Origin of the sequence: Nocardioides astragali (genome assembly GCF_024436375.1) — a bacterium.
In the GTDB taxonomy this organism is placed as follows: Bacteria; Actinomycetota; Actinomycetes; order Propionibacteriales; family Nocardioidaceae; genus Nocardioides; species Nocardioides astragali.
In genome coordinates this window covers 1-48,765 of the sequence record NZ_JAFMZM010000009.1, presented here as the reverse complement: position 1 = coordinate 48,765, position 48,765 = coordinate 1, and the positions used below count along the sequence as shown (strand labels likewise).

49 protein-coding genes and 1 pseudogene are annotated in these 48,765 nt (G+C 71.2%); 30 read left to right on the top strand and 20 right to left on the bottom strand.

All coding sequences use genetic code 11. The annotated features are described in order from the left end of the window. Positions 1 to 246: 246 nt before the first annotated feature. From J3P44_RS24570 to J3P44_RS24560, 3 genes are read left to right on the top strand one after another with little or no spacing between them, the layout of a single operon-like run. A complete protein-coding gene (locus tag J3P44_RS24570) occupies positions 247 to 1,596 on the top strand; it encodes an aspartate aminotransferase family protein (RefSeq protein ID WP_255893155.1) in 1,350 nt (449 codons plus the stop codon). A 21-nt stretch (positions 1,597 to 1,617) separates the two neighbouring features. Further along, positions 1,618 to 2,727 carry a phosphotransferase gene (locus J3P44_RS24565; RefSeq protein ID WP_255893154.1) on the top strand — a complete coding sequence of 370 codons (1,110 nt, stop codon included), beginning with the start codon at positions 1,618 to 1,620 and terminating at the stop codon, positions 2,725 to 2,727. Position 2,728: 1 nt separating this feature from the next. Beyond that, the gene (locus J3P44_RS24560; protein ID WP_255893153.1) at positions 2,729 to 3,895 is read left to right on the top strand and encodes an ROK family protein; all 1,167 of its coding nucleotides are present in this window, start codon (positions 2,729 to 2,731) and stop codon (positions 3,893 to 3,895) included. A 44-nt stretch (positions 3,896 to 3,939) separates the two neighbouring features. On the opposite strand, the gene J3P44_RS24555 is transcribed toward J3P44_RS24560, so the two are convergent. Then, on the bottom strand, positions 3,940 to 4,173 hold the full coding sequence (locus J3P44_RS24555; RefSeq protein ID WP_255893152.1) for a DUF7218 family protein: 234 nt from the start codon (positions 4,171 to 4,173) through the stop codon (positions 3,940 to 3,942). Positions 4,174 to 4,458: 285 nt separating this feature from the next. Between J3P44_RS24555 and J3P44_RS24550 the strand changes: the two genes are divergently transcribed. Then, entirely contained in the window at positions 4,459 to 4,863 is a 405-nt protein-coding gene (locus J3P44_RS24550) for a hypothetical protein (protein WP_255893151.1), read from the top strand. 161 nt (positions 4,864 to 5,024) lie between these two features. Here the strand turns inward: J3P44_RS24550 and J3P44_RS24545 are convergent, their stop codons facing one another. From J3P44_RS24545 to J3P44_RS24535, 3 genes are all read right to left on the bottom strand, one after another. Next, complete coding sequence (locus J3P44_RS24545) at positions 5,025 to 5,258, bottom strand: DUF7218 family protein (RefSeq protein WP_255893150.1); 234 nt, start codon at positions 5,256 to 5,258, stop codon at positions 5,025 to 5,027. Between the two features lie 313 nt (positions 5,259 to 5,571). Next, positions 5,572 to 6,801, bottom strand: a complete 1,230-nt coding sequence (locus tag J3P44_RS24540; protein ID WP_255893149.1) for an MFS transporter — start codon at positions 6,799 to 6,801, stop codon at positions 5,572 to 5,574. 132 nt (positions 6,802 to 6,933) lie between these two features. Beyond that, complete coding sequence (locus J3P44_RS24535) at positions 6,934 to 7,872, bottom strand: LysR family transcriptional regulator (protein ID WP_255893148.1); 939 nt, start codon at positions 7,870 to 7,872, stop codon at positions 6,934 to 6,936. Between the two features lie 143 nt (positions 7,873 to 8,015). Here J3P44_RS24535 and J3P44_RS24530 point away from each other — a divergent pair, with 143 nt between their 5' ends. The 6 genes from J3P44_RS24530 to J3P44_RS24505 are packed head-to-tail and all read left to right on the top strand — an operon-like array spanning position 8,016 to position 14,071. After that, positions 8,016 to 9,146 carry an FAD-dependent monooxygenase gene (locus tag J3P44_RS24530; protein ID WP_255893147.1) on the top strand — a complete coding sequence of 377 codons (1,131 nt, stop codon included), beginning with the start codon at positions 8,016 to 8,018 and terminating at the stop codon, positions 9,144 to 9,146. A 29-nt stretch (positions 9,147 to 9,175) separates the two neighbouring features. Further along, complete coding sequence (locus J3P44_RS24525) at positions 9,176 to 10,153, top strand: VOC family protein (RefSeq protein WP_255893146.1); 978 nt, start codon at positions 9,176 to 9,178, stop codon at positions 10,151 to 10,153. Positions 10,154 to 10,160: 7 nt separating this feature from the next. Then, positions 10,161 to 11,144 carry a fumarylacetoacetate hydrolase family protein gene (locus J3P44_RS24520; RefSeq protein ID WP_255893145.1) on the top strand — a complete coding sequence of 328 codons (984 nt, stop codon included), beginning with the start codon at positions 10,161 to 10,163 and terminating at the stop codon, positions 11,142 to 11,144. 26 nt (positions 11,145 to 11,170) lie between these two features. Then, positions 11,171 to 11,890, top strand: coding sequence for an SDR family NAD(P)-dependent oxidoreductase (locus J3P44_RS24515; protein WP_255893144.1), 720 nt, complete (start codon positions 11,171 to 11,173; stop codon positions 11,888 to 11,890). Between the two features lie 25 nt (positions 11,891 to 11,915). Next, complete coding sequence (locus J3P44_RS24510; protein WP_255893143.1) at positions 11,916 to 13,097, top strand: alpha/beta hydrolase family protein; 1,182 nt, start codon at positions 11,916 to 11,918, stop codon at positions 13,095 to 13,097. Next, on the top strand, positions 13,094 to 14,071 hold the full coding sequence (locus J3P44_RS24505) for a cyclase family protein (RefSeq protein ID WP_255893142.1): 978 nt from the start codon (positions 13,094 to 13,096) through the stop codon (positions 14,069 to 14,071). The genes J3P44_RS24510 and J3P44_RS24505 overlap by 4 nt, the downstream gene beginning before the upstream one ends. Here J3P44_RS24505 and J3P44_RS24500 read toward each other — a convergent pair. The 3 genes from J3P44_RS24500 to J3P44_RS24490 are packed head-to-tail and all read right to left on the bottom strand — an operon-like array spanning position 14,049 to position 16,282. Beyond that, complete coding sequence (locus tag J3P44_RS24500; RefSeq protein WP_255893141.1) at positions 14,049 to 14,783, bottom strand: hypothetical protein; 735 nt, start codon at positions 14,781 to 14,783, stop codon at positions 14,049 to 14,051. The two genes, J3P44_RS24505 and J3P44_RS24500, sit on opposite strands and share 23 nt — an antisense overlap. Next, positions 14,780 to 15,502 (bottom strand): hypothetical protein, encoded by a 723-nt coding sequence (locus J3P44_RS24495; RefSeq protein ID WP_255893140.1) that lies wholly within the window; start codon positions 15,500 to 15,502, stop codon positions 14,780 to 14,782. The genes J3P44_RS24500 and J3P44_RS24495 overlap by 4 nt, the downstream gene beginning before the upstream one ends. Before the next feature lie 45 nt (positions 15,503 to 15,547). After that, entirely contained in the window at positions 15,548 to 16,282 is a 735-nt protein-coding gene (locus J3P44_RS24490; RefSeq protein WP_255893139.1) for a hemerythrin domain-containing protein, read from the bottom strand. A gap of 108 nt (positions 16,283 to 16,390) precedes the next feature. Here J3P44_RS24490 and J3P44_RS24485 point away from each other — a divergent pair, with 108 nt between their 5' ends. The 4 genes from J3P44_RS24485 to J3P44_RS24470 all read left to right on the top strand — a co-directional run bounded on the left by J3P44_RS24485 (position 16,391) and on the right by J3P44_RS24470 (position 23,680). Continuing rightward, positions 16,391 to 19,846, top strand: a complete 3,456-nt coding sequence (locus tag J3P44_RS24485; RefSeq protein ID WP_255893138.1) for an ATP-binding protein — start codon at positions 16,391 to 16,393, stop codon at positions 19,844 to 19,846. 112 nt (positions 19,847 to 19,958) lie between these two features. Next, on the top strand, positions 19,959 to 22,070 hold the full coding sequence (locus tag J3P44_RS24480) for an MMPL family transporter (RefSeq protein ID WP_255893137.1): 2,112 nt from the start codon (positions 19,959 to 19,961) through the stop codon (positions 22,068 to 22,070). Between the two features lie 105 nt (positions 22,071 to 22,175). Next, complete coding sequence (locus J3P44_RS24475; protein WP_255893136.1) at positions 22,176 to 22,733, top strand: hypothetical protein; 558 nt, start codon at positions 22,176 to 22,178, stop codon at positions 22,731 to 22,733. A gap of 80 nt (positions 22,734 to 22,813) precedes the next feature. Then, a complete protein-coding gene (locus J3P44_RS24470; protein WP_255893135.1) occupies positions 22,814 to 23,680 on the top strand; it encodes an alpha/beta fold hydrolase in 867 nt (288 codons plus the stop codon). An 18-nt stretch (positions 23,681 to 23,698) separates the two neighbouring features. Here the strand turns inward: J3P44_RS24470 and J3P44_RS24465 are convergent, their stop codons facing one another. The 10 genes from J3P44_RS24465 to J3P44_RS24420 form a co-directional block, all read right to left on the bottom strand. After that, positions 23,699 to 24,610, bottom strand: coding sequence for an alpha/beta hydrolase fold domain-containing protein (locus J3P44_RS24465; protein WP_255893134.1), 912 nt, complete (start codon positions 24,608 to 24,610; stop codon positions 23,699 to 23,701). A 12-nt stretch (positions 24,611 to 24,622) separates the two neighbouring features. Next, the gene (locus J3P44_RS24460; protein ID WP_255893133.1) at positions 24,623 to 25,624 is read right to left on the bottom strand and encodes a PDR/VanB family oxidoreductase; all 1,002 of its coding nucleotides are present in this window, start codon (positions 25,622 to 25,624) and stop codon (positions 24,623 to 24,625) included. Beyond that, on the bottom strand, positions 25,621 to 26,739 hold the full coding sequence (locus J3P44_RS24455) for an aromatic ring-hydroxylating dioxygenase subunit alpha (protein WP_255893132.1): 1,119 nt from the start codon (positions 26,737 to 26,739) through the stop codon (positions 25,621 to 25,623). The genes J3P44_RS24460 and J3P44_RS24455 overlap by 4 nt, the downstream gene beginning before the upstream one ends. 4 nt (positions 26,740 to 26,743) lie before the next feature. Continuing rightward, on the bottom strand, positions 26,744 to 27,727 hold the full coding sequence (locus tag J3P44_RS24450; RefSeq protein WP_255893131.1) for an alpha/beta hydrolase: 984 nt from the start codon (positions 27,725 to 27,727) through the stop codon (positions 26,744 to 26,746). Between the two features lie 4 nt (positions 27,728 to 27,731). Continuing rightward, a complete protein-coding gene (locus J3P44_RS24445) occupies positions 27,732 to 28,190 on the bottom strand; it encodes a MaoC family dehydratase (RefSeq protein WP_255893130.1) in 459 nt (152 codons plus the stop codon). Between the two features lie 62 nt (positions 28,191 to 28,252). After that, a complete protein-coding gene (locus J3P44_RS24440) occupies positions 28,253 to 29,791 on the bottom strand; it encodes an acyl-CoA synthetase (RefSeq protein ID WP_255893129.1) in 1,539 nt (512 codons plus the stop codon). Next, on the bottom strand, positions 29,788 to 30,702 hold the full coding sequence (locus J3P44_RS24435; RefSeq protein ID WP_308212294.1) for an amidohydrolase family protein: 915 nt from the start codon (positions 30,700 to 30,702) through the stop codon (positions 29,788 to 29,790). The genes J3P44_RS24440 and J3P44_RS24435 overlap by 4 nt, the downstream gene beginning before the upstream one ends. A gap of 8 nt (positions 30,703 to 30,710) precedes the next feature. Continuing rightward, the gene (locus J3P44_RS24430) at positions 30,711 to 31,628 is read right to left on the bottom strand and encodes an SDR family NAD(P)-dependent oxidoreductase (RefSeq protein ID WP_305122949.1); all 918 of its coding nucleotides are present in this window, start codon (positions 31,626 to 31,628) and stop codon (positions 30,711 to 30,713) included. A gap of 56 nt (positions 31,629 to 31,684) precedes the next feature. Then, positions 31,685 to 32,794: an NAD(P)-dependent alcohol dehydrogenase gene (locus J3P44_RS24425; protein ID WP_255893128.1), complete on the bottom strand. Its 1,110-nt coding sequence runs from the start codon at positions 32,792 to 32,794 to the stop codon at positions 31,685 to 31,687. Further along, positions 32,791 to 34,290, bottom strand: coding sequence for an aldehyde dehydrogenase family protein (locus J3P44_RS24420; RefSeq protein ID WP_255893127.1), 1,500 nt, complete (start codon positions 34,288 to 34,290; stop codon positions 32,791 to 32,793). The genes J3P44_RS24425 and J3P44_RS24420 overlap by 4 nt, the downstream gene beginning before the upstream one ends. A gap of 256 nt (positions 34,291 to 34,546) precedes the next feature. Here J3P44_RS24420 and J3P44_RS24415 point away from each other — a divergent pair, with 256 nt between their 5' ends. The 7 genes from J3P44_RS24415 to J3P44_RS24385 all read left to right on the top strand — a co-directional run bounded on the left by J3P44_RS24415 (position 34,547) and on the right by J3P44_RS24385 (position 40,161). Then, complete coding sequence (locus tag J3P44_RS24415) at positions 34,547 to 35,749, top strand: ABC transporter substrate-binding protein (RefSeq protein WP_255893126.1); 1,203 nt, start codon at positions 34,547 to 34,549, stop codon at positions 35,747 to 35,749. A gap of 107 nt (positions 35,750 to 35,856) precedes the next feature. After that, the gene (locus J3P44_RS24410) at positions 35,857 to 36,630 is read left to right on the top strand and encodes an ABC transporter ATP-binding protein (protein WP_255893125.1); all 774 of its coding nucleotides are present in this window, start codon (positions 35,857 to 35,859) and stop codon (positions 36,628 to 36,630) included. Next, positions 36,614 to 37,297, top strand: a complete 684-nt coding sequence (locus J3P44_RS24405) for an ABC transporter ATP-binding protein (protein WP_255893124.1) — start codon at positions 36,614 to 36,616, stop codon at positions 37,295 to 37,297. The genes J3P44_RS24410 and J3P44_RS24405 overlap by 17 nt, the downstream gene beginning before the upstream one ends. Next, a complete protein-coding gene (locus tag J3P44_RS24400; RefSeq protein WP_255893123.1) occupies positions 37,294 to 38,148 on the top strand; it encodes a branched-chain amino acid ABC transporter permease in 855 nt (284 codons plus the stop codon). Before J3P44_RS24405 ends, J3P44_RS24400 begins: the two co-directional genes overlap by 4 nt. After that, entirely contained in the window at positions 38,148 to 39,173 is a 1,026-nt protein-coding gene (locus J3P44_RS24395) for a branched-chain amino acid ABC transporter permease (protein ID WP_255893122.1), read from the top strand. Before J3P44_RS24400 ends, J3P44_RS24395 begins: the two co-directional genes overlap by 1 nt. Beyond that, a complete protein-coding gene (locus tag J3P44_RS24390; protein WP_255893120.1) occupies positions 39,170 to 39,643 on the top strand; it encodes a MarR family winged helix-turn-helix transcriptional regulator in 474 nt (157 codons plus the stop codon). Before J3P44_RS24395 ends, J3P44_RS24390 begins: the two co-directional genes overlap by 4 nt. Before the next feature lie 50 nt (positions 39,644 to 39,693). Then, entirely contained in the window at positions 39,694 to 40,161 is a 468-nt protein-coding gene (locus J3P44_RS24385) for a MarR family winged helix-turn-helix transcriptional regulator (RefSeq protein WP_255893119.1), read from the top strand. On the opposite strand, the gene J3P44_RS24380 is transcribed toward J3P44_RS24385, so the two are convergent. Next, positions 40,158 to 40,952 (bottom strand): IclR family transcriptional regulator, encoded by a 795-nt coding sequence (locus J3P44_RS24380; RefSeq protein WP_255893118.1) that lies wholly within the window; start codon positions 40,950 to 40,952, stop codon positions 40,158 to 40,160. The genes J3P44_RS24385 and J3P44_RS24380 overlap by 4 nt on opposite strands. Before the next feature lie 69 nt (positions 40,953 to 41,021). Here J3P44_RS24380 and pcaH point away from each other — a divergent pair, with 69 nt between their 5' ends. Genes pcaH through J3P44_RS24335 form a run of 9 tightly spaced genes read left to right on the top strand, consistent with a single transcriptional unit; the run spans position 41,022 to position 48,446 of the window. After that, positions 41,022 to 41,789: a protocatechuate 3,4-dioxygenase subunit beta gene (pcaH, locus tag J3P44_RS24375; protein WP_255893117.1), complete on the top strand. Its 768-nt coding sequence runs from the start codon at positions 41,022 to 41,024 to the stop codon at positions 41,787 to 41,789. After that, positions 41,782 to 42,351, top strand: coding sequence for a protocatechuate 3,4-dioxygenase subunit alpha (gene pcaG, locus J3P44_RS24370; RefSeq protein WP_255893116.1), 570 nt, complete (start codon positions 41,782 to 41,784; stop codon positions 42,349 to 42,351). The genes pcaH and pcaG overlap by 8 nt, the downstream gene beginning before the upstream one ends. Further along, entirely contained in the window at positions 42,348 to 43,544 is a 1,197-nt protein-coding gene (locus J3P44_RS24365) for a lyase family protein (protein WP_255893115.1), read from the top strand. The genes pcaG and J3P44_RS24365 overlap by 4 nt, the downstream gene beginning before the upstream one ends. Then, positions 43,537 to 44,310: an alpha/beta fold hydrolase gene (locus J3P44_RS24360; protein WP_255893114.1), complete on the top strand. Its 774-nt coding sequence runs from the start codon at positions 43,537 to 43,539 to the stop codon at positions 44,308 to 44,310. The genes J3P44_RS24365 and J3P44_RS24360 overlap by 8 nt, the downstream gene beginning before the upstream one ends. Continuing rightward, the gene (pcaC, locus tag J3P44_RS24355) at positions 44,303 to 44,686 is read left to right on the top strand and encodes a 4-carboxymuconolactone decarboxylase (RefSeq protein ID WP_255893113.1); all 384 of its coding nucleotides are present in this window, start codon (positions 44,303 to 44,305) and stop codon (positions 44,684 to 44,686) included. Before J3P44_RS24360 ends, pcaC begins: the two co-directional genes overlap by 8 nt. Beyond that, entirely contained in the window at positions 44,679 to 45,872 is a 1,194-nt protein-coding gene (locus J3P44_RS24350) for a thiolase family protein (RefSeq protein WP_255893112.1), read from the top strand. The genes pcaC and J3P44_RS24350 overlap by 8 nt, the downstream gene beginning before the upstream one ends. Further along, positions 45,869 to 46,567, top strand: coding sequence for a 3-oxoacid CoA-transferase subunit A (locus J3P44_RS24345; protein WP_255893111.1), 699 nt, complete (start codon positions 45,869 to 45,871; stop codon positions 46,565 to 46,567). Before J3P44_RS24350 ends, J3P44_RS24345 begins: the two co-directional genes overlap by 4 nt. Next, the gene (locus J3P44_RS24340; protein WP_255893110.1) at positions 46,564 to 47,217 is read left to right on the top strand and encodes a 3-oxoacid CoA-transferase subunit B; all 654 of its coding nucleotides are present in this window, start codon (positions 46,564 to 46,566) and stop codon (positions 47,215 to 47,217) included. The genes J3P44_RS24345 and J3P44_RS24340 overlap by 4 nt, the downstream gene beginning before the upstream one ends. 8 nt (positions 47,218 to 47,225) lie before the next feature. Further along, a complete protein-coding gene (locus J3P44_RS24335) occupies positions 47,226 to 48,446 on the top strand; it encodes a 4-hydroxybenzoate 3-monooxygenase (RefSeq protein WP_255893109.1) in 1,221 nt (406 codons plus the stop codon). Here the strand turns inward: J3P44_RS24335 and J3P44_RS24330 are convergent. Together J3P44_RS24330 and J3P44_RS24325 are read right to left on the bottom strand one after the other, a co-directional pair. After that, positions 48,421 to 48,561 (bottom strand): hypothetical protein, encoded by a 141-nt coding sequence (locus J3P44_RS24330; protein ID WP_255893108.1) that lies wholly within the window; start codon positions 48,559 to 48,561, stop codon positions 48,421 to 48,423. The genes J3P44_RS24335 and J3P44_RS24330 overlap by 26 nt on opposite strands. A 16-nt stretch (positions 48,562 to 48,577) precedes the next feature. Further along, positions 48,578 to 48,765: pseudogene (locus tag J3P44_RS24325) on the bottom strand (2-oxoacid:ferredoxin oxidoreductase subunit beta); the annotation flags it as partial.

Below are 48,765 nucleotides of genomic sequence, written 5' to 3'. Positions count from 1 at the left end.
CAGCCCGAGGACTTCGTCCACGTCTCCTCGCACACCCGCTACGACCCGATGCCGATGCACGACATGGGCTTCCGCAACCTCGTGCTGCTGGACCGCGGCTACGACCCGGTGCCCCCCGGCTACGACCTCACCGTCGTCAAGACCCTCGACGAGCTCAACACCCTGCTCGGCATCTGAGCGGACCCAGCCCCGGCAGCTCGTCACCCGAGATCGGGCCACCGAATGACCACCACAAAGGAACTCGCGATGCCTTCCACCCGCAGTCGGGCGACCGACAGCTTTCCCAACGGGTTCGACCCCGCGGCGCTGGAGAAGCTCCCCGGGCACCTCCGGGAGACCATCCAGCGGCGGACCGAGGTGCTCGGCCCTGGCTACATGCTGATGTACAAGGAGCCGGTCGAGTTCGTCTCCGGTCACGGCGCCCACCTGGTCGACCGCGACGGCAACGACTACCTCGACGCCTACAACAACGTCCCCTGCGTGGGGCACGCCCACCCCCATGTGGTCAAGGCGGTCTCCTGCCAGCTGGCGGCGGTCAACACCAACACTCGATACGCCCAGCAACCGCTCGTCGACTATGCGGAGCGGCTCCTCGCGACGTTCCCCGACGAGCTGTCGAAGCTGAGCCTGGCCTGCAGCGGGTCGGAGGCCAACGACCTCGCGATGCGGGTGGCTAGGTTCCACACGGGCGGCGAGGGGATCATCGTGACCCGCTGGGCCTACCACGGCATCACCCGCGAGGTCTCCAGCTTCTCGCCCTCTCTGGGCAAGGGTTCACCACTGGGGCCCAACGTCCGGCTCATCGATCCTCCTGACCCGCGACTCGTCGCGCCCGGCTCCACCCTGGCCGACCACATGCGCCACCAGGTGCGCGGCGCGATCGACGACCTCGAGCGCCACGGCTACCGGCTCGCCGCACTGGTCACCGACTCGGCCTACAGCAGCGACGGGATCTTCACGGACCCGGTCGGATACATGACCGGGGTCGTGGAGGAGGTGCACGCTGCTGGCGGTGTCTACATCGCGGACGAGGTGCAGGCCGGATTCGCCCGTCTCGGGGACTCGATGTGGGGTTTCCGCCGCCAAGGCGTGCTGCCGGACATCGTCACCCTGGGCAAGCCGATGGGCAACGGAGTGCCGCTCTCAGGCGTGGTCTTCCGCCCCGAGGTGTCCGACGAGTTCGGGCGCAACGTCCGCTACTTCAACACGTTCGCCGGAAGCTCGATCCCGGTGGCGGCCGGTGCCGCGGTGCTGGACGTCCTCGAGGAGGAGGACGTGCAGCAGCGGGTCCTCGAGAACGGCAAGGCCCTGCGCGCTGGGCTCGAGGCGATCACGCAGCAGTCGCCGTACGTCGCCGAAGTGCGCGGCACGGGGCTGTACTACGCGGTGGAGATCGTCCAGGACCGGGAGTCGCTCGAGCCTGACCGCACCCGAGCCGAGGACCTCATCAACGACATGCGCGGCCGTAGAGTCCTCATCAGCGCCTCCGGCAAGGGCGCGAACGTCTTGAAGATCCGCCCTCCGCTGGCCTTCAGCGAATCCGACGTGACCCGGTTCCTGGAGACCTTCGCCGAGGTCGCGGAAGTCCGTCTGTAGCGCTGGCCGAAGGGACCGACAGTGAACGCCTCGCCGCCCTCGGGCTCCGCTCAACGGCTCTTCGCCGAGAGCGGTCTGGAGTCATCGCACGAGTCCATCGACGTCGTGGTGGTGAGAAGGCTCCTCGACAGGCACTACGACCTCGACGGACGTCTCCAGGCGCTGGCGACGGAGAAGGACGACACGTTCAGGCTCAGGACGGGTGCGACCGACCACCTCGTGAAGGTCTCACCACCGGATGAGGCGCAGGAGGTCGTCGGGTTGCAGACCGCCGCGATGCGCTACCTCGAGCGAACCGCTCCCGAGCTGCCGGTCCAGCGCGTGAAGCTCGCGGTGGACGGCCGCGACTGCGTGGTCATCGAGACGGACGACGGCAGGAGCCGAGTCCTCCGGGTGTTCGACTTCGTGGAAGGTGCGCTCTGGGCGCAGGCGAAACCGGATCGCGAGCAGCTCGCCAGGATCGGCGAGATCCTCGGGCGGGTCGACGTGGCGCTGGAGGGGTTTGCGCACCCGGCGGACCAGCGTGGCCTGGTGTGGGACGTTCGCCACTTCCACGACCTGACGGAGCTCGTCGAGCACACCGCGAACGGCGAGCACCGCGCGCTGGCCGAGAGGGTGTTCCGGCTGTTCGAGGCCACCGTCGTCCCGAGCCTCGCTGACCTCGAGACGCAGGTGATCCACGGTGACTTCAGTCCCTACAACGTCGTCATCGATGACCAGGGCGACGACTACGTCGCCGGCGTCATCGACTTCGGTGACACCGTGCGCAGTGCGGTGATCTTCGACCCCGCGGTGGCCATGGCGAACCTCGTCGGTCGGCCGCCGGAACAGCCCTGGCGGGAGGCCTGCGCCTTCGTCGCCGGCTATGAACGGGCTCGGCCGATCAAGGATCGGGAGCTGCCGCTGCTGCCGGTTGCCGCGCTGGCTCGGCTCACCCTGCGCGCGCTCATCACGAACTGGCGCGCGGAGCGCGTACCCGAGCGCCGCGACTACCTGCTGGCCCATGCCCAGGACGACTGGATCAACGTTGAGCGGGGCCTCGCCGTACCGATGGCGGACGTCGTCGCACAGCTTCGGGCCGGCCGTCCGGCGGTCGACCCGCTCCCCGAGTCCGGCTCGGTAGGGTCATGAGGTGACCGGCAACCCCACGCCCCGCGACCACAACAAGGCGTCGGTCCTCGACATCGTCCTCTCCCGGGCGCCCTTGACTCGCAACGAGCTCATCGAGCTCACGGGGCTGAGCAAGGCCACGGTGTCTCGTGCAGTGGAGGAGCTCCGGGCGGACGGCTTCGTCGTCGACGGCGGAGTGGACGAGGTGACGGGCCGCGGGCGTCGTTCCACCAACCTCGACGTACCGGGCACGACAGGACATGTCGTCGGTGTCAGCTTCGGCGCCCAGAGCACCTGCGTCCTGGTGGCCGACCTCAGGGGTCGCGAGGTCCATCACGTCATCGTTCCCACGGTGGCCCACACGGAGGTCGCGAAGGCCGCGGCGTGGCTGGTCGACCTGGTGGCCGAGGCCCGTCGATCCGCGGGCGGGCCGTTGCGCCAGGTCGTCGTCGCGGTGCCCGGCCGAGTGCTGAACGGCACAGAGATCTTCGGCCCGGCAGAGGGGATGAAGATCTATGCGGGCTCGGTTCTCCAGCGAGCCCTTGCCGACCAGGTCGGCGCACCCGTGCTCCTCGACACCGACGCCAACGCGTCCTTGCTCGGGATCCTCGCCGAGGACGCCACTCTCGGCAGTGCCGCGCTCCTCAGCGTGAGCAGCACCCTGAGCCTCGCCAGCTGCAGGGGACACGAGCTCGTGCGGGGACGTACGCCTGCCTTCGGTGACCTCGGTGTGCTCGTCGCCGGGGTCGGTGACGAGATCCTCGACGGGTTGCTGAGCACGAGTGGACTCCTGCGGTTCGCCCAGGGGCGGGGCCTCGACCTCGAGCGCATCGAGGACCTGTGGCTGCAACCGCACGACGACGTGTTGCGCGCGGAGGTACTGGAGGCGTTCACGACGGCGATCGTCACTGCAGTCAGCGCCGTGGTGGTCACGCTCGACCCCGAGTCGGTCTTCTTCGTCGGGCGGTTGCGCCCGCTCGTCGACGAGGTCCTTCCCGACGTACGACGTCGGCTCGACGAGAGCCTGACCGCGGCACCCGAGCTGGAAGTGCCGGAGCAGGTGCTCGGCCTGTCAGTGGCGCGAGGAGCCGTTCACGAGTGCCTCGGGATCGCCCGCGACCGGCTACGGACCGTGGTGCTGGAGGCCCGTCGGCAGGGCCAGGCCGCCCAGGCCGCGCCCTCCTTCTGAGACGCCGGCCGGGCGGCCATCGCGGCCGCGAGACATCGCCCTCGTCAGCTCTTCTTGGCGGCCGCCTTGCCGCCCTTGCTGCCGGCCTTCTTCTTCTGGGCGGTGGTGCCGCCCTGGCTGCTGTCGCTGTTCTTCTTGCCGCTGCCGCTGGACTTGCCGCCCTTCTTGGACGCGTCCGGCGTGTTGGCGATCTTCGCCGCGCGCTGCTTCGACATCCCCTTGTCCTTCAGCGCCTCGTACTGCTTCTCGTTCTTCACGTTGGCGGACTTGCTGGGCATGACTCCTCCATCGTTCGGGACCAGGACCGGTCTCGTACCCAGGGGGCCGAGCCCCATGCCGAGGTGCCACCGAGTGGGAGCAGCCGCCACCTCCCTTGGAAGACCTGTCGTCAGTGATCGACCTGCCGGAGGCAGCAGAGCTGCGCCGCGACGTCCAGTACGAACGCGCCAGGGACAGCGAGGAAGGTGGGGAGGAGTGAGTGCAGGACAAGCCCTGCCGACGACTGCGGAGGCCTCGCACGCCCGAAGGCGTAGGCTGCAATCGACGTGCGAGGAGGACGAGACATGAGCGCGATCGCGGCCGACGCACGTGCGGACGTCTCGCCCGCGCCCCCTGATCTGTCAGCGGCTCTGGGAAACTTCTTCGACGCCCTCCTCACATACGGGGCTGGGAAGCTGTCCCGCCACGTGGACGAGGGGCTCGTGGGCTTGGAGCGAGCGATGGTCTCTCGGGGACCGTTCGAGCGCGCGGTCTACGAAGCCGGCAAGGCACATCTGAGGGGCAAGAACCCCGTGTGGGCGGGCGCCAAGGGCGCGTGGGCCGGAGCCACCGTGCCCCAGAGGTTCGTCGCTGTGGCGATTCTGGTTCTGCTGGTCCTGCTGGCGCCCATCCCACTGCTCCTGGTGATCATCGGACTCCTCATCGCAGCGCTGGTGGCAGCCAGCCGGGCGGCGAAGGCATCGAGCTGAAGCTCGGAGCGGCCAGCACGCGCGCCAGGCGGTCTCTCGGTCCGGTGGCCTGGTGCCTACCGGAGATCTACGGGTGAGTCGATTCTCGATCAGGCGACCGGGATGCGGCGCGCAGCCGGTCCGATGATCGAGAACCGGGCCACGGTGCGGGCTTGGCGCGGTCAGCTCTTCTTGGCGGCTGCCTTGCCGCCCTTGCTGCCGGCCTTCTTCTTCTGGGCGGTGGTGCCGCCCTGGCTGCTGTCGCTGTTCTTCTTGCCGCTGCCGCTGGACTTGCCGCCCTTCTTGGACGCGTCCGGCGCGTTGGCGATCTTCGCCGCGCGCTGCTTCGACATCCCCTTGTCCTTCAGCGCCTCGTACTGCTTCTCGTTCTTGACGTTGGCGGACTTGCTCGGCATGGCTCCTCCATCGCTCGGGACACGTGACCGGGTCGGTACCCCCAGGGCCCGAGCCTCATGCCGAGGGAGACGGCGTGACGCTCGGTTACCGTCGCGCGAGCGAAACGGCGAGCATGTCCGCGCTGCGCCCGTGCGCAGGAGCGACGGCGTGGGCGGTGCCAGCGTGAGCACGACCAGATCGCCGGCCGTGAACGTGTGCACGTCGTCGTAGACCACCACGTCGAGGGCGCCGTCGATCACGAAGAGGCACTCCGTGGTGGAGACGTGCCGGTGGGACCGTCTCGACCGGGCGATCCGACGTCTTGATGCCCGGTCAGGCCGGCACCGCCGCGGCACGGGTCATGGCGGCGCGGCACGCGACTCCGATGGCCAGCGCGGCTGCCCCCAGGAGGACAAGTGCCGCCCCGCGCCCGCCGAGGGCGGCAGCGAGGGCGAGGACCATCAGCGGGCAGACGAACTCGCCGAGGAAGAGGGCGGCCGTCCAGAGACCCGTGCCGCGACCGCGCTGCTCGAAGGAAAGGCCGGCCAGCGCCCACACCAGGAGGGTCGGCAGCAGCAGGCCTGTGCCGCTGGAGGCGATGACCGCACCGACGACGATCACCGGGACGGAGCCCGCGAGGCCGACGGTCACCAGGCCGACGCCGGCGAGCGCGAACGCGATCGGCAGCAGCGTCGCCGTGCCCTTGCTCGAGACCCGGCCGAAGGTGAAGGCACCGACCGCGGTCGCGGCGGAGGCGAGGGCGGCGACGGCGCCGATGACCGGCACCGCGTCGATCCCTGCGTGGTCGAGGACGAAGGGCAGCTCCACGATCGGCGCGAAGAACACGATGCCGCCGAAGACGGACACCAGGCAGGGCGCGAGCAGGGCGCGCACTGGCACGGGCGGCAGCACCGTACGCGTGGTCCCGGCGGGGTTCTCGTCCGAGGAGTGCGGCTGCCAGAGCAGCGCTGCCGCTAGGACGGCGAAGACCAAGCTCGAGGCGTAGAGCCAGAACGGCGTACGCCAGCTGTGCGCCCCGAGGCCGCCGCCGACGGCGAAGAAGAGCGTCGCCGACAAAGACGCGAAGACGGTCTGGAGACCGAGCCACCGGTCCCTCTGTGGGCCGGAGAAGTAGTCGGCGATGAGGGTTGTGCAGCAGGTCATGATCGCCGCCTCGGCCACACCGAGACCCACACGGCTGAGCACGATTGCCGGCAGCCCGTCGAGCCACAGAGGAGCGGTGCCGAAGGCCGCGTAGACCACCAGGGCGATGACGAGCAACCGCTTGCGGCCGAACCGGTCGACGACACTGCCCGCGAACGGCGCCAGCAGGGCGATCATCAGGGCGGGGATGGTGAGCGAGATCGGCACGAGCGTCCTGGCCTGCGCGGTGTTGCCGAAGTGGCCCTGCATGGAGGGAAGGACCGGCGCGAGCAGCACTGCGCCGAGGACGGGCAGGCAGCTCATGAACATGAGCAGCACGCCCTGCGGGCGGCCCGCCCGTCGGGGGCCACCGTCGGCCGGGCGGGTGAGGGTGGGTGCGGTGGTCGGGCTGTCGGACATGGCCGCTCCAGGGCTCGTCGGGGGGGTGCGGGGGAGGGTGACGGGCGTCACGGCGCCAGAGTGGGGCGCGCGAGCGCCTTCACGGAAGTTGACGATTTGGGCCGTGGTATCTACGCCATCGATAGCCGCAGGTCAGAGCGCCTGCTCCGGCTCCTCGGCGAGCTCGCGCCCGAGCTCCTGGAGGGTGCCTCGGAGCCACTCGTGGGCCGGGTCGCGGCGGTGGGAGGGGTGCCACCAGAACCCTTCCTTGACCGGTACGACGTCCCACGGGCAGGGCAGCAGCCGGACTCCGGCCGTGGCGGCGAGGCGGTGCGCCAGCCGGGCCTGGAGCACGGCGATCCGCTGGGTGCCGGCCACGAGGAACGGCAGGGCGAGGAAGCTGTCTGCCGTGATCTCGACCCGCGGCTCGACGCCGAGCATGCTGAGCTGCCGGGCGGCGGGCGCGAACGCGGTCGGCAGGTCCCACATCACCACCCAGGGAAGTCCTGCGAGGTCCTCCATCGTCAGCTCCTCGCCGACCCGGTCGTTGTCCGGGCTGACGACGCAGACCCAGGTGTCCTCGAACAGGTCGGTGAACGGGATGTCGGTCAGGAAGCCGTGGGGGAGCACCACCCCGTCCACCGAGCGCAGGTTCTCGGCCGCGTTGTCCACGAACTCGGGATCGGTCTGGCGCAGCACCAGTCTCACGTGGGGCGCGACGTCGGCCAGCCGCCGCACCAGTCGTTCGCCGAGGACCGCGGTGGCGTAGTCCGACATCATCAAGCGGAACGTCCGCTCCGACGTGGCGGGCTCGAACAGCGGCGAGGCGTCGAACACCCGGTGGACCCCGGCCAGCGCCAGCTCGATCGGTGCCCGGAGCTGCTGGGCCAGCGGGGTGAGCTCGTACTGGTTGCCGGTCCGGTGCAACAGCTCGTCGCCGAAGTGCCGGCGCAGCCGCCCGAGGGCTGCCGACACCGCCGGCTGGCTGAGTCCGAGGCGCTCGGCGGCGCGGGTGACGTTGCGCTCGCGCAGGAGCGCGTCAAGCGTCGGAAGCAGGTTGAGGTCGAGGTTGCGGAGCGTCGGCCCGGTCACCCCGTGACCATAAACCACATGGATGGGGGCGATCATCGATCTGCTCTTCCCTGATGGTGGCGTGGCTCCCACAGTGGTGGACGTCACATCCGTCCCGACACCTCGTCACCTGACGGTCCGCCCGCCACTCCCCGGGAGCTCTCGTGCCCGCAGTTCGATCCGTGCTCGTCGTCGGCGCCGGCGCCGCCGGCTGCGCCACCGCCATCCTCCTTGCCGACGCCGGCGTCTCCGTGGACCTGATCGACCTCAAGCCCGACGTCAGCGCGCTCGGCTCCGGGATCACGCTCCAGGGCAACGCGCTGCGGGTGCTGCGTCAGCTCGGTGTCTGGGACCAGGTCGCCCAGCGAGGCTATGGTTTCGACACCCTCGGCCTCCGCGCCCCCGACCCGGACGGAACCCTGATCGTCGAGCTCACCGACGTCCGTACGGGCGGGGCCGACCTGCCGGCGACGGTCGGCATGTACCGCCCGGACCTGGCGGGGATCCTCGTCGACCGGGCGACCAGTGCCGGCGCCAAGGTCCGGTTCGGCACGACCTACACCGCGCTCGACCAGGACGACGACGGGGTCGACGTGACGTTCGCCGACGGATCCTCCGGGCGGTACGACCTCGTGGTCGGCGCCGACGGTGTCCGGTCCTGGACGCGGCGGCAGCTCGGCGTCAACCTCGAGACCCGGAGCACCGGCATGGGGATCTGGCGGGTGTTCGCGCCGCGGCCCGCCTCGGTGACCCGCACCGACCTCTACTACGGCGGACCCTGCTACATCGCCGGGTACTGCCCCACGGGCGAGGACTCGCTGTACGCCTACCTCGTCGAGGACGCGCAGGACCGCAGCCGGCTCTCCCCGCAGGAGTCCCTGGACGTGATGCGCGGCCTGGCGGCGGCCTACCACGGACCGTGGGACGACATCCGCGCCTCGATGACCGACCCGACGCGGGTGAACTACACCTGGTTCGAGACCCACCTCCTCGACGCCCCGTGGCACCGCGGCCGCGTCGTGCTGATCGGCGACGCCGCCCACACGTGCCCGCCGACCCTCGCCCAGGGTGCCGCGCAGGCGCTCGAGGACGCCGCCGTGCTCGCCGAGCTCCTGCTCGCCCGCGACACGGTCAGCGACGAGCTCTGGACCACGTTCACCGACCGGCGCCTGACCCGTGCCAGAGAGGTCGTGGACGCCTCGGTCCAGCTCGGCCAGTGGCTGCTCGACCACGAGCAGGGCGACGTACCCCGCCTGATGGCCCGGATCGCTCACCTCCTCACCGAACCCGCCTGACCGACCGATCCACGACCCAGGAGCACCTCATGACCACCTCCGACCTGTCCGCACTGCCGACCAACGACCGCGGCGAAAGGCTCATCACCCACCTGCGCCACGTCGACCTCGCGGTCCCCGACTACGACACGCAGCTGCGCTTCTACACCGAGATGTGGGGCCTGTCGCCCGAGACCACCGACGACGGCATCGCCTTCCTCGCGGCCGAGGGGTCGCCCGAGCAGTACTCGGTCCGGCTGCGCAAGGCCGACGAGAAGCGGCTGGACCTCATCTCCTTCGGCGCCGCCACCACCGACGACGTGGACGCGATGGCGCAGCGCCTCGCGACGGCGGGCGTGCAGCTGGTCGCCGAGCCGGACAAGCTGCAGACCCCGGGAAGCGGCTACGGCTTCCGCTTCTTCGACAACGACGGCCGGACGGTGGAGATCTCCTCCGACGTCGCGGTGCGCCAGCACCGCCGAATCGAGGAGGGGGAGTCCATCCCCGTCAAGCTCTCCCACGTCGTCATCAACTCGCCGAACCCTGAGGCCACGGTCGCGTTCTACGAGAAGCACCTCAGCTTCGCGCTGTCCGACACCCTGCACTCGCCCCACATGGGCGAGGTCATGTGGTTCATGCGCACCAACCCCGCGCACCACAGCCTCGCGATCGCCCGTTGCCCGCACGTGTCGCTGCACCACGCGTCGTTCGAGATGCGCGGCATCGACGAGTACATGCGCGGCAGCGGACGCCTGATGCGGGCCGGCGTGGAGAAGGTGTGGGGTCCCGGTCGCCACCTGGCGGGCAAGAACACCTTCACCTACTTCCTCGACCCGCACGGCAACACGATCGAGTACACGACCGAGCTCGAGGAGCTCGATGAGGACAGCTGGCACCCGCACCTGTACGACTTCTCCGACCCCGAGGTGACCGACCAGTGGGGCACCGCGAACCCGATGAGCGAGTTCGTCGCCAAGCAGTCGTTCAACGACCCGGACCGCGGCGTCTTCGTCGCGCCGCCGGTGTGAGCCACGGATGAGACTCGCCACGTTCACCGCACCGGACCTGCTGGCGCCCCGCGTTGGCGTGGTCGAGGACGAGACGCTGCTCGCGTTCCCCGAGGACCTCACCATGCGCGACGTGGTCGCGGCAGGGATCGATGCCGCCGTCCGACTTGCCGAGGTGGCGCGCGGGCGGGAGCCGGCACGACCGCTCTCGTCGGTCCGTCTGCTCGCTCCGCTGGAGCCGGCGTCGGTGCGCGACTTCGTCGCCTTCGAGGAGCACGTCGACGGCGTGCGCCGCAGCGTGGACGGCAGCGCCGGCGTCCCGGACGCCTGGTACGACGCGCCGACGTTCTACTTCACCAACCCGCACACGATCCTCGGCCCGGACGAGGACGTCCCCTTTCCGTCCGCGTGCCGCGCACGTGACTTCGAGCTGGAGGTCGCGGTCGTCGTCGGCGCTCCCGGCACCTCGATGGGCGTCGAGGAGGCCCGCGACCACGTCTTCGGCTACACGATCATGAACGACTGGTCCGCGCGGGACCTGCAGTCGCGCGAGATGCAGGTCCGGCTGGGCCCGGCGAAGGGCAAGGACTTCGCCACCACCCTCGGCCCGTGGATCGTGACCGCCGACGAGCTCGACCAGCGCAAGGACACCGACGGCTTCCTCGACCTGTGGTGCACCGCCGAGGTCAATGGCGTGGAGATCGGCCGCGACCTGCTCGCCAACGCGGGGTGGACGTTCGAGGCGATGATCGCGTACGCGTCCAGGGACAGTCGGGTCGAGTGCGGCGACGTGCTCGGCTCGGGCACCGTCGGCAACGGCGGCTGCCTCGCCGAGCTCTGGGGCCGCGACGGGTCGCAGGACCCCCCGCCGCTCCAGCCGGGAGACCTGGTGACCCTCACGGTCGAGGGCATCGGCTCCGTCAGCAACCGGGTCGCCGTCGCGGACCCCGCGCCGCCGGTCGCGACCGTTCGACGCCGTGATCCCGCTGCCGCCCGGCAGGTCCTGCGATGAGAGCCCTGACGGGACGGACGGTTGTGGTGACCGGAGCCGCTTCCGGGATCGGAGCCGCGGTGGCCGCCGCCGCGCGGGCCGAGGGCGCCCGGGTCGTGGCGACGGACCGCACGTCGGCCGCCGACGTGCGGACCCTCGACGTACGCGACCCAGCCCAGTGGGCCGCGCTTGCGCACGACCTCGCCGACGAGGGGGTGCACGGCCTCGTCAGCTGCGCGGGCACGACGTGGCGCGCCCGCCTCGGAGACGTCACCCCCGACGCGTTCACCGACATCCAGGCGGTCAACGTGCTCGGACCGCTGCTGGGCATCCAGGCACTCGCACCGCTGATGCCGAGCGGCGCGTCGATCGTCAACATCGGCTCGCTCGCCGCGCTCCAGGGGCACTACCCCGTGGCCTACACGGCCAGCAAGTGGTCGCTGCGCGGACTGACGCGGGCGGCCGCCCTCGAGCTCGGGTCGCAGGGCATCCGGGTCAACGCCGTGCACCCGGGGTTCGTCGAGACCTCGATGACCGCAGACGCCACGGCCGACTTCCGTGAGGCCGCGATCACCGGCACCCCGCTGGCGCGGACCGGACGACCCGAGGAGGTCGCCGCGGTCGTGTGCTTCCTGCTGAGCGACGCGGCCTCCTTCGTCACCGGCGTCGACCTGCCCGTCGACGGTGGCGCCGCCTCGCACGGGGGAGCGAAGACCGTCTCCGATGCGCTCCGTCCGCACTACCGCCCCCCGACCCCGGCCGCCTGACCAGGCACACGACAGAAGGATCACGATGTTCGAGTACTTCCCGGGCAACTACGTCTGGAACCTGGGGGTCGTCGCGACCCTCAACAGCGGCGGGACGATCGACGAGGTCGACCGGGCCTGCCGACCGCTCCGCGAGCTCGCCGGCCAGGGCTCCGACGTCGGGACCGGCGAGTTCATGGCGGCCTGGCGACGAGTCGCCGTCCAGCTCGAGGAGCAGGCCGTCGACGCGGAGAAGGCCGGTCACCTCCGCACCGCCGGGCAGAAGTACTTCCGGGCGTCGGTCTACGTGTCGCAGGCGGAGCGGATGCAGAGCGCCAAGGACCCGAGTCGCAACGACGAGTACCTGCGCAGCGTCGACCTCCTGGTCCGGTCCCTCGACCTGATCGACCCGACCACGACGAAGGTCGAGGTGCCGTACACCGAGGATGGGGTCGAGGCGAGCCTGCCGGCGTACTTCTGCAACGCCTCGAGCGACGGCACGCCGACGCCGGTGATGATCCTGTGGAACGGGCTGGACTCGACCAAGGAGATGATGGTCGGCTCCGGCTTCCACCACGAGATGGCGGCGCGGGGGATCTCGACGCTGATGGTCGACTGCCCCGGGAGCGGGGAGGCGCTGCGGCTGTGCGGGCTCACCGCACGCGTGGACACCGAGGCATGGGCGGCGGCGTGCGTCGACTGGCTCGAGAACCGCGCCGACGTACGCCGCGACCGGATCGGGCTCGCCGGCTGGTCGCTGGGGGGCTACTACGCACCGCGGGCGGCGGCGTTCGAGAAGCGCCTGGCGCTCTGCGTGGCGTGGGGCGCCAACCACAACTGGGGAGAGGTGCAGAAGCGCCGGCTCAACCGCGAGGGCGAGAACCCCGTGCCGCACTACTGGGACCACGTCCTGTGGGTCTGGGGCGAGGACGACATCGGCCGCTTCATCGCCAGGGCCGAGGACGTCCACCTCGACGGGGTGGTCGAGCAGATCACCGTGCCGTTCCTCATCGTGCACGGGGAGAACGACCGCCAGATCCCGGTCGAGCTCGCGCACCGCTCCTTCGAGCAGGCGGTGAACAGCCCGAAGCGGGAGCTGCGCGTCTTCACCGCCGAGGAGGGCGCCGCCGAGCACATCGGGCTGGACCACCTGCCGCTCGTGATCGACCACATCGCCGACTGGGTCTCCGACACCTTCGCCGAGCTCGACGGAGCAACGCCGCAGTGAGGCCGGACCAGCTGGACCGGTCCGATCCCGAGGGCGCGATCGCCGCGACGGCCGCCCGGGTCTCGAACTGGGGGCGCTGGGGCGACGACGACGTCCTCGGCACGATGAACTTCCTCACCGACACCAAGCGGCGCGATGCCGCCGGCCTGGTGCGGACCGGGCGCTCGTACTCGCTGTCCCAGTCCTTCGACATGGACGGTCCGCAGAAGGGCTGGCGGCGACGGACGAACCCGGTGCACACGATGCTCGACACCGGGGTCGATGCGGCTGCGGGCGTCCAGGGCTTCCCGCACGGCATCGGGGGCGCCGACGACGTCATCGCGATGCCGCTGCAGTGCTCCACGCAGTGGGACGGGCTGGGCCACATCTTCGACCACGGGCGGGCGTGGAACGGCAGGCCGGCCGAGCAGGTCGTCACCAGCCTCGGCGACCGGGTCACCGGCATCGAGACGGTGGCCGACCTCGTCGCCGGCCGGGGGGTCCTGCTGGACGTCGGCCGCGCGCTGGGGGAGGACGGCGAGCTTCCCGACGGCTTCGCGATAACCGAGGAGCACCTCGAGGCCACGATCGCGGCGCAGGGCCCCACCACGGCCGTCGGGCGCGGCGACATCGTCCTCGTCCGGACCGGACAGCTCACCCGCGCGCGTCGTGAGGGATGGGGCGACTACGCAGGAGGACCTGCGCCCGGAATGTCCTTCACGACCGCCGAGTGGCTGCAGGCGACCGAGATCGCGGCGATCGCCACCGACACCTGGGGATTCGAGGTCCGTCCGAACGAGTTCGACCACGCCTTCCAGCCGCTCCACCAGATCGCCATCCCGCACATCGGGCTCTTCATCGGGGAGATGTGGGACCTCGATGCCCTCGCCGATGCGTGCGCCGCCGACGGCCACTACGACTTCTTCCTCACCGCATCACCCCTCAGGATCACAGGGGCGGTGGGTGCGCCCGTCAATCCGGTGGCCGTGCGGTGAGCGTCGGGACGGACGCGACGAGGTCGGGCGCGGAGCGCAGCCAGTGCCAGGCCAGCGCGCCGACCCACAGCTCGAACCCGAGGGTGCTCACCGCGAGCACGGGGAACAGCGCACCCGTGACGAGGGTCGCGCTGCCGAGCACGCTGAGTGGCAGAAGCACGAGGCCGACCCTCGGCAGCCACCGCGACGTCCCCGCCATGCGCAGGCCGAGCACTACGGCTCCGATGAAGAACACGCGCGGAAGCGTCGAGAAGGCCAGCGAGTACGGCGCGATCGAGTCCCAGCCGGCCAGAATGCGTACGTCGGTGCCACCGGCCGCGGTGTCCAGGGCGACGTCGTGCAGGACGCCGGCGAACGGCCAGGCCAGGGCGAGCATGGTGCCTGCGGCGACCGCGACGGTGGAGAGGACCCCGCTGGCGTCGACACGCCGGAGGCGGACATGGACGGCGCCGAGGAACCCGAGCAGCGACGTTCCCGCGATCATGAACGCGTAGTTGCTCAGTCGGTAGGCCGTCTCGGCGTCCAGGATGTCGTGGCCGCGCTCGAGGGCGGGATCGCCCGGGGAGCCGACGTTCGGCAGGACGAAGACCGCCATCAGGATCATCACGGTGAGCTGGCCCGCCGCGAAGGCGATGCCGAAGCGGGCGCTGAGCCTGGTCACGGCGTGGTCCTCGGCCGCCCCCGCGGTGGTCACGCGGTCGACGGTCGTCATCGCCGTGCCCCCGTCGCTCCTGGTGCGGGATCCCCGGTCAGGGCCGCCGTCCGGAGGAGACCGATGGCGGCCAGGGTGAGCCACAAGGGGCCGGTCATGCCGGCGAGGTACTGCAGGGGGCTGATGCTCAACAGCGTGGTCAGGGCGCCCAGCACGAGGCTCGTCCACGCCAACCACGCTGGTACGACGCCGAACTGGCGACCAGCGCGGCCGAGCGCGAGGGCGGAGGCTCCTGCACCGGCCCAGAGCCACGGCACGGTGCCGATCCAGTGTCCGAAGAACACCGCTGTCTCCGGGACCATCTGCTCGGGATCGTTGAGCCCGGAGACGAACTCGGTCGTGAGCGCGGACCCCATGAGCTGGGCGACCGACGCCAACATCAGGCCGCCGGCGGCGACGTCGGGAACCAGGCTGCCGTGCGGGACGCGCGTCGCGATGAACCTGCGCAGGCCAGGGGCGAACACCAGCAGCAGGAGCGCCGAGGTCATCGCGGCGGTGTGCATGACCAGGATCTGCGGGACCTGGTCGGCCAGCCTGTCGACGATGCCGGGGGCGTCTCCCGCGACCGTGGTGTCGTAGACGCCGTCGGCCAGGCTGCTGGCGACGATGCTGACGAGGCCTGCCATCCCGGAGACCAGGCCGGCGACGGCCCATCCGCGTCCGGTGGGAGCGTCCACGGGTGGGGCGGCAGCCTCGGCGGTGCCGTTGGTCATGGTCATGGTGGTTCTCCTTGCTTGTGGTGGTCGTGTGTGGCGAGTGGTGGGTCAGGCGTAGCGGAAGGCACGGCGCTCGCCGCGTTCGAAGCGTCCGCGCAGAAGGCGCAGCAGCAGGGCGTAGCCGGGAGGGGTGGTCTCGAGCAGTCGTTCCCTGGCCTCGTCGGGGACCTCGTCCATGACCCACGGGAGCAGGAAGGGGACCATCTTCAGCGGGTAGTGCTTGCCCACGGCCTTCTCGAACGCCTGGTTCTCCTTCTCGCTCAGCGTCCGCTGCAGCATCGGAAGGGCCTGCGTCTCCTCGTGGGCCAGGTGCTCCAGGAGAGCCTCCCGGGCGGCGCTGAGCCGGATCTCCAGCGCGTTGCGGTGATCAGTGCACGGATGGTCGCTCATCGCCGAGAAGGCCGCGTGGCCGGCGGTGAGAGCGGCATCGAGGCGCTCGTGCTCCGCCTCCATGTCGGCGAGCGTCGTCAGGTCCTCCTGGGCGCCGGCCCGCTCCGCGTGCCGTTGGAGCAGCGGCCACAGCTCGGCGTCCTCCGCGGAGTGGTGGTGGTGGAGCACGTCGGACAGCACCAGCCAGCGGGCGAGCAGCGCGGTCCACACCGCATGCTCGGAGATCGGCGTGTTCTGGACCGCGGCGACGAACCTGGCGACGTCGCGACGTAGGGCGTGGTGCATCACGTACATCCCCGTCTGGTCGTGCGGACCTTCGGCGGTGTGCGCCTGTCCGGGCAGGGTCAGCTGACGGCGTGGGGACGTGGTGCGGGACTCGATGTGCTCAGGCATGGTGCCTCCCTTGGACGACTGGTGATGCCGACGATCCCGCGAGCTTCTTGTGCGCGACTCCAGTGGGACTTGAGGACGAAGAGTCCGCTCGACCGATAGGTTGCGCCCGTGTGGGTCCGCGTGCTCGGTACGAGCCAGGTGGCGCTCGGTGACGATCCCGGGGCCACCGTGGACGTCGGTGCCCGCAAGCCCCGCTCGGTGCTGGCCGCGCTGGCGCTCAGGCTCGGCGGCGACGTCCCGCCCGACGCGCTGGTGCGTCTGGTCTGGGGCGAGGACGCGCCACGGGGTGCCTACGGGACCCTGCACTCCTACATCTCCGGCATACGACGGGTGCTCGAGCCGGGCCTGGCTCCTCGAGAGAGGCCGCGGGTGCTGCTCACGAGTGATCACGGCTACCGGCTGGCGCTGAGCCGTCAGCACGTCGACGCGCACCGCTTTGCGGACGAGGTGCGTGTCCGGCACCGGCTGCTCGCCCCGTTGAGCACCCAGCTCACCACCGGGCCGAGCGCGGGCTGGCCGACCAGAGACGAGATCTCGCAGCACGTCGACGCCCTCGAAGGGATGCTCGGGCTGTGGACCGGTGAGGCGTACGCCGACCTGCCTGACGAGCCGGAGGTCGATCTCGAGCGAGGCTCGTTGACCCAGCTACGCCTCAACGCCGAGGAAGCCAGGGTCCTCGGCCTGCTCGCGCTCGGCGACCACGCCGTCGTAGTCGCCGCCACCGAGCAGGCGACGGCGCGCTACCCCCTCCAGGAAAGGGTCTGGGCGTTGCACGCCCTGGCCCTGACGCGCTCGGGTCGCCAGGCCGAGGCGCTGGAGGCGCTGCGCCACATCCGCTCGGTGCTGGCCGACGAGCTCGGGCTGGACCCCGGCCAGGAGCTGCGCGACCTCGAGCAGGCCGTGCTGGTGCAGGACCCGCTTCTGCAGCAGTGGTTGCGTCCACCGGTCGAGGTGGTCGCGCCCGACCCGCGGCTGACCGAGCCAGTGACCGGCTCGCCCACCGCACCCGGGACCGGGAGGGTGTCGGCGCCCGGCACGGCCACGGGGTGGACGACCGTCGGGCGCGAGCGCGAGGTGGCCGCCCTGCTGGGGGTCCTCGACCGTGCCGAGTCCGGCACGCCGGCCACGGCCCTCCTCGTGGGCGAGCCCGGCATCGGCAAGTCCCGGCTGGTGGAGGGAGTCTCGTCCATCGCGACCGAGCGTGGGTTCTGGGTGGTCACCGGGCGCTGCTCGCAGGACGACGGTGCCCCGACCCTCTGGCCGTGGGGCCAGGCACTGCGTGAGCTCGCCCGCCTCGACGGAGGGGAGCTGGACTCCGGGGTCGAGAAGCTGCTGGCCGGAACGCCATCGGGAAGCGACGAGGGCGCCGAGCGACAGGCGTTCCGTGCGTGGCAGACCCTGGCGCACGAGGTGACGTCCAGGTCACTCGACCGGCCCGTCCTCCTGGTCCTCGAGGACGTCCACTGGGCCGACACCGCGACCCTCAAGGTGCTGCGACACCTCGTCTCGACCGCTGGTGACGGTCACCGCTTGGCCGTGCTCGTCACCCGGCGGTCGTGGCCCGAGCCGATCGGCGTCCTGGCGGAGGTCGGGGAGGAGCTGGCCCGCCGCCACGTCACCCGGCTCGACCTGTCCGGACTGACGCCGGAGGAGGCGAGAGGCTTGGTGCAGGGCGTCGCGGGCGGGGTCGTACCCGCAGACGTGGTCGCGCAGTGGCACGCGCGGTCCGGCGGCAACCCGTACTTCTTGATCGAGCTCGCGCGTCTCGGCGTCCTGGAGACGGGGGACAGCGCCGCCCTGCCTGCGACGGTCCGGGACGTCATCCTGCGTCGGCTGCAGGACGTGCCGGAGCGGACGCGCTCCCTGCTTCTGCTCGGCGCCGCGCTCGGGCGACGATTCTCCCTCGACCTCCTGGCCGCGGTGGCGGGTGATCCCGTCGAGGACGTCGACGACGCACTTGCACCGGCACGGGAGGCCGGACTGGTGGAGGAGCCCGAGGCCGGGGTCGTCGCGTTCACCCACGCGCTCACCCGCGATGCCGTGGCCACGACGACCAGCCCTTCGCGGCTGGCCCGACTCCACGCCCAAGTGGCCCACACTCTCGACGACGAAACCCTGCTTGCGGGTCTGGTCGGCCCCGAGGAACGGATCGCCGAGCTGGCCAAACACTGGCTCGCGGCCGGGCCCACCCACGCCAGTCGGGCCTGGCGCGCCGCAGTCGACGCAGCGGAACAGGCCCGCCGCACGTTCTCGTGGGTGGAGGCCGAGCAGCTCGTCGCCGCGGCCATCGCGGCGCACGGCCGAGATCCCCTGGGCACGGCCACCCAGCGGATCGACCTGCTGCTGACCCGTGCTCGCGACTGCCGTCCGAACGCGGAGTGGGACCAGGTGCTGCCCTGCGCTGCGGAGGCCATCATGCTCGCGCGCCGCGAGGAGGACCTGGTCCGGCTTGCGGCTGCGGCCGCGGCGTCCACCGACAACGCGGTCTGGCTGCCGCAGCAGTGGAACGAGGTGCCCGAGGACACCATCGAGGACCTGCGCTGGGCGATGTCCGAGCTCCCGAGCGGCGACTCAGCGGATCGCTGCCGCGTGATGCTCGCGCTGGCGCTGATGCTGTACTACGACCCCTCCGCACAGGCCGAGGTGAGAGCCCTGGTCGACGAGGGTGTGGCGATGGCCCGCCGGATCGGTGATCCCGCGCTGCAGTCCTGGTCCGTGCTCACTGCCTGGAAGGCACTCTGGACTCCGGCGCACGCAGACGACCGGCTCGCTCTTGCCCACGAGGCGCTCCGGGCCACCCGGGAGGCCGGAGACCCCGACGCCGAGACGGTGGCACTGGTCGTGCTGACGGCCAACCTGCTCGAGCTGGGCGACCGTCCGTCGTACGAGGCGGCCGCGCGGGCGACCGAGCGGCTCGCGACTCGACGCCGCAACACCTACGCCCAGATGGCGCTGTGCTGGCTGGACCTGAGCATGGCCTCGCTGCGAAGCGACGAAGACGCTGCGAACCGACTGGCCGAGGAGCTGTACGAGCTGCGTCCGCGACTGAACCCCGGAATGGAAGGCCTGCACATCGTCGGCATCCATCTGGTCTCCCACATGTGGGATGAGCGGATCGGGGACCTGATCGAGCCGATGACGGCCGCCATCACCGCATCGAACAGCGACATGGTCAACGATGTCCTGCTCCTCGCACTCGCACGCACCGGCGATCTCGAGAGGTTGCGCAACGAGCTGCCCAGCACGGTGGACCATCAGGTGCCCAACTGGAGCAGCGTGACGACGTGGTGCTCCTTCGCGGAGGCCGCCACGGTCGCACAGGACGCGGGCATGGCGGAGCGGCTGGTCAGGCGTCTCGAGCCGTTGGCCGGCCAGGTTGCTCTCAGCGGCATCGCGAGCGTGATGGGCCCGGTCGACGGCTACCTCGCCCTGGCCCTGGCCGCTTCCGGCAACAGGGTCGAGGCCTCGAAGGTGGCCGACCGGGCCGTGGAGCAGTCCGACGAGTGGGGCTTCACGGCGTACACCGCCTGGCTGGCCGGACACCGCGAGCGCCTCGGCTTCTGACGAGGTGCCGGGGCGATCGCCCAAGTCGGGTCCAAGCCCGACACAAGCACGCGCGAAGATGCGGTCGGCAGGGTCCTGGGGACAACCTCGCCGACCACCTCAGGAGATCCTCATGTCCTCGTCCCTCTACCGTCTCGGCCGCTCGTGTGCCGCCCACCCCTGGCGGGTGGTGGCTGCGTGGGTCCTGCTCGTGGCCACGACGGCGACGCTCGCCTTCTCCTTCGGCGCCCCGCTGCGCGACGACTGGGACGTGCCGGGAGCGGCGTCCCAACGCGGCATAGATCTCCTGCGTGAGCACGGCGTCGGCGGGTACGCCAGCGCCAGGGTCGTGGTCCACGACCTCGACGGGACCGCGCTGCCGCCAGGGGAGCTCGCCGAGCTCACCGGACGGCTGCGTGCTCTCGACCACGTGGGGGACGTCGGGCCGGCCAGGCTCAGCGCTGACCAGGCCACCGCCGTCCTCACCGTCCAGTACGCCGAGCCGGTGACCCATCCCGACCTGATGGGCAACATCGAGCCGCTCCGGGCCGCGATCGCCGAGACCATCGACGCCGGCTACCAGGTGGAGCTCGGAGGCGACCTGCCCGACACGGCCGGCGAGGCCTTCGGCGGCACCGGCGAGCTCATCGGGATCGCCCTTGCGCTGCTGATCCTGGTCATCGCCCTCGGATCCGCGGTCGGCGCCGGGCTGCCGATCGCGGTGGCCATCGCCGGGCTCGCCGCGGGCGGGTCGGGAATCACCCTGATCGCCGCGACCATGGACGTCAGCACCTCCGCGCCCACTGTCGCGTCCATGGTGGCGCTGGGCGTCGGTATCGACTACGCCCTTCTCCTGGTTGTCCGCCACGTGGAGAACCTCCGCCTCGGCCACGACACGCTCGAGGCGGCGGGCCTGGCCGTCGCGACGGCCGGCCGGTCGGTCGTCTTCGCCGCACTCACCGTGCTCGTCTCGCTCATGGGGCTCCGTCTCGCTGGCCTCTCGACCTACGACTCGTTCGGTCTGACGACGGCCACGGCGGTGGCGTTCGTCGCCGCGGCCGCCCTCACCCTGGTGCCGGCGCTGTGCCGCATCGGAGGCCGCAAGCTGCTCCCGCGCGCCGTACGCCGTGACCGACCGGTGCGCGGACGGGAGCCGTTGACCGCACGCTGGGCCGCACGCGTGTGCCGCAATCCCCTCGTCTGGGCCCTGGTCAGCCTGGGGACGCTGCTGGTGCTCGCCGCGCCGGTGCTCGACCTGCGCACGTGGCCCGGCGACGCGAGCAGCCAGCCCGCGGAGGCGACCACCCGCAAGGCGTACGACCTGGTCTCAGCGGGGTTCGGCCCCGGCGCGAACGGTCCACTCACCGTGGTGGTGCCCACCTCGGAGATCGGGGTCGCGGACGAGGTCGTGGCCAGCCTGGGCTCCGACGACCGCATCGCTCGCATCGATCCGGTGGTCACCACGCCGGACGCGGCGCTGTCGATCATCACTGCCGAGCCCGTCTTCGGACCCAGCGACCAGCGCACACCGGAACTCATCGACGACCTGCGCGCGCAGCTGCCGCCGAGCGCGGAGGTCACCGGGTGGACGCCGTTCTTCTCCGACATCTCCCAGATGCTCGAGCAGCGACTCTGGCTGGTGATCGCGTTCGTGGTCGGCGTCTCGGTGCTGTTGCTCGGGCTGATGTTCCGCTCCGTGCTGGTGCCGTTGAAGGCCGCTGTCATGAACCTGCTCTCGATCAGCGCCGCCTACGGCGTGCTCGTCGCGGTCTTCCAGTGGGGCTGGGCGGCCGAGCTGATCGGGGTCGACCGTCCGATGCCGGTGTCGAGCTGGATGCCGATCCTGCAGTTCGCGATCCTGTTCGGGCTGTCCATGGACTACGAGGTGTTCCTGCTCTCGCGGATCAGGGAGGACTACCTGCGCACGGCCGACCCCCGGGGCAGTGTGGTGCGGGGACTGTCGTCCACCGCGCGGGTGATCTCGTCGGCCGGCGCGATCATGGTGGTGGTGTTCCTCGGGTTCGCCAGCGAGGCCGACGTGGTCGTCAAGCAGCTCGGGCTCGGGATGGCGGTGGCCGTCTTCCTGGACGCGACCCTGGTCCGGATGGTCCTGGTGCCCGCCACGATGTCGCTCCTGGGGCACCTGAACTGGTGGGTCCCGAAGTGGCTGGACCGGTTGCTCCCCGGCGCGCGCGTGCAGGCCGAGCTCTCCGCGGCGCCCGACCTGGTCGGCGTCGGCCACTAGGGCCAAGCGCGGCGCAAGCCGGTCCCAAGCGAGGGCCAAGCGGGCGCGGCGAGGGTGGTGACACCGCCCGCCCCGACCGGGGGAGGGCCAACCGGAAGGCATCTCATGCGCTCCTTGTCCATCACCCTCACCGCCCTCGCCCTGACTGCGGGTGCCGTGTCGATCACCGTCCCGGCCGCAGAGGCCCACGACGACGGAACCCCCTACGTCGAGCAGGACCTCTCGGGGCAGGCGGCGGCGACGCTGGCCAAGCTCCGCAAGAAGCTGCGTCCGCTCGCCACCCCGGAGGCGGCGGTGGCGGCGGGGTACCTGCCGACCGACGAGTGCGTCGACAGCCCGCACGGTGGCATGGGCTATCACTACGTCAACCTCGACATCTTCTTCAGCGACCCCTTCGACCCCATGAACCCGCCGATGCTGGTCTACGTGCCCACCAAGGACGGTGGCCGCACGCTGGGTGCGGCGGAGTGGGCCGCGATCGACGGAGACCAGGACCTGGAGACCGACGAAGACCGACCCTCGATCCTCGGGGTCGAGTTCGACGGGCCGATGCTCGGTCACGAGCCCGACCAGCCGATCCACTACGACCTGCACGCCTGGCTCTTCGAGCGCAACCCCGAGGGCGTCATGGCGCCCTGGAACCCCCGCGTCACCTGTCCCTGACGTGGAGCCCGCGCGGGGGCGGCGTCCAGGTGCCTCCGCGCGGGCTCCACCGGCTGGCCGGTCGCGGCTAGCCTCGTGCCATGTTCGAGGGGTTTCAGCTGGAGCAGGTGGAGCTGGACGACGTCTCCGTGCGCGTACGTCACGGGGGTTCGGGGACGCCCGTGGTCCTCCTGCACGGCCATCCGCGCACGCACACGACCTGGCACCAGGTCGCGCCGTTGCTCGCGCGGCAGCACGTCGTGGTGTGCCCGGACCTGCGCGGCTACGGGCGTTCGACCCTGCCCCCCGATGAGCCCGACCACGCCCAGTCGAGCAAGCGAGCCATGGCCCAGGACGTGGTGAGCCTGATGAGGGTGCTCGGGCACGACCGCTTCGCGGTGGTGGGGCACGACCGGGGGTCGCTGGTCGCGTTCCGCACGGCCATGGACCACCCGGCGCACGTCTCGCGCCTGGTCGTCATGGACGGACTGCCCGTCGTCGAGCACCTCGAGAGGACGGACGCGCGGTTCGCCCAGGCCTGGTGGCACTGGTGGTTCCTCGGCCAGACCGTCAAGCCGGCCGAGCGCGTCATCAACGCCGACCCGGACAGCTGGTACACCACACCCCCGCCGGAGAGCATCGGCGTCGAGAACCACGCCGACGTCTGGGCCGCCCTCCGCGACCCGGCCGTGGTCCACGGCATGTGCGAGGACTACCGGGCAGGCCTCGGGATCGATCGCGAGCACGACGAGGCCGACCGCCGGGCGGGCCGGCGGGTCGCGTGTCCGACCCTTCTCCTGGAGTCGTCACGGGACGACCTGGACATCCACGGCGACCCGAGGCCGATCTGGGCGCCGTGGCTGGAGCAACCCCTTCGCCACGCGGTGATCGACTCCGGTCACCACCAGGCCGAGGAGGCGCCGGAGCAGGTGGCGGGCGCGTTGCTGGAGTTCCTCGCCACCACCTGATGGGACTTGGCGGCGCGCTCAGACGACCGCCGCGCCCACCTGCCGGGCGATCCGGGCGTAGACCTGGCGAGCCAGCTCGTCGTCGTTGCCGTCGTAGCCGTGGTCAGCACCCTGGACCACGTGGTGCTCGACCAGGGCGCCCGCCCGACGGAGCCGCTCGGCGTAGCGATCGCCCTCGTCGCGGAGCAGGTCGAGCTCGGCCGTGATGACGAGTGCCGCGGCGATGCCGGTGAGATCGGCGGTGTCGGCCGGGTTGGCGGGGGAGACCAGGCGGTCCGTGCGCTGGCGCGGGTCGGGGACGTAGGAGCCGTCGAAGACCTCGGCCATCCAGGGCTTCAGCATCGGTCTTGCGGCGACCGCGGACTTGTCCTTCGCGCTCGTCGCGAGGTCGAGCGGGGGGTAGTGGAGGACCTGCAGCGCGATCCGGGGACCGCCACGCTCGAGGGCCAGGCGGGCCACGGCGGCGGCCAGGCCGCCGCCGGCGCTCTGTCCGCCGATGGTGAGCCGGTCACCGTCCCAGCCCTGGTCGGCGCCGTGCTCGGCGACCCATCGGACCACCTCGTACGCCTGGTGCGGCGCGGCGGGGAACGGATGTTGGGGTGCGACGACGTAGTCGACGTTCACCACCGTCACTCCTGCCTCGGCGGCGAGGTAGCGGCACAGCGGGTCGTCCATCTCGGTCGACGCCAGGACGTAGCCGCCTCCGTGGAAGTTGACGTGGACCGGCGAGGGGTCGTCGGTCGGCGGCAGGTAGACCAAAGCGCTCGCCGTGCCGACGGACGTCGGGATCCTCAGCTCGCGGCTCCTGCGCGGCAGCTCCGGCCATCGCTCGCGGGCGCCGGCGGTGGCGCGTCGCTCGCCGAGGCCGACCGCGCCTTGCATCGCCCTTGCGGCCAGCGCCGCCATCCGCGGGTTCGAGAGGAGGGACATGCGGTGTCCGATCTAGGGGAGGGTCAACGACAGCGTCGGGGGCGCGCTGCCGGTCCGGGAGACGACCCGCGACACGCAGGTCGAGATGGATCGTCCGTCGGTCTTCTGGGTGGTGCTGAGGAAGACGTCGCGGTGGTCGATGGTGCCGTCGACCTCGTCGATGTCGAGCAGGCACAGGCCGCACTCGCCCTTGCGGCAGTCGTACATGAGGTCGACGCCGGCGCGGGTGAGTGCGTCGAGGAGGGTCTCGTCGGTGCGGACGGTGGTCTTCACCTGGCGTTGGGGGATGGTGACGAGGAACTCCTCGGGCTGGAACCAGCCGCTGCTGCCGAAGGTCTCGAAACGGAGGTTGTGCGGTGGCAGTCCGGTGGTCTCCCACTCGCGGCGGACGGCGTCCATCAGCCGGATCGGGCCGCACATGTAGAGCTCGGTGGCCGCGGCCAGCCGATGATCGCCGATCGAGCCGACCAGGTCGGCGACGTCCAGTGGTGTCTGCTCGGCGTCGACGTGCACCACGAGCCGGTCGCCATGGAGCTCGGCCAGCTCGTCGAGGTAGGCCATGCGTTCGCGGCTGCGGCCGACGTAGACGAGCGTGTAGTCGGCACCCACGGCGCGGAGCACGTCGGCCATCGCGGCGAGGGCGGTGATGCCGATGCCGCCGGCGAGCAGCACGTGCCGGGGGGCGGTGACGCTGAGCGGGAAGTTCTGAAGCGGTTGGGTGACCGGGAGCTCGTCGCCGTGGGCGAGGGTGTGCATGAACGCGGACCCGCCGCGGGACTGTGGCACCTCGAGGACGCTGATGGTGAGCCGGGAGCCGTCGTCGGTGGACTCGACGATGGAGTAGGACCGGACGTCGGTGCCCTGGCCGATCGGGAGGCGTACGTCGAGGTGGCTGCCCGGCGCCGCCCGCCCGCGTGGTGGCCGCTCGATGACGATCCGTCGCACGTTGTCGGCGACCGGTGTCGACGAGACCACGGTGCCGGTGGCCCAGTCGGGGTGGGCGGTGGTGGTCATCGCGCCGACCCGACCGGCGACCCGACGGGGGCGCGACTCTCCGCCTGGAGCATCCGGTCGAGGATCCGGCGCACCCACATGCCGCCGGCGTCGATGTTGAGGCTGTAGAACTCGTGGTCGGGGTTGGCGTCGATTGCGGCCTGTTGCGCGGCGAGCATGGCCTCGTCCTCGGCGAACACGCCCTTGACGCCCTCGCGCAGCTGGGTGGTGATGAGCTGGCTGTCGAGGCGGTAGTTGCGCATGAACGCCCAGAAGTAGTGCGAGGTGCGGTCGGTCTCCGGCGTGATGGTGTTCATGACGTAGCCGTTGACGCCCTGGCTGCGATCACCCTCGGGGGCGCCGGTGCCGGCGCGGGCGACGCCGACGTCGATGCAGATCGTCGAGGGCGCGTAGTAGTGGATGATCTGCCAGCGGTCGACGCGGCCCTCGAAGCCAGGGAACCGGTCGCGGATGTTCTTGCGCCAGAACGGCGGGGGCTCCACGTCGAGCATCCACCGCTCCACCGTCACGGAGCCGTCGTCCTCGAGCCGGGTCCGGAACGGCGACTCGCTGAGTTCTTCCTGCCCGATGCTGGAGCCGTGGACGAACTCCTCGTGGGTGAGGTCCATCAGGTTGTCCAGGATCAGCTGGTAGTTGCACGGCGCCTCGATCATCAGGCCGTCGCCCGCCCACGCGGGGTCGTCCATCTGGTGCATGTCCGGGATCAGGTCGGGGTCGGCCTGCGTCAGGTCGCCGGGCCACACCCACAGGTAGCGGTGCCGCTCGACGACGGGGTAGGACGGCACCATCGCGGACGGGTTGAGGGTCTCCTGGGCCGGCATCGCGGTGCACCGACCGGCGGAGTTGAACCGCAGGCCGTGGTAGGGGCACTGCACCTCGTCGTCGCCGACCAGCTTGCCCATCGACAGGGGTGCGAGGCGGTGCCAGCAGGCGTCGGCCAGCGCGACCGGTCGCCCGTCGGTGGTGCGGTAGAGCGCCATCGGCTTGCCCGCCACGGTCCGCGACATCAGGCCCTTGCTGGTGACCTCGTGGTCCCACGCGACGGCGTACCAGGCGTTCAGCGGGTGAGGGAAGATCTTCGCCGCCACCTTCCCGCTCGCCATCAGCTCGGCCATTCCCTCACACCGCCTCGGGGACCGGGGCGTGCAGCCGGCGCCGCAGGCCGTCGACGACATCGGCCAGGATCTTCTGCGAGAGCACGGTGTGCGAGAGCCAGGTGCACGAGTGGAAGGCCCCGGAGTAGACGTGGAGCTCGGTGGGCACCCCCGCCGACATCAGCTGCTGGGCGTAGGCCATGTCCTCGTCACGGAGCGCGTCGAACTCGTAGGCCGTGACGAGGGCGGGCGGCAGCCCGGCCAGGTCGGTGGCGCGTGCCGGTGCGGCGTACGGCGACACCCCTTCGGTCCCGCGCACACCCGGTCCCAGGTAGCTGTCCCAGCTGATCTCCATGTTGGCGATCGTCGTGACGGGGATGCTCTCTGCTCCGAGCGTCCGCATCGACCTGGTCGCGAGGCGGTCGTCGAGCTCGGGGATCCCGAGGAACTGCACGCACAGGCGCGGACCACCACGGTCGCGCGCCAGCAGGGCGACGCCGGCCGAGATGCCACCGCCGGCGCTCTCACCACCGATCCCGATCCTGTCGGGGTCCACGCCGAGATCGGCGGCGTTGTCCGCCACCCAGGTCAGGGCAGCGAAGCAGTCGTGCAGTGCGGCCGGGAAGGGGTGCTCAGGTGCGAGGCGGTAGTCGACCGAGAACACCACGGCACCGACCTCCGCAGCGAGGCGTCGGCAGTCGGCGTCGTAGAGCTCGAGGCTGCCGACGACGAAGCCGCCGCCGTGGACGTAGACGAGCGCAGGCAGGGGAGCGTCGTGGGCGGCCGGACGGTAGCGACGCACCCGGACGTCGGGAGCACCCTCCGGACCGGGGACGAGCAGCTCGTCGACCGTGAGCGGGACGAGCGAGTCGTACGGCGGCAGCAGTCCCAGCAGCGTCGCCTCTCCGTCGCGGGCGGCCGGGATGTCCGCGAAGGACAGCTGGGCGAAGGCCGGGGCGAACGGTGCGAGCTCCGGGTCGTAGTCGTAGTTGATCGGGGGAGTGCTCATGTCATCACGCCTTGTAGTAGCGGTGGACCATCTGCGCGATGCAGACCGGCTTGTCGATGCCCTCGGCGCGCATGACGGCGTCGATGGTGGCCTGGATGCCGCCGCCGGTGACCTCCTCGGCGTCCGCGAGGGTCGTGCTCAGCTGGACCCGTGAGCCCGCGGGCACCGGTGCGGGGAAGCGCACCTTGTTGAGGCCGTAGTTGACGGCCATGTCGATCTCCTCGATGACGAGGATCTCGGTCCAGAGCGGGATCAGCAGCGACAGCGTGAGGTAGCCGTGGGCGATGGGTCCGCCGAAGGGGCCGTGAGTGGCCCGCTCGACGTCGACGTGGATCCACTGGTGGTCGTCGGTCGCATCGGCGAACAGGTCGATCCGCTCCTGTGACACCTCGCACCAGGCGCTGCTGCCGAGGTCCTCGCCGATCATGGTCAGCAGGTCTTTGGGATGGGCGATCGTGGTCATGGGGCCTCCGTGTGTGGTGGGGGTGGGCATGGCTGTGGTGTGGACAGGGGTGCCTGGTCTGGTCAGGGGGCTGGGAGGTGGTCGCGCCGGGCCTGCTCGCGCAGCACCGACCGAAGAACCTTCCCGGTGGCGTTGCGGGGGAGGTCGTCGCACAGCTCGACGTAGCGCGGGATCTTGTAGCGGGCCAGCCGTTGCTCGAGGTGCGCGCGCAGCGCGATCTCGTCGAGGTCTGCGCCCGCTCGGAGCACGACGTAGGCGCAGCCGACCTCGCCCCACGTCGGGTCGGGCACGGCCACGACGGCGGCCGCCGACACGTCGGCGAGCTCGGCGATCGCCGACTCGACCTCGGCGGGATAGATGTTCTCGCCGCCGGAGATGATCATGTCCTTGACCCGGTCGACGACGTAGGCCCAGCCGTCGTCCTCGATCCGCACCACGTCGCCGGAGCGGTACCAGCCGTCGTCGAGGACCTGGGCGGTCTCCTCCGGCCGGCCCCAGTAGCCGGCGAAGACGTGGGGACCACGTACCAGGAGCTCACCGCGCCCGGGTCCGACGGCAGGCTCGCCGTCGACGTCCAGCCGGACGTCGGTGAAGAAGTGCGGGACGCCGGCCGACACCGGCCGCGACGGAGCGCCGTCGGGAAGGGCCATGAACACGCCAGGCGAGGCCTCGGTCATGCCGTAGCCCTGCTGGACGACCACGCCGCGGCCGAGCCAGGCCTGGGCGACCTCCGCGGCGATCGGCGAGCCGCCGTAGATCACGTAGCGCAGCGAGGACAGGTCGGCCGACTCCCAGTCGGGGTGCTCGCACATCATCTGGAGCATGGTCGGCACCGCGGAGAAGCCGGTCGCACGACGGCGGGCGATCAGGGCGAGGAAGGCGCCGGCGTCGAACTTCGGCACGACCACGACCGTGCCGCCCTTGAGCAGCGTCGGCATCGAGACCTGGCCCAGTCCGGTGACGTGGAAGAGCGGGGCGACGCACAAGGCGACGTCGTTGCTCAGCACGTCGACGTGGGCGAGCTGGTTGACCGTGTTCCAGGTGAGGTTGCCGTGGGTGAGGACGGCGCCCTTGGGGCGGCCGGTGGTCCCTGAGGTGTAGAGGATCAGCACGGGGTCGTCGAGCTCGACCGGGTCGGCCTCGTCGATGGGGGAGGGCGACGCCGACCCGGCCGCGCCCTCAGACAGGCGGGAGGGCCGGAGGTCCGCGGCGGGCAGCACGTGGGCGACGCCGTGCTCAGCCGGGTCGGCCGACGCCGCGAGCTCCGTGCACTCCGGGCCGTGGACGAGCAGGTGGCTGCCGCTGTCAGCGAGCATGTAGCCGATCTCGGGCGCGGCCAGCCGGATGTTGAGCGAGACGAAGATGCCGCCGGCGCGGGCGGTGGCGAAGAAGCAGACCCAGGTGTCGATGCTGTTGGGTCCGAGGTAGGCGACCCTGGTGCCGGCGGAGACACCGAGCTCCCGCAGGCGCGCCGCGGTGTGCTCGACCCGCACGGCGAGCTCGGCGTACGTCAGCTCCTCGGCGTCGGTGCAGAGCGCCACCGTCGCCGGGTTCATCCGCGCGCGACGGGCGGGCCAGCTCCCGATGCCGGGCCCGATCATGTCGCGGACTCCAGGACCGCACCTGTCAGACCCAGCGCCGCCACCGCGTTGTCCTTGAGGATCATCGGCCGCACCTCGTCCTTGATGTCGAGCTTGTCGAAGTCTGCCAGCCAGCGGTCGGGCGAGATCAGCGGAAAGTCCGAGCCGAAGAGGACCTTGTGCTTGAGCAGGCTGTTGGCGTAGCGCACGAGCTGCGGGGGGAAGTACTTCGGCGACCAGCCGGACAGGTCGATGTAGACCTTGGGCTTGTGCGACGCCACCGCCAGCGCCTCGTCCTGCCAGGGGAACGACGGGTGCGCGATGACGATGGTGAGGTCGGGGAAGTCGACGGCGACGTCGTCGAGGTGGAGGGGGTTGGAGTACTTCAGCCGGATCCCGCCCCCGCCCGGGAGCCCGGAGCCGATGCCGGTCTGCCCACTGTGGAAGAGGGCCGGCACGCCAAGCTCCTCCAGCACCTCGTAGAGCGGGTAGGCCGCGCGGTCGTTGGGATAGAACGCCTGCACGCTGGGGTGGAACTTGAACCCGCGTACGCCGAGCTCCTCGACCAGCCGGCGCGCCTCCCGCACGCCGGCCCGGCCCTTGGCCGGGTCGATGCTGGCGAACGGGATCAGCACGTCGGCATTGCGGCTGGCGCCCTCGACCACGGCCTCGTTGGCGATGCGGGTGTGGCCCAGCGCGGACTCCGCATCGACCGTGAAGACCACTGCCGCCATCCGGCGCTCGCGGTAGTAGGCCGCGAGCTGGTCGAGGTCGGGCGGCCCGCCACCCTCGACCCCGAAGTAGCGGTCGGCGCCGGCACGGAGGCTCTCTGGGAGCGAGAAGTGGCCGCAACCGTCGGTCTCGGCGTGCGTGTGCACGTCGATAGCGGTGAGGGAGGCGACGTCGATCCGGGAGATGTAGGGCTCGGGCACGTCGACCTCTATGCCTCTTGGAGCGCGGGCAGCTTGGGCGCGGGGATGCCGTAGGTCTCCTGCACCTCGCCCACCGTCGACTCGAATGCCTCTGCGATCGCGTCGGCGCTCCAGCCTCCGTCCATGAAGGCGCTGCGGATCTCGGTCGGGTGCGACCACAGGGAGAGCCGGTCGCCCCCGATCCCGATCGCCTGGCCGGTGACCCCGGCCGATGCGTCCGAGGCGAGGTAGACGATCAGCCCGGCGACGTCCTCGGCGGTTCCGAAGGACGCGGCCCGACGAACGACTGACGGCACCGGGCGACCCTGCTCCATCAGCTCGACGTAGGGCGCGAGGAACGGGATGGTCTCGGTCATCGCGGTGGCGGCGTTCGGGACGACGGCGTTGACCGTGACGTCGGCCCGTGCCAGCTCCATGGCCCAGGTGCGCGCCATCGCGACGATGCCGGCCTTCGCGGCGGCGTAGTTGGTCTGGCCGAAGTTGCCACGCTGACCGGCTGGTGACCCGGCGAGGATGACGCGCCCTCCTTCGCCCTGGGCGCGGAAGCGCTTGGCCGCCTCGCGGACGCACGTGAACGTGCCGCGGAGGTGCACCTGGACCACGGTGTCGAAGTCGTCGTCGCTCATGTTCCACAGCACGCGGTCGCGGAGCACGCCGGCGTTGGTGACCATGACGTCGAGCCGGCCGAAGGTGTCGACGGCGCGGGCGACGAGACGCTCGGCGGCCTCGGTCGTGCCGACCGGCACGACCTCGGCCACCGCCTGCCCACCGGCCGCCGTGATGGCGTCGACGACAGCGGCTGCGGTCTCGTCGTTGACGTCGTTGACGACGACCGCCGCTCCGGCGTCGGCGAGGGCGGTGGCGTAGGCCCGGCCGAGGCCCTGTCCGGCGCCGGTGACGACGGCGACTTTTCCGGTGATGTCCATCTGGTCTCTGCTCCTGGTGGTGGGTGGTGCGGGGTGGTCGGGGGCTGGTGTGCGGGTCAGCCGAAGGTCAGGACCGGTTTGATGGTCGCGCCGGTCCTGACGTCCTCGACCGCCTGCTGGATGTCGGTGAAGTCGTAGGTGGTGATCAGCTCGGCGACCGGCAGTCGCCCGTCGGCGACCATCTCGGCGAGCAGCGGGATGAACGTCTGGGTCTCGCTGTCGCCGAGGGTGATGCCCACGATGTGCTTGCCACCGAGGAGGCCGTTGACCTCGAGCCCGACCTCGGTGCCGAACGGAGGGGCACCCACGACGACGGCCGTGCCGCGAGCGGCGAGGCTGTCGACGGCCTGGCGCAGCACCGTGACGTTGCCGGTGGTCTCGATGACGCCGTCGCAGCCGGCGCCGCCGGTGATCTCCGCGATCCGCGCCGCGTAGTCCTCGCGCGAGGAGTCGACGACGTGGGTGGCGCCCAGCTTGCGTGCCAGGTCGAGCCGGTGGGGCACGATGTCGACCGCCACGATCCGTTGCGCGGGGGTGAGGGCTGCCGCCATCACCGCCGAGAGGCCGACCGCACCCGCGCCGGCCACGACGACCGTGCTGCCGGGTCCGGGCTTGAGCACGTTCCACACGGCGCCGACGCCGGTCTGCACGCCGCAGCCGAGCGGCGCCAGGGCCTCCAGCGGCGAGCGAGGGTCGACCTTGACCACGCTGCGCTCGTCGGCCACCGCGTGGCGGGCGAAGGACGACTGGCCGAAGAAATGGCTGCCGAGCGGCTCCCCGGAGCGACTGATGGTCGCCGACCCGTCCCGGCGAGCTCCGCCGATCAGGTTGTCGGGGAGCCAGGTGGCGCAGTAGGCGGGATGTCCGCCGCGACAGTTGCGGCAGGAGCCGCACGACGTGAACGACAGCAGGACGTGGTCGCCCGGCGCCACCGAGGTGACGGCCGAGCCGACCCGCTCGACGACGCCGGCCCCCTCGTGTCCGAGCACGCCGGGCAGCGGGAACGGCAGGCCGCCCGAGGCCACGCCGAGGTCGGTGTGGCAGAGGCCGGCCGCGGTCATCCGGACGAGCACCTCGTCGGCGCGGGGGTCGTCGAGCTCGACGTCGACGAGGGTGAAGGGGGCGCCGCCGGACTCGACGACGGCGGCCTGGGTGGTGAGCGTCATGCCTGCTCCTCGGTGACTGCGCTGGCTGCGGGGGTGGGCGGAAGGGAGACGACGACGGACTTGACCCTGGTGTAGGCCTCCAGCGCCTCGGGGCCGTACTCGCGGCCGAAGCCGGAGTCCTTGACGCCGCCGAAGGGCACCGCAGGATCGAGCATCGCCCAGTCGTTGACCCACACGATGCCGGCGTCCAGACGGGCCGCGACCCGATGGGCGCGGGTCACGTCGCGGGTCTGCAGCCCGGCGGCGAGGCCGTAGGGGGTGCTGTTGGCGAGGGCGACGGCCTCGTCCTCGTCGTCGAACGGCTGCACGGTGAGCACCGGTCCGAAGACCTCCTCGGCGATGACACGCGAGTCGGCGGGCAGGTCGGCGATCACGGTCGGCCGGTAGTAGAAGCCGCCGTCGAGGTCGAGCCGCTCACCGCCACAGACGATCCGGCCGCCCTCCTTGCGGGCCAGCTCGACGTACTCCTCGACCTTCGCCAGCTGGCGCTCGCCGGCCATCGGGCCGATCACCGTCGCCGGGTCGCGCGGGTCGCCGATGGGAACGGTGGGCACTGCCTGCTCGAGGATCCCGAGGACGGTGTCGTGGAGCGGGCGCGCGACCAGCAGGCGCGGGCCCGCCATGCAGAACTGACCTGAGTTGAAGACGAACGCCTTGATCACCGCGCCGATGGCGACGTCGAGGTCGGCGTCGTCGAAGACGATGTGGGCGGCATTGCCGCCGAGCTCCATGGTGACCGGCTTGAGGTGCTCGCCGGCCACGCTGGCCGCGTGGCGGCCGATCGCCGTCGACCCGGTGAACGCGATCTTGTCGACGCCGGGGTGGCGCAGGAGCGCCTCGCCGACGACCTGGCCGCTGCCCGTGACGACGTTGAGCACTCCGTCGGGCACTCCGGCGTCCTTCAGGAGCTCGGCCACGAAGAGCGCACTGAGAGGGGTGTCGTCGGCGGGCTTGTGGACCACGACGTTGCCGGCGGCCAGTGCCGCGGCGATCTTCGTGCTCGACAGGATCAGCGGGAAGTTGAAGGGGGTGATGGCGCCCACCACACCCACCGGCAGTCGCATCGTGTAGGCCAAGGACGGGATCGGCGTGGAGCGGGTGGAGCCCTCGATGCCCTGGGCCAGCGCCGCGCAGTACTCGTACTGCTGGGCCGCGGTCTCGACGTCGACCGCACGACACAGGGACACCGGCTTGCCGACGTCGTGGCTCTCGAGGGAGACGAGCTCGTCGGCCCGCTCGCGGATCAGCTGGGCAGCCCTGTTGAGGATGCGCGCCCGGTCGCGGGCGGGCATCCGCGGCCACGGCCCGTGGTCGAACGCCTCGCGGGCGTTGCGCACCGCGACGTCGACGTCCGTCGCGTCGGCCTCCACCACGGTGGTGAGGATGCCGCCGGTGGCGGGGTCGACGACGTCGCGCCGCATGCCGGCGTTCCCCTCGCGCCAGACACCGCCGACGAACAGCTGTCGGGGCTGGAGCTGCTGTGCCTCTTGAGTCATCATTGCCATCCCAAGTTATCAGGTTTCCTGTCGAAAGTTCAGTGTGATGTGGCGACGGTCACGTTGTCAATGATCAGTTCGGGACCCACCGCTGACCTGGGAACCACGCCTGGATCCCGGTCCAGACCGCGCGTGACGCGCTCCGAATGTGCCTCTTGACACCCGATGTGACGGTAGTCATACTCCACCTTCAGGGTTCCTGATTAACAGGAATCCTGACAACTCCGGCTCTCGGACCACTCCCTCGAGGTGACCCATGCTCCGCACAAGACTCACCGTCCCCACTGTCGCTGGAGCGCTCGCTCTGGCCCTCGGTCTGGCCGCGTGCGGCTCAGCCGAAGGCGGGACTGCCAGCTCGTCCGGCCCGATCAAGATCGGGGTCGTCGTGCCCCTCACCGGGCCCTTCGCGCCTCTCGGCATCGGCGACAAGGCCGCGATCGAGCAGGAGGTCGCCCGGATCAACGCCGACGGTGGCGTCCTGGGACGCGACCTCGAAGTGACCATCAAGGACGACAAGACCGAGGTCCCGCAGTCGGTGATCGGGTACAACCAGATGGCCGCGGACAGCGACTACACCGCGATCCTGTCCTCCTCCAACGTCGCGGCCTCCCTCGCGATCGGTTCCAGCGCGGAGAGCAACAAGATCCCGACCATCGCCCTCGGGCCGGTCAGCGCCTTCAAGGACGGCTCGAACGACTACGCGTTCACGTGCGTGGCGATTCCTGAGCTCTACGCCGAGGCGGCGGTCGACTACCTCGCGGCCGAGGGGATCGAGTCCCTCGCGATCGCCTACACGTCGGAGGACCCCTACGGCAGCAACGGCCGCGCGGCGACCCTCGCGGCCGCCGAGGCGGCGGGCATCGACGTGGTGGTCGACGAGGCGATCGACGTCGCGGCCACCGACTTCACCGCGGCGATCTCGAAGGTGAAGGCCGCCAAGCCCGACGCCTTCCTGGTCTGGGTCGCCGGTCCGGCGTCGGTCATCATCACCAAGCAGTTCGCCGGGTCCGGCATCCCCCTCATCATGACCGGCGCGCAGGCCTCGAACCTGTACGTCGAGCCCGCGGGCGCCGAAGGCGAGGGGGTCGTGATGACCAGCAGCATCGCCGTCCCGGGACGCGAGCTGCCGGCCGGCCCGCTCAAGGACGCCGTTGACGCGTTCGCCAACCCCTGGCTGGAGCAGAACGACGCCTACCCGCCCCAGTTCGCGTTCGACGGCGCCGCCGGCATCCAGCTGCTGGTGGCCGCGATCGAGAAGGCGGAGTCCACGGACCGGGAGAAGGTCCGCGACGCCCTGGAGACGCTCGACGTGCTCACGCCCATCGGCCGGTTCCAGTTCTCCGAGGACGACCACGGCGGCATCGGCAAGGACGCCATCGCGATCGTCGAGGTCAAGGACGGGGACCTGGCGGCGACGCCGTACTCCCTCAAGGCGTTCAAGACGCGCCTGCCCGAGTAGCCGGGCCAGAGTCCGACCTCATGAGACCGGTGCGGGCCGGGCTGGACACGCAGCCGTCCGGCCCGCACCTTCCACTCCACACCAACCATCAGCCAGCGGAGGCCAGCATGCTCAAGGTCGAACGCGTGTCGAAGCACTTCGGCGGTGTCTACGCCAACCGGGACGTCAGCCTCGACGTCGCCGAGGGCGAGCTGCGCGGCGTGATCGGTCCCAACGGCGCCGGCAAGTCGACGCTGTTCAACCTGATCGCCGGACACCTGCGTCCGGACGCCGGATCGATCAGCCTGGCCGGGGCGCACATCGACCGGTTGCCACCCCACGTCCGAGCGCGCCGAGGCGTGGCCATCGTGTTCCAGGGTGCCCGGCTGTTCGCGGGCATGTCGCTGCTGCAGAACGTGATGGTGGGCGCGCACGCACAGTCGCGGGCGGGCCTGGTGTCCGCCGCGTTCCGCCCGCCGGCCCAGCGCCGGGAGGAGCGGGAGATCAGGGCCACCGCCGAGCAGTGCCTGGACCGGGTCGGGCTGCTCGAGCTGGCAGACCGACCGGCCGAGGGCCTGCCGCTGGGCCAGCAGCGCCGACTGCAGGTCGCTCGGGCGCTGGCCGGCCGGCCGCGCCTGCTGCTCCTCGACGAGCCGGCCTCCGGCCTGCGGGCGGCCGAGCGCACCCAGCTCGCCGACCTCATCCGCGAGCTGAACGGGGCGGGCACCACCATCCTCCTCGTCGAGCACGACGTCGGGATGGTCACCTCGTTGGCCCATCGCATCACGGTGCTGGACCTCGGCGCGGTGATCGCCGACGGCACCCCGGCGGAGGTCACGTCCGACCCCGCCGTCGTCAAGGCCTACCTCGGAACCGGAGCAGACCATGCTGCACATCACTGACCTCGTCGTGCGCTACGGCTCGGCGGTGGCCCTCGACGGGGTGTCCCTCGAGGTCGGCCGCGGCGAGATGGTCGCCCTGGTCGGCCCCAATGGGGCCGGCAAGTCCACGCTGATCAACACCGTCAGCGGGATGCTCGAGCCCGCGTCCGGGTCGGTCGTCGTCGAGGGCACCGTGGCCCAGGTCCCCGAGGGCCGCCAGATGTTCCCGGACATGAGCGTCGAGGACAACCTGCTCCTCGGCGGCTGGTCGATCAGGAACCGCCAGCTGGACGAGGTGTTCGACCTGCTCCCGGACCTGGCCGGGATGCGCCGGCGCAAGGCGGGGCGGCTCTCCGGCGGACAGCAGCAGATGGTGGCGATCGGGCGCGCCCTGATGGCGCGGCCCGACCTGCTGGCCATCGACGAGCTGTCGCTCGGCCTCGCGCCGATCGTGGTCGACGAGCTCGCCGAGCACCTGCGCTACCTCAACGCCGAACGCGGCACTGCCGTCCTGCTGGTCGAGCAGGAGGTCACGCTCGCCTTCCGCCTGTGCGCTCGTGCCTGCGTGCTGGAGGCCGGCCGGGTCGTGGTGACCGGGCCGAGCTCCGAGCTCGCGGAGAGCGACGCCGTGCGCAAGGCCTACTTCGGTGACCTGGCCGAGCTCGCCGACGTGGAGGTGTCCCGATGAGTGAGTTCATCACCTACCTGGTCACCGGGATCGCCCTCGGCTCCTCGTTCGCGCTGATCGGCAGCGGTTTCGTCGTCGTGCACCGCGTGACCCGGGTGGTCAACTTCGCGCAGGGCTCGCTGGCCGTGCTGGGCGCGATGCTGTCGGCCTCTTTGCTGGCCGGGCGACTGCCGCACGTGGTGGGGGAGATGGTGACCGTCGTGGTGTGCGGGCTGGTCGGCGTGCTGGTCGGCGTCGTCGCGATCGGCAAGCGTGGCACCCCGCCACTGATCTCGTTGATCGTCACGCTTGGTGTCTCGATGCTGTTCTCCGCCGCCATCATCTGGCTGTGGGGCCAGGACCCCGTGTCGCCGCCCGGCCTCGACGGGTTCACGACGATCCTCGGTGCCGAGGTGGAGCGGCAGCGCCTGCTCGTGCTCGTCGTGACGCTGGTGGCGTTCGCGGGACTCTCGCTGTTCTTCTCCCGCACCTACCTCGGCAAGGCGCTCACTGCGAGTGCCTCGAACCCCTTCGCCGCGCGTCTGGTCGGCATCGACGTACGTCGGATGGGGCTGGTCGCCTTCGGGCTCTCCGGCGTCCTGGGCGGGCTGGCTGGCGTGCTGGTCGCGCCCAGCAACGCGCTGTCCTTCTACTCCGACCTGCCCATGGCCCTCGGCGGGTTCGCGGCCGCCGTCTTCGGCGGCCTGGTCAGCCCGCTGCGCACTCTGGTCGGTGGCCTCGGGCTCGGTGTGGCCGGCCAGCTCACGGCCGGCTACCTCAACGGGTCCTACCAGACCGAGGTGGCCCTGCTGCTGATGATGGTGATCATGATCGCGCGGAGCCGCAGCTTCGCCCACGAGGAGGCGAAGTGATGACGCAGATGATGTCGCGAGTGATGTCTCGGGCGAGGTCTCGTCCCCAGCCGAGGACCCTCCTGGTGCTCCTCGCCTGCGCGGCCGCGTGCGTGGCCCCGCTGGTGCTGCCCGACCTGACTTTCTTCATGCGCATGGTCATGGCCGCGATCGTGGTCACCGGCCTGTCGATCCTGATGGGCTACTCCGGCCAGGCGTCCCTCGGACAGGGTGCCTTCGTGGCCGCCGGTGCGCTCACGGTGGCCGTCGGCACCACGCGGTTCGATCTCCCCCCGCTGCTTGCGCTGCTTGCCGCGCCGGCGGTGGCGGCCGGCTTCGCGGCGCTGGTCGGCGTACCTCTCCTCCGGTTGCACGGGCACTACCTCGCCTTCGGGACGCTCGCGCTGCTGCTGATGGTGCAGACCGCGATGAGCACCTTCGACGTGCTCGGGGGCGCCCTCGGGGTCAGCGGCATCCCGCCGTTGGGTGTCGGCGACCGTGTCGTCGTCGGGCAGCTGCCCTACGTCTACCTGGCGCTGGGTTGCCTGGGGCTGGTGCTGCTGGTCAGCCATCGGACGGTGCACAGCCGCTTCGGCCGCGGCATCCAGGCGCTGGCCGGCAGCCAGACCGCAGCGGAGTCGGCGGGGGTGCCGGTGAACCGCAGCAAGGTGGTCATCTTCGCCCTGTCCGCGGGCTTTGCCGGACTTGCCGGGGCCCTCTCCGCGTTCTTCACGCCCTACGTCAGCCCTGACTCCTTCCCGGCCGCGGAGTCGTTCACCTTCGTGATCATGGCCGTGGTCGGCGGCCTCGGAACGATCTGGGGAGGGGTGGTCGGTGCGGTGATCGTCTCGGTGCTCCTCCAGGTGCTCAACACGATCAGCAGCCAGCCCGGCCTGCCGCCCACCGCGGCCCCGATCATGCAGTACGCCACGTACGGCACCCTGCTTGTGCTCGCGCTCCTCTTCATGCCCCGAGGCGTCGTCCCGAGTGTCGACGCCGGTGTCGGCCGGCTGCTGACGCGACCGCGGGTCGAGGTGCCGGGATGAGCGTGGCTCGAGCCCGTACGGCAGAGGAGGCCGCCCAGGACCGTGACGTGACCCTGCTCTACCTCATCAAGCAGGTGGAGCTCGCGGTCCGGCAGGCACTCGACGACGTCGTCGCGACGGCCGACCTGACCACGCTGCAGTACACCGCGCTCACCGTCCTCCAGCGACACCCGGGCATCACCTCGGCCGAGCTCGCGCGCAACTCCTTCGTGCGCGCCCAGACGATGGCCGAGATGATCACCTACCTGCTCAGCCGGGGCCTGGTGGCGCGGGAGCGCGACCAGGCCAATCGCAAGCAGTACCTCCTGACCCTGACGTCGGAGGGACAGCGCGTCCTCGACGAGCTGCTGGACGCCGTCGCGGACATCGAGACCAGGATGCTCGACCGGTTCGACGGCGGGCAGACCGAGATCCTGCGGACCTACCTCCTGCGCTGCAGGCACTCGCTGAGCGGCGAGCAGCCTCGGTAGCGTGACCATCGCCGCGGTCGGAGGACTCGGCGCCGTACGGTAGGGGGCCCATGAGCAGCACATCCGCGTCCGCCGCGCCCGGTCACGACCGCGACATCACCTTGCTCTACCTGATCAAGCAGGTGGAGCTGGCGGTCCGGCAGGCCCTGGACGACGTGGTCGCCACAGCCGAGCTGACCACGGCGCAGTACACCGCGCTGACCGTGCTGGAGCGGCACCCTGGCATCACCTCGGCCGAGCTTGCTCGCAACTCGTTCGTCCGCGCCCAGTCGATGGCCGAGATGGTGACCGTCCTCCTCAGCCGCGGCCTGATCAGCCGCGAGCGCGACGAGCGCAACCGCAAGCAGTACCTGTTGTCACTGAGCGCGGACGGGCAGCGCACCCTCGACGAGCTCTACGACTCCGTTGCCGACATCGAGGCCCGGATGCTCGAAGGGTTCGACGTCGGGCAGACCGAGATCCTGCGCACCTACCTGGCGCGGTGCCGGCACGCGCTGAGCGGCACCACGCCGCGCTAGCGGGATCGTGACGCCGCGTCCGCGCCGGGCGGTGCCAGCTCGTTCGCCAGGGTGCGGGCGACACCGCTTGCTGCCACCTGCAGTGCGGCGAGCAGGCGTGCCCGGTCGCGCTTGAGCGACGGCACGACGATCCCGATGGCTGCCACCACCGACCCGTCAGGTCCGGGCACCGGGACCGCGATGGAGCACGCGCCCAGCGTCATCTCCTCCTCCGTCGTGGCGAACCCGTCCTTGCGCACCCGCGTGAGCTGCCGCTCGAGCCGGGCGCGCTGGGTCACGGTGTAGGGCGTGATCCGGTCGAGGCTGGACAGGACCCGTTCCTGCACGTCGGCGGGCGCGTGCGCGAGGAGCACCTTGCCGACACCGGTCGCGTGCATCGGCAGTCGCGAGCCAACCGTGCTGACCACGGGAACGGACGCGCGGCCGGACAGCCGTTCGAGGTAGAGCACCTGGGTCCGCTCGCGCACGGCGAGGTGGACGGTCGCCTGCGTGGCGGCGTGGATGTCGTTGAGGAACGGCGAGGCGACCTGGCGCAGCCCGGTCTGCACGGGAGCGAGGAGCCCGAGGTCCCACAGGCGCCGACCGACGACGTACTCGCCGTTGGCCCGGCGTACGAGGGCGCCCCCGGCGACGAGATCGGCAGCGAGACGATGGGTGGTGGCCAGTGGTAGGCCCGCCCGGCTCGCGAGCTGGGTCAGCGTGAGGCGGCGGTGCTGCGCGTCGAAGGCGAACAACAGGGCGAGTGCGCGCGACACCACCGAGGCGCCGGGCGTCGAGGTGTTGCCGGCCATGTGCGGCCTCCTTCCACTCAGCGGAAGCATAATCTCGCTTCAGCCGCACGTGGGGACGACGATGGTGGCGTGAGAAGCGCAGAGACCAGCCTCGAGCCGCAATCCGTGGTGAGCCACGAGATCGCGACCCTCCACCGAGAGGGCGAGTCCTCCCGGACCCAGCCGAGGCTGGACTTCCCGCCCTACCGCAGCAGTCTGCTGCGGCACCCGACCAAGGTCCTCCAGCAGGTGGACCCGGAGGACGTGGAGCTGCTCGCGCCGGTCTTCGGCCACTCCGACGTCGGTCCCGTCGAGGCCGACCTGACCATCCAGGGACGGGGCGAGCCCATCGGGGAGCGCCTGGTCGTGACCGGCCGCGTGCTCGACGGCGAGGGACGACCCGTCCGGCACCAGCTCGTCGAGGTCTGGCAGGCCAACGCCGCCGGCCGCTACGTGCACAAGCGTGACCAGCACCCCGCTCCGCTCGATCCGCACTTCACGGGAGTCGGGCGCTGCCTGACCGATGGCGACGGGTGGTACCGGTTCACGACGATCAAGCCCGGTCCCTACCCGTGGCGCAACCACCACAACGCCTGGCGGCCCGCGCACATCCACTTCTCGCTGTTCGGCACCGCGTTCACCCAGCGGAGCATCACGCAGATGTACTTCCCCGGCGACCCGCTCCTCGCGCTCGACCCGATCTACCAGGCGATCACCGACCCCGCGGCCCGGGACCGTCTCGTGGCGACGTACGACCACGAGCTCACCCAGCACGAGTGGGCGACCGGCTACCGCTGGGACGTCGTGCTCACCGGCAGCCGCAGCACACCCGTGGAACGCGAGGACGACCATGCCTGACCTGCCCGGCCCGCCCGACCTGCCGGGACTGCCAGCCACTCCTGGGCAGACAGTCGGCCCCTTCTTCCACGACGCACTGCCCTACGAGCGCGACCACGAGCTCGTGCCGCCCGCGACCCCGGGCGCGGTCCGGCTGCACGGCGTCGTGCGCGACGGCGCGGGTGAGCCGGTGCCGGACGCGCTGATCGAGATCCGGCAGGCTGACGCAGACGGCGCGGTCCCGGAGGTCGAGGGGTCCCTGGTCCGCGACGGCGGGTTCACCGGCTGGGGGCGCGCGGCGACGGACCCGTCCGGTCGCTACTCCTTCACGACCGTCGAGCCGGGCGGTGCCTTCTTCGCGGTGGTGGTCTTCGCGCGGGGTCTGCTCGACCGGCTCTTCACCCGGGCGTACCTGCCCGGCCGCGACCTCGACGCGGACCCCTTGCTGTCGCGACTCGCTCCGGGGGACCGCGAGACGCTGGTCGCCGTGCGGGAGCCCGACGGCAGTCTCCGTTTCGACGTCCACCTGCAGGGGGACCGCGAGACCGTCTTCCTCTCCTTCCCCCGGGGAGGCGCACGATGACCGACCTGCTCTCGCCCGGGCTGCACCGGGCGGCCGGTGTGGCCGACGACGCCTCGCTGGTCACGGCGATGCTGCGCGTGGAGGTGGCCTGGCTGCGCGCCCTCGCGGAGGTCGGAGCCGTCGACCCCGAGGACGCAGAGACCGTCGCGGTCGCCGCGGGCGACTGGCAGGTCGACCTCGCCGCACTCGGCGCCGCGGGCGAGGACACGGGCAACCCGGTCCTCCCGGTCGTGAGCGGGCTGCGGGAGGTGGTGGGTCAGCCCCTCGCCCTGCTGGTGCATCGCGGGCTCACGAGCCAGGACGTGCTCGACACCGCACTCGTGCTGCTCTCTCGCGACGCCTTGGCGCGCACCAGGGGAGATCTCCTCGCGACCGCCCAGGGGCTGGCGGCGCTTGCCGACCAGCACCGGGCCAGCCTGATGGTCGGGCGCACCCTGACCCAGCACGCCGTCCCGATCACGTTCGGACTCAAGGCGGCGCAGTGGCTGTCCGGGGTGCTGGACGCCCTCGAGCGGGTGGACCGCGCGCTGGACCAGCTCCCCGTGCAGTGCGGTGGGGCGGCCGGGACCTTGTCGCTCGTCGCGGAGACGACCGATCCCTCGAGGGCCGCCGCCGCCTTCGCGCACGAGCTCGGACTGCGCTGGCGAGGCGTTCCGTGGCACACCAACCGGGCGCCGGTGACGGCGATCGGCGACGCGCTGGTGGCGACGACCGGCGCCTGCGGGGTCCTGGCGTCCGACGTCGCCCTGCTCGCCCGCCCCGAGATCGGCGAGGTGCGCGAAGGGCAGGTGGCCGGCCGGGGTGGGTCGTCCACGATGCCGCACAAGCAGAACCCGGTCCTCGCGGTGCTGGTTCGCGCCGCCTCCCTGCAGACGCCCCAGCTCCTGGCCCAGCTCCACCTGGCCGCAGCGCAGGCCGTCGACGAACGTCCCGACGGCGCCTGGCACAGCGAGTGGCCCTCGCTCCGCCGGCTCCTCGAGGTCACCGTCACCGCGACGTCGCAGACCGCCGAGCTCGTCTCGTTGCTCGAGGTGGACACCGCTGCCATGAAGTCGCGCGTCGATGCGGCGTCTGAGGACCTGCTGGCCGAGAGCGGCAGGGCCACCGCTGCGGAGGACTACCTGGGCGCGGCCTCGGTGTTCGTCGATGCGGTGCTGGAGCGCCTGCCCAGCGAGGGGAACGGCCATGCCTGACCTGACCTTCACGCGGCTCGGCGGGTCGCCCGACTCCACGAGGCTACTCGTCGTCGGACCGTCGCTCGGCACCTCGGTCGAGGCGCTCTGGGATCGCGCGGCGGCGCTCCTGGACGCAGAGGTCGTGGGCTGGGACCTGCCCGGTCACGGACGCAGCGCACCGGCGACCGCACCGTTCTCCGTCGCCGACCTCGCCGATGCCGTGCGCGGCAGGGCCGAGGAGCTGGCAGCGGGCCGGCCCGCGTCGTACGCGGGGGTGTCCCTCGGGGGAGCGGTCGCCCTGCAGCTCGCTGTCGAGCCGGGAGTGCTCGACCACGTCGTGTGCATCGCCTCGGCGGCCAAGGTCGGCGAGCCGGCGATGTGGGCCGAACGTGCCGCGCTCGTGCGGCGCGCCGGGACGCCGGTGATGGTCGAGCCCTCGGCGCAGCGGTGGTTCGCAGCTGGCTTCGTGGAGCGCGAACCCTCCGTGGCCAACCGTCTCCTGCTCGCCCTCTCGGACACCGACAGGGAGTCCTACGCGCTCGCGTGCGAGGCGCTGGCTGGTTTCGACCTCCGGGACGGGCTGGACCGGGTGAGAGCCCGGCTGGTCGTCGCGCCCGGGGAGCTCGACGTGGTCGTGCCGCGCGAGCTGGCGGAGCAGACGGCGGCTGCAGCAGGAGCCGAGCTGGTCGTCCTCCCGGCGTGTGGTCACCTGCCGCCGGCCGAGAACCCGGGGGCAGTCGCCGCCCTGCTGAGCGACGCCTGGGAGGTGGCCTCGCATGGCTGACACCTACGACGACGGCATGCGTGTGCGCCGCGAGGTCCTGGGCGACGCCCACGTCGACCGGGCTGGCGCCAGCGCGTCGGCCTTCGACGCCGACTTCCAGGACCTGATCACCCGCTACGCCTGGGGAAGTGTGTGGACCCGACCCGGCCTCGACCGGCGTAGCCGCAGCGTGGCCACGCTGACCGCCCTGCTGGCTCTCGGTCACTGGGAGGAGTTCGGCATGCACGTGCGCGCCGCCCGCCGCAACGGCCTCACCGCCGAGGAGATCGCCGAGGTCATCTTGCAGAGTGCGATCTACTGCGGTGTCCCGGTGGCCAACCACGGGTTCGCCGTGGCCAAGGAGGTCCTGGACTCGATGGAGGAGACAGATGGCTGACGTGTTCGTGTACGACGCCGTGCGTACGCCGTTCGGCAAGTACGGCGGCGCACTGGCCGGCGTACGTCCGGACGACCTCGCGGCCCACATCGTGCGCACGCTGGTCGGGCGCAGTCCCGATCTCGACCCTGCCCGGATCGACGAGGTCGTGCTGGGCAACGCCAACGGCGCGGGGGAGGACAACCGCAACGTCGCCCGCATGGCCGGGCTCCTGGCCGGGCTGCCGGTGACGGTCCCGGGCACCACCGTCAACCGGCTCTGCGGCTCGAGCCTCGACGCGACGATCAACGCCGCCCGGCAGATCGCTCTGGGCGAGGCCGACGTCGTGGTCGCCGGGGGAGTCGAGTCGATGTCGCGCGCACCCTGGGTGCTGCCCAAGCCCGGTCGTGCGTTCCCCGCAGGCAACGCCGAGCTCGTCTCGACCACCCTCGGCTGGCGGCTGGTCAACCCGGCGATGCCGGCGGAGTGGACGGTCTCCCTCGGCGAGGCCACCGAGCAGCTGCGCGAGCGGTACGACGTCAGCCGCGAGGACCAGGACACGTTCGCGGTCGACTCGCACCGTGCCGCGGCGGCCGCCTGGGAGTCCGGGTTCTACGACGACCACGTGGTGGTGGTGCCCGGCACCGACCTCGTTCGCGACGAGTCCGTCCGGGCCGACACCACGCTCGAGAAGGTCGCGGCGCTCAAGCCCGTCTTCCGTGCCGACGGGACCGTCACCGCCGGCAACGCCTCCCCGCTGAACGACGGGGCGTCCGCTGCACTCCTGGGTTCCGCCCGGTCTGCCTCACTGATCGGCGTCGAGCCACTGGCCAGGGTCGCGGGCTGGGGTGTGGCCGCCAACGAGCCGCAGTTCTTCGGCTACGCACCGGTCGAGGCCGCCAACCTCGCCCTCAAGCGGGCCGGCGTCGGGTGGGGCGACGTCGCGCTCGTGGAGCTGAACGAGGCGTTCGCCGCCCAGTCGCTGGCCTGCGTCCGTGCCTGGGACATCGACCCTGGGATCGTCAACGTCCATGGCGGCGCCATCGCCCTCGGCCACCCGTTGGGAGCGTCCGGCACCCGCATCCTCGGCACCCTCGCCCGCGGTCTGGCGGCCAGCGGCCAGCGGTGGGGTGTCGCCGCCATCTGCATCGGCGTGGGCCAGGGTCTGGCCGTCGTGCTCGAGAACACGAGGAGCGACTCGGCATGAGCAGAGTGAGCTTCCACGACACCGTGCTGGAGGCCGTGGCGGGGATCGCCAGCGGAGCCACCGTGATGGTGAGCGGCTTCGGGTCGGCCGGCCAGCCGGTCCAGCTGATCGAGGCGCTGCTCGAGAGCGCGGCCACGGACCTGACCATCGTGAGCAACAACGCGGGAGGTGGGGACGTCGGTCTCGCCGCCCTCATCCGGGAGGGACGGGTCCGCAAGGTGGTGTGCTCGTTCCCGCGCCAGGTCGACTCGTGGCACTTCGACCAGGCCTACCGGGCCGGAGCGCTCGAGCTGGAGCTCGTTCCGCAGGGCAACCTGGCCGAGCGGATCCGAGCCGCAGGAGCGGGCATCGGGGCCTTCTTCACGCCGACCGGCTACGGCACCCCGCTCGCCGAGGGCAAGGAGACGCGGGTGATCGACGGGCGTCCCTTCGTCCTCGAGCACCCGATCCACGCCGAGGTCGCCCTGGTCGCCGCGCATCGCGCCGATCGGCTCGGCAACCTCGTCTACCGCAGGACCGCGCGCAACTTCGGGCCGATCATGGCCGCCGCCGCGGAGACGACCATCGTCCAGGTCGATCACGTCGTGCCGACCGGGTCGCTCGACCCCGAGTCGATCGTGACCCCGTGCATCTACGTCGACCACGTCGTCCGGGTCGAGCGCGACCCGGCCGCCCTCACCGGAGCCCCCACGTGACCACCACCGCCCGCGGCATCGACCGCGACGCCCTGGCCCGCATCGTCGCCGCCGACATCCCAGCCGGGTCCTTCGTCAACCTCGGGATCGGCCTGCCGACCAAGGTCGCCAACCACCTGGCTCCCGACAGCGGCGTCATGCTGCACACCGAGAACGGCATGCTCGGCATGGGCCCGGAGGCCGTCGGGGACGAGGTCGACCCCGACCTCGTCAACGCCGGCAAGATCCCCGTCACCGAGCTGCCCGGGGCGTCGTACTTCCACCACGCCGACTCCTTCGCCATGATGCGCGGCGGCCATCTCGACATCTGCGTGCTTGGTGCCTACCAGGTCTCCGCAACCGGCGACCTCGCCAACTGGCACACCGGTGCGCCGGACGCGGTCCCCGCGGTCGGCGGCGCGATGGACCTCGCCCTCGGCGCCAAGCAGACCTTCGTGATGATGGACCTGCTGACCCGCGAGGGAGCAGCCAAGCTCGTCCGCGCGTGCACCTACCCCCTGACGGGCCTCGCCTGCGTCACCCGCGTCTACACCGACCTCGCCGTCTTCCTCGTCGAGGACCGCGGCGTCGTCGTTCGCGAGGCCTTCGGCCTCACGTTCGACGACCTCCAGGCCCTCGTCGACGTGCCCCTCATCGACGGAACCCACTAGGAAGACCCATGTCCCGCATCCTCTCCAGCACCACCGTAGGCATCGTCGGCGGTGGACCGGCCGGCCTCATGCTGTCCCACCTCCTCCAGGTCGCCGGCATCGAGTCGGTCGTCATCGAGACCCGCCCCCGCGAGGAGATCGAGCACACGCACCGAGCAGGGATCCTCGAGCGGGACAGCGTCCGCCTCCTCGTCGACTCGGGGGTGTCCGACCGCGTCCTCCGGGACGGCCACGAGCACCGCGGCATCGACCTCCGGTTCGGCGGCACCAGCCACCGCATCGACTTCCAGGGCCTGGTCGGCGCCTCGACCTGGCTCTATCCGCAGACCGACGTGTTCCTCGACCTGGCCGACGCGCGGCAGCGTGACGGCGGTGACGTGAGGTATGCGGTGACCGGGACCTCCGTGGTGGACGTGACCAGCGACCGGCCCGGGATGCTCTTCACCGACAGCGCCGGAGCGGAGCACGAGGTGCGCTGCGACGTGCTGGTCGGCGCCGACGGGTCGCGCAGCATGACCCGGTCGTCGGTGGAGGGACGCACGGAGTACTTCCGGCAGTACCCCTTCGCCTGGTTCGGGATCCTCTGCGAAGCCCCGCCGAGCGCCGAGGAGCTCATCTACGCACGCGGCGACGCCGGCTTCGCGCTGATCAGCAGCCGCACCGACGCGATCCAGCGCATGTACTTCCAGTGCTCGCCCGAGGAGTCGGTCGACGACTGGTCGGAGGACCGCATCTGGTCCGAGCTGCAGGGAAGGTTGGCCGGCGAGGACGGGTTCACGCTCACCGAGGGGCGGATCTTCGAGAAGACCGTGCTGCCGTTCCGCTCGTACGTCTGCGAGCCGATGCGGCACGGCAACCTGCTCCTGGCGGGGGACGCCGCCCACACGGTTCCGCCGACCGGCGCCAAGGGGCTCAACCTCGCCCTGGCCGACGTACGCGTCCTGGCGGAGGTGCTCGAGCGGTTCGTCCGCAAGTCCGACTCCTCCGCACTCGACGACTACACCGACCGGGCACTGACGCGGGTGTGGAAGGCGCAGAACTTCTCCTACTGGATGACCACGCTGCTCCACGCGCTGCCCGGCGCGACCCACTTCGACGCACGGCGACAGCTCGCCGAGCTCGAGTCGGTGGTCGGCTCCGTGGGCGGGTCGACCTACCTCGCCGAGGCCTACACCGGCTGGCCCACCCGAAGCGAGCGCGGGCTCAGTCCGGGGCGGTCGTGTAGATGACGGTGTATCCGTCAGCGCCGGGGAAGCTGTGGGTGACGGATCCGCCGGCACGCCGGATGGCGAACAGGCGCAGCTCCAGATCGCTCTCGGCCACGGTGATGGTGTGCCAGATCATGACGGAGCACCGCCCTTCAGATGATGGTCCAGGTGTCGCCGCCGCCGATGAGTGCCGCCAGTCGGGTGGTGCGGTCGGCGGTGGTGGTGTCTGTGTTTCCGGTGGCGTTGGTGAGCTGCTCGCGGGCGGCGTCGTCGTAGGTGGGGCGGTGGACCTGGCGGAAGATGCCGATGGGTGAGGTGTTGAGGTAGCCGGAGTCGGTGA

Excerpts from the sequence above, each read along its gene's own strand:
- J3P44_RS24445 (WP_255893130.1), bottom strand. The coding sequence starts at position 28,190 with ATGACCACGATCGCCCATCCCAAAGACCTGCTGACCATGATCGGCGAG.
- J3P44_RS24395 (WP_255893122.1), top strand. The coding sequence starts at position 38,148 with ATGACGCAGATGATGTCGCGAGTGATGTCTCGGGCGAGGTCTCGTCCC.
- J3P44_RS24360 (WP_255893114.1), top strand. The coding sequence starts at position 43,537 with ATGCCTGACCTGACCTTCACGCGGCTCGGCGGGTCGCCCGACTCCACG.
- J3P44_RS24465 (WP_255893134.1), bottom strand. The coding sequence starts at position 24,610 with ATGTCCCTCCTCTCGAACCCGCGGATGGCGGCGCTGGCCGCAAGGGCG.
- J3P44_RS24490 (WP_255893139.1), bottom strand. The coding sequence starts at position 16,282 with ATGCCTGAGCACATCGAGTCCCGCACCACGTCCCCACGCCGTCAGCTG.
- J3P44_RS24345 (WP_255893111.1), top strand. The coding sequence starts at position 45,869 with ATGAGCAGAGTGAGCTTCCACGACACCGTGCTGGAGGCCGTGGCGGGG.
- J3P44_RS24550 (WP_255893151.1), top strand. The coding sequence starts at position 4,459 with ATGAGCGCGATCGCGGCCGACGCACGTGCGGACGTCTCGCCCGCGCCC.
- J3P44_RS24455 (WP_255893132.1), bottom strand. The coding sequence starts at position 26,739 with ATGGCCGAGCTGATGGCGAGCGGGAAGGTGGCGGCGAAGATCTTCCCT.
- J3P44_RS24470 (WP_255893135.1), top strand. The coding sequence starts at position 22,814 with ATGTTCGAGGGGTTTCAGCTGGAGCAGGTGGAGCTGGACGACGTCTCC.
- J3P44_RS24555 (WP_255893152.1), bottom strand. The coding sequence starts at position 4,173 with ATGCCCAGCAAGTCCGCCAACGTGAAGAACGAGAAGCAGTACGAGGCG.
- J3P44_RS24390 (WP_255893120.1), top strand. The coding sequence starts at position 39,170 with ATGAGCGTGGCTCGAGCCCGTACGGCAGAGGAGGCCGCCCAGGACCGT.
- J3P44_RS24460 (WP_255893133.1), bottom strand. The coding sequence starts at position 25,624 with ATGACCACCACCGCCCACCCCGACTGGGCCACCGGCACCGTGGTCTCG.
- J3P44_RS24500 (WP_255893141.1), bottom strand. The coding sequence starts at position 14,783 with ATGACGACCGTCGACCGCGTGACCACCGCGGGGGCGGCCGAGGACCAC.
- J3P44_RS24440 (WP_255893129.1), bottom strand. The coding sequence starts at position 29,791 with ATGATCGGGCCCGGCATCGGGAGCTGGCCCGCCCGTCGCGCGCGGATG.
- pcaC (WP_255893113.1), top strand. The coding sequence starts at position 44,303 with ATGGCTGACACCTACGACGACGGCATGCGTGTGCGCCGCGAGGTCCTG.
- J3P44_RS24475 (WP_255893136.1), top strand. The coding sequence starts at position 22,176 with ATGCGCTCCTTGTCCATCACCCTCACCGCCCTCGCCCTGACTGCGGGT.
- J3P44_RS24425 (WP_255893128.1), bottom strand. The coding sequence starts at position 32,794 with ATGACGCTCACCACCCAGGCCGCCGTCGTCGAGTCCGGCGGCGCCCCC.
- J3P44_RS24330 (WP_255893108.1), bottom strand. The coding sequence starts at position 48,561 with ATGATCTGGCACACCATCACCGTGGCCGAGAGCGATCTGGAGCTGCGC.
- J3P44_RS24495 (WP_255893140.1), bottom strand. The coding sequence starts at position 15,502 with ATGACCATGACCAACGGCACCGCCGAGGCTGCCGCCCCACCCGTGGAC.
- J3P44_RS24450 (WP_255893131.1), bottom strand. The coding sequence starts at position 27,727 with ATGAGCACTCCCCCGATCAACTACGACTACGACCCGGAGCTCGCACCG.
- J3P44_RS24410 (WP_255893125.1), top strand. The coding sequence starts at position 35,857 with ATGCTCAAGGTCGAACGCGTGTCGAAGCACTTCGGCGGTGTCTACGCC.
- J3P44_RS24405 (WP_255893124.1), top strand. The coding sequence starts at position 36,614 with ATGCTGCACATCACTGACCTCGTCGTGCGCTACGGCTCGGCGGTGGCC.
- J3P44_RS24525 (WP_255893146.1), top strand. The coding sequence starts at position 9,176 with ATGACCACCTCCGACCTGTCCGCACTGCCGACCAACGACCGCGGCGAA.
- J3P44_RS24415 (WP_255893126.1), top strand. The coding sequence starts at position 34,547 with ATGCTCCGCACAAGACTCACCGTCCCCACTGTCGCTGGAGCGCTCGCT.
- J3P44_RS24335 (WP_255893109.1), top strand. The coding sequence starts at position 47,226 with ATGTCCCGCATCCTCTCCAGCACCACCGTAGGCATCGTCGGCGGTGGA.
- J3P44_RS24510 (WP_255893143.1), top strand. The coding sequence starts at position 11,916 with ATGTTCGAGTACTTCCCGGGCAACTACGTCTGGAACCTGGGGGTCGTC.
- pcaG (WP_255893116.1), top strand. The coding sequence starts at position 41,782 with ATGCCTGACCTGCCCGGCCCGCCCGACCTGCCGGGACTGCCAGCCACT.
- J3P44_RS24385 (WP_255893119.1), top strand. The coding sequence starts at position 39,694 with ATGAGCAGCACATCCGCGTCCGCCGCGCCCGGTCACGACCGCGACATC.
- J3P44_RS24365 (WP_255893115.1), top strand. The coding sequence starts at position 42,348 with ATGACCGACCTGCTCTCGCCCGGGCTGCACCGGGCGGCCGGTGTGGCC.
- J3P44_RS24540 (WP_255893149.1), bottom strand. The coding sequence starts at position 6,801 with ATGTCCGACAGCCCGACCACCGCACCCACCCTCACCCGCCCGGCCGAC.
- J3P44_RS24520 (WP_255893145.1), top strand. The coding sequence starts at position 10,161 with ATGAGACTCGCCACGTTCACCGCACCGGACCTGCTGGCGCCCCGCGTT.
- J3P44_RS24380 (WP_255893118.1), bottom strand. The coding sequence starts at position 40,952 with ATGGCCGGCAACACCTCGACGCCCGGCGCCTCGGTGGTGTCGCGCGCA.
- J3P44_RS24545 (WP_255893150.1), bottom strand. The coding sequence starts at position 5,258 with ATGCCGAGCAAGTCCGCCAACGTCAAGAACGAGAAGCAGTACGAGGCG.
- J3P44_RS24400 (WP_255893123.1), top strand. The coding sequence starts at position 37,294 with ATGAGTGAGTTCATCACCTACCTGGTCACCGGGATCGCCCTCGGCTCC.
- J3P44_RS24480 (WP_255893137.1), top strand. The coding sequence starts at position 19,959 with ATGTCCTCGTCCCTCTACCGTCTCGGCCGCTCGTGTGCCGCCCACCCC.
- J3P44_RS24430 (WP_305122949.1), bottom strand. The coding sequence starts at position 31,628 with ATGGACATCACCGGAAAAGTCGCCGTCGTCACCGGCGCCGGACAGGGC.
- J3P44_RS24350 (WP_255893112.1), top strand. The coding sequence starts at position 44,679 with ATGGCTGACGTGTTCGTGTACGACGCCGTGCGTACGCCGTTCGGCAAG.
- J3P44_RS24420 (WP_255893127.1), bottom strand. The coding sequence starts at position 34,290 with ATGACTCAAGAGGCACAGCAGCTCCAGCCCCGACAGCTGTTCGTCGGC.
- J3P44_RS24570 (WP_255893155.1), top strand. The coding sequence starts at position 247 with ATGCCTTCCACCCGCAGTCGGGCGACCGACAGCTTTCCCAACGGGTTC.